This window comes from Wocania arenilitoris, from assembly GCF_021728535.1.
GTDB classification, from domain to species: Bacteria; Bacteroidota; Bacteroidia; order Flavobacteriales; family Flavobacteriaceae; genus Wocania_A; species Wocania_A arenilitoris.
In genome coordinates this window covers 115,343-173,013 of sequence record NZ_JAKKDU010000001.1, presented here as the reverse complement: position 1 = coordinate 173,013, position 57,671 = coordinate 115,343, and the positions used below count along the sequence as shown (strand labels likewise).

58 protein-coding genes (1 of these 58 cut by a window edge) are annotated in these 57,671 nt (G+C 32.0%); 26 read left to right on the top strand and 32 right to left on the bottom strand.

Annotated elements, in window-relative coordinates; translation table 11 throughout:
- Positions 1-50 precede the first annotated feature (50 nt).
- The 3 genes from L3X37_RS00860 to metG form a co-directional block, all read right to left on the bottom strand.
- Positions 51-755 (bottom strand): YiaD family glycine zipper/OmpA-like lipoprotein, encoded by a 705-nt coding sequence (locus L3X37_RS00860; protein ID WP_237238277.1) that lies wholly within the window; start codon positions 753-755, stop codon positions 51-53.
- Between the two features lie 74 nt (positions 756-829).
- On the bottom strand, positions 830-1,300 hold the full coding sequence (locus L3X37_RS00855; protein ID WP_237238276.1) for a lipocalin family protein: 471 nt from the start codon (positions 1,298-1,300) through the stop codon (positions 830-832).
- Positions 1,301-1,486: 186 nt separating this feature from the next.
- Positions 1,487-3,556, bottom strand: coding sequence for a methionine--tRNA ligase (gene metG / locus L3X37_RS00850; RefSeq protein ID WP_237238275.1), 2,070 nt, complete (start codon positions 3,554-3,556; stop codon positions 1,487-1,489).
- Between the two features lie 351 nt (positions 3,557-3,907).
- Between metG and L3X37_RS00845 the strand changes: the two genes are divergently transcribed.
- On the top strand, positions 3,908-4,915 hold the full coding sequence (locus L3X37_RS00845) for a S66 peptidase family protein (RefSeq protein ID WP_237238274.1): 1,008 nt from the start codon (positions 3,908-3,910) through the stop codon (positions 4,913-4,915).
- A gap of 388 nt (positions 4,916-5,303) precedes the next feature.
- Here L3X37_RS00845 and L3X37_RS00840 read toward each other — a convergent pair whose 3' ends face one another.
- The 3 genes from L3X37_RS00840 to L3X37_RS00830 all read right to left on the bottom strand — a co-directional run bounded on the left by L3X37_RS00840 (position 5,304) and on the right by L3X37_RS00830 (position 8,819).
- Positions 5,304-7,370 carry an energy transducer TonB gene (locus L3X37_RS00840; RefSeq protein WP_237238273.1) on the bottom strand — a complete coding sequence of 689 codons (2,067 nt, stop codon included), beginning with the start codon at positions 7,368-7,370 and terminating at the stop codon, positions 5,304-5,306.
- 11 nt (positions 7,371-7,381) lie between these two features.
- Entirely contained in the window at positions 7,382-7,921 is a 540-nt protein-coding gene (locus L3X37_RS00835; protein WP_237238272.1) for an RNA polymerase sigma factor, read from the bottom strand.
- Positions 7,922-8,039: 118 nt separating this feature from the next.
- Positions 8,040-8,819, bottom strand: coding sequence for a TerB family tellurite resistance protein (locus L3X37_RS00830; RefSeq protein WP_237238271.1), 780 nt, complete (start codon positions 8,817-8,819; stop codon positions 8,040-8,042).
- A 253-nt stretch (positions 8,820-9,072) separates the two neighbouring features.
- Here L3X37_RS00830 and L3X37_RS00825 point away from each other — a divergent pair, with 253 nt between their 5' ends.
- Positions 9,073-9,483: a BrxA/BrxB family bacilliredoxin gene (locus tag L3X37_RS00825; protein ID WP_237238270.1), complete on the top strand. Its 411-nt coding sequence runs from the start codon at positions 9,073-9,075 to the stop codon at positions 9,481-9,483.
- 153 nt (positions 9,484-9,636) lie between these two features.
- Here the strand turns inward: L3X37_RS00825 and lysM are convergent, their stop codons facing one another.
- Positions 9,637-10,113: a peptidoglycan-binding protein LysM gene (gene lysM, locus L3X37_RS00820; protein ID WP_237238267.1), complete on the bottom strand. Its 477-nt coding sequence runs from the start codon at positions 10,111-10,113 to the stop codon at positions 9,637-9,639.
- A 175-nt stretch (positions 10,114-10,288) separates the two neighbouring features.
- A complete protein-coding gene (locus L3X37_RS00815; protein ID WP_237238265.1) occupies positions 10,289-10,645 on the bottom strand; it encodes an arsenate reductase family protein in 357 nt (118 codons plus the stop codon).
- Between the two features lie 58 nt (positions 10,646-10,703).
- On the opposite strand from L3X37_RS00815, the gene L3X37_RS00810 reads away from it, so the two are divergent.
- A complete protein-coding gene (locus L3X37_RS00810) occupies positions 10,704-11,168 on the top strand; it encodes a DinB family protein (RefSeq protein ID WP_237238264.1) in 465 nt (154 codons plus the stop codon).
- On the opposite strand, the gene L3X37_RS00805 is transcribed toward L3X37_RS00810, so the two are convergent.
- Positions 11,148-11,867: a DUF3298 and DUF4163 domain-containing protein gene (locus tag L3X37_RS00805; protein WP_237238262.1), complete on the bottom strand. Its 720-nt coding sequence runs from the start codon at positions 11,865-11,867 to the stop codon at positions 11,148-11,150. The genes L3X37_RS00810 and L3X37_RS00805 overlap by 21 nt on opposite strands.
- Positions 11,868-11,954: 87 nt before the next feature.
- On the opposite strand from L3X37_RS00805, the gene L3X37_RS00800 reads away from it, so the two are divergent.
- On the top strand, positions 11,955-13,094 hold the full coding sequence (locus tag L3X37_RS00800; protein WP_237238261.1) for a cystathionine gamma-synthase: 1,140 nt from the start codon (positions 11,955-11,957) through the stop codon (positions 13,092-13,094).
- Positions 13,095-13,161: 67 nt separating this feature from the next.
- Here the strand turns inward: L3X37_RS00800 and L3X37_RS00795 are convergent, their stop codons facing one another.
- Positions 13,162-13,989: a THC0290_0291 family protein gene (locus L3X37_RS00795; RefSeq protein ID WP_237238260.1), complete on the bottom strand. Its 828-nt coding sequence runs from the start codon at positions 13,987-13,989 to the stop codon at positions 13,162-13,164.
- Positions 13,990-14,165: 176 nt separating this feature from the next.
- On the opposite strand from L3X37_RS00795, the gene gdhA reads away from it, so the two are divergent.
- The 4 genes from gdhA to L3X37_RS00775 all read left to right on the top strand — a co-directional run bounded on the left by gdhA (position 14,166) and on the right by L3X37_RS00775 (position 21,118).
- Positions 14,166-15,509, top strand: coding sequence for an NADP-specific glutamate dehydrogenase (gene gdhA / locus L3X37_RS00790; RefSeq protein ID WP_237238259.1), 1,344 nt, complete (start codon positions 14,166-14,168; stop codon positions 15,507-15,509).
- Positions 15,510-15,638: 129 nt separating this feature from the next.
- Complete coding sequence (gene porZ / locus L3X37_RS00785) at positions 15,639-17,984, top strand: type IX secretion system anionic LPS delivery protein PorZ (protein WP_237238258.1); 2,346 nt, start codon at positions 15,639-15,641, stop codon at positions 17,982-17,984.
- Positions 17,984-18,703 carry a DNA repair protein RecO gene (gene recO / locus L3X37_RS00780; RefSeq protein WP_237238257.1) on the top strand — a complete coding sequence of 240 codons (720 nt, stop codon included), beginning with the start codon at positions 17,984-17,986 and terminating at the stop codon, positions 18,701-18,703. The genes porZ and recO overlap by 1 nt, the downstream gene beginning before the upstream one ends.
- 3 nt (positions 18,704-18,706) lie before the next feature.
- Positions 18,707-21,118 carry a TonB-dependent receptor gene (locus tag L3X37_RS00775; RefSeq protein WP_237238256.1) on the top strand — a complete coding sequence of 804 codons (2,412 nt, stop codon included), beginning with the start codon at positions 18,707-18,709 and terminating at the stop codon, positions 21,116-21,118.
- A 91-nt stretch (positions 21,119-21,209) separates the two neighbouring features.
- On the opposite strand, the gene L3X37_RS00770 is transcribed toward L3X37_RS00775, so the two are convergent.
- Positions 21,210-23,627, bottom strand: a complete 2,418-nt coding sequence (locus L3X37_RS00770) for a RemA C-terminal-like gliding motility protein (protein ID WP_237238255.1) — start codon at positions 23,625-23,627, stop codon at positions 21,210-21,212.
- A gap of 64 nt (positions 23,628-23,691) precedes the next feature.
- On the opposite strand from L3X37_RS00770, the gene L3X37_RS00765 reads away from it, so the two are divergent.
- Positions 23,692-24,165, top strand: coding sequence for a regulatory protein RecX (locus tag L3X37_RS00765; RefSeq protein ID WP_237238254.1), 474 nt, complete (start codon positions 23,692-23,694; stop codon positions 24,163-24,165).
- Between the two features lie 48 nt (positions 24,166-24,213).
- On the opposite strand, the gene L3X37_RS00760 is transcribed toward L3X37_RS00765, so the two are convergent.
- The 3 genes from L3X37_RS00760 to bioB all read right to left on the bottom strand — a co-directional run bounded on the left by L3X37_RS00760 (position 24,214) and on the right by bioB (position 26,830).
- A complete protein-coding gene (locus L3X37_RS00760; RefSeq protein ID WP_237238253.1) occupies positions 24,214-24,705 on the bottom strand; it encodes a DUF6646 family protein in 492 nt (163 codons plus the stop codon).
- Positions 24,706-24,776: 71 nt separating this feature from the next.
- Positions 24,777-25,637, bottom strand: coding sequence for a cupin-like domain-containing protein (locus tag L3X37_RS00755; protein WP_237238252.1), 861 nt, complete (start codon positions 25,635-25,637; stop codon positions 24,777-24,779).
- Between the two features lie 95 nt (positions 25,638-25,732).
- A complete protein-coding gene (bioB, locus tag L3X37_RS00750) occupies positions 25,733-26,830 on the bottom strand; it encodes a biotin synthase BioB (protein WP_237238251.1) in 1,098 nt (365 codons plus the stop codon).
- A gap of 206 nt (positions 26,831-27,036) precedes the next feature.
- Between bioB and L3X37_RS00745 the strand changes: the two genes are divergently transcribed.
- Genes L3X37_RS00745 through L3X37_RS00725 form a run of 4 tightly spaced genes read left to right on the top strand, consistent with a single transcriptional unit; the run spans position 27,037 to position 29,683 of the window.
- Positions 27,037-28,425, top strand: coding sequence for a sensor histidine kinase (locus L3X37_RS00745; protein WP_237238250.1), 1,389 nt, complete (start codon positions 27,037-27,039; stop codon positions 28,423-28,425).
- 2 nt (positions 28,426-28,427) lie between these two features.
- Complete coding sequence (locus L3X37_RS15335) at positions 28,428-29,108, top strand: LytR/AlgR family response regulator transcription factor (protein ID WP_304956505.1); 681 nt, start codon at positions 28,428-28,430, stop codon at positions 29,106-29,108.
- Positions 29,109-29,126: 18 nt separating this feature from the next.
- Positions 29,127-29,441 carry a Gfo/Idh/MocA family protein gene (locus tag L3X37_RS00730; protein ID WP_237238249.1) on the top strand — a complete coding sequence of 105 codons (315 nt, stop codon included), beginning with the start codon at positions 29,127-29,129 and terminating at the stop codon, positions 29,439-29,441.
- Positions 29,442-29,455: 14 nt separating this feature from the next.
- Positions 29,456-29,683, top strand: coding sequence for a Gfo/Idh/MocA family oxidoreductase (locus L3X37_RS00725; RefSeq protein ID WP_237238248.1), 228 nt, complete (start codon positions 29,456-29,458; stop codon positions 29,681-29,683).
- Between the two features lie 373 nt (positions 29,684-30,056).
- On the opposite strand, the gene L3X37_RS00720 is transcribed toward L3X37_RS00725, so the two are convergent.
- Positions 30,057-31,244, bottom strand: a complete 1,188-nt coding sequence (locus L3X37_RS00720) for a beta-ketoacyl synthase N-terminal-like domain-containing protein (RefSeq protein WP_237238247.1) — start codon at positions 31,242-31,244, stop codon at positions 30,057-30,059.
- A gap of 89 nt (positions 31,245-31,333) precedes the next feature.
- Between L3X37_RS00720 and L3X37_RS00715 the strand changes: the two genes are divergently transcribed.
- On the top strand, positions 31,334-31,765 hold the full coding sequence (locus tag L3X37_RS00715; protein WP_237238246.1) for a cytochrome c oxidase assembly factor Coa1 family protein: 432 nt from the start codon (positions 31,334-31,336) through the stop codon (positions 31,763-31,765).
- A 6-nt stretch (positions 31,766-31,771) separates the two neighbouring features.
- Here the strand turns inward: L3X37_RS00715 and bioA are convergent, their stop codons facing one another.
- From bioA to L3X37_RS00690, 5 genes are all read right to left on the bottom strand, one after another.
- Complete coding sequence (gene bioA / locus L3X37_RS00710; protein WP_237238245.1) at positions 31,772-33,037, bottom strand: adenosylmethionine--8-amino-7-oxononanoate transaminase; 1,266 nt, start codon at positions 33,035-33,037, stop codon at positions 31,772-31,774.
- 206 nt (positions 33,038-33,243) lie between these two features.
- Positions 33,244-34,782, bottom strand: coding sequence for a YecA family protein (locus tag L3X37_RS00705; protein WP_237238244.1), 1,539 nt, complete (start codon positions 34,780-34,782; stop codon positions 33,244-33,246).
- Complete coding sequence (gene bioD, locus L3X37_RS00700) at positions 34,779-35,390, bottom strand: dethiobiotin synthase (protein WP_237238243.1); 612 nt, start codon at positions 35,388-35,390, stop codon at positions 34,779-34,781. Before bioD ends, L3X37_RS00705 begins: the two co-directional genes overlap by 4 nt.
- Positions 35,390-35,767 (bottom strand): DUF2007 domain-containing protein, encoded by a 378-nt coding sequence (locus L3X37_RS00695; protein ID WP_237238242.1) that lies wholly within the window; start codon positions 35,765-35,767, stop codon positions 35,390-35,392. The genes bioD and L3X37_RS00695 overlap by 1 nt, the downstream gene beginning before the upstream one ends.
- A gap of 11 nt (positions 35,768-35,778) precedes the next feature.
- A complete protein-coding gene (locus L3X37_RS00690; RefSeq protein WP_237238241.1) occupies positions 35,779-36,915 on the bottom strand; it encodes an aminotransferase class I/II-fold pyridoxal phosphate-dependent enzyme in 1,137 nt (378 codons plus the stop codon).
- A gap of 117 nt (positions 36,916-37,032) precedes the next feature.
- On the opposite strand from L3X37_RS00690, the gene L3X37_RS00685 reads away from it, so the two are divergent.
- From L3X37_RS00685 to L3X37_RS00670, 4 genes are all read left to right on the top strand, one after another.
- Positions 37,033-37,506 (top strand): hypothetical protein, encoded by a 474-nt coding sequence (locus tag L3X37_RS00685; RefSeq protein ID WP_237238239.1) that lies wholly within the window; start codon positions 37,033-37,035, stop codon positions 37,504-37,506.
- A 3-nt stretch (positions 37,507-37,509) separates the two neighbouring features.
- A complete protein-coding gene (locus L3X37_RS00680) occupies positions 37,510-37,725 on the top strand; it encodes a helix-turn-helix domain-containing protein (RefSeq protein ID WP_237238237.1) in 216 nt (71 codons plus the stop codon).
- Between the two features lie 66 nt (positions 37,726-37,791).
- Entirely contained in the window at positions 37,792-39,051 is a 1,260-nt protein-coding gene (locus tag L3X37_RS00675; protein ID WP_237238235.1) for a Y-family DNA polymerase, read from the top strand.
- Positions 39,048-39,488, top strand: a complete 441-nt coding sequence (locus L3X37_RS00670) for a LexA family protein (RefSeq protein ID WP_237238234.1) — start codon at positions 39,048-39,050, stop codon at positions 39,486-39,488. The genes L3X37_RS00675 and L3X37_RS00670 overlap by 4 nt, the downstream gene beginning before the upstream one ends.
- 359 nt (positions 39,489-39,847) lie before the next feature.
- On the opposite strand, the gene L3X37_RS00665 is transcribed toward L3X37_RS00670, so the two are convergent.
- On the bottom strand, positions 39,848-40,786 hold the full coding sequence (locus L3X37_RS00665) for a nicotinic acid mononucleotide adenyltransferase (RefSeq protein WP_237238232.1): 939 nt from the start codon (positions 40,784-40,786) through the stop codon (positions 39,848-39,850).
- Between the two features lie 131 nt (positions 40,787-40,917).
- Between L3X37_RS00665 and L3X37_RS00660 the strand changes: the two genes are divergently transcribed.
- Positions 40,918-41,919, top strand: coding sequence for an NAD(P)H-dependent glycerol-3-phosphate dehydrogenase (locus L3X37_RS00660; protein WP_237238395.1), 1,002 nt, complete (start codon positions 40,918-40,920; stop codon positions 41,917-41,919).
- Between the two features lie 29 nt (positions 41,920-41,948).
- Here L3X37_RS00660 and L3X37_RS00655 read toward each other — a convergent pair whose 3' ends face one another.
- The 3 genes from L3X37_RS00655 to L3X37_RS00645 form a co-directional block, all read right to left on the bottom strand.
- Complete coding sequence (locus L3X37_RS00655) at positions 41,949-42,344, bottom strand: hypothetical protein (RefSeq protein WP_237238230.1); 396 nt, start codon at positions 42,342-42,344, stop codon at positions 41,949-41,951.
- 2 nt (positions 42,345-42,346) lie between these two features.
- Positions 42,347-43,366: a phenylalanine--tRNA ligase subunit alpha gene (gene pheS / locus L3X37_RS00650; RefSeq protein WP_237238228.1), complete on the bottom strand. Its 1,020-nt coding sequence runs from the start codon at positions 43,364-43,366 to the stop codon at positions 42,347-42,349.
- Positions 43,367-43,595: 229 nt separating this feature from the next.
- Complete coding sequence (locus L3X37_RS00645) at positions 43,596-43,952, bottom strand: hypothetical protein (protein WP_237238226.1); 357 nt, start codon at positions 43,950-43,952, stop codon at positions 43,596-43,598.
- Between the two features lie 73 nt (positions 43,953-44,025).
- Between L3X37_RS00645 and L3X37_RS00640 the strand changes: the two genes are divergently transcribed.
- From L3X37_RS00640 to L3X37_RS00625, 4 genes are all read left to right on the top strand, one after another.
- Entirely contained in the window at positions 44,026-44,535 is a 510-nt protein-coding gene (locus L3X37_RS00640; RefSeq protein WP_237238225.1) for a CvpA family protein, read from the top strand.
- Positions 44,536-44,683: 148 nt separating this feature from the next.
- A complete protein-coding gene (locus L3X37_RS00635) occupies positions 44,684-45,013 on the top strand; it encodes an IS630 transposase-related protein (protein ID WP_237238224.1) in 330 nt (109 codons plus the stop codon).
- Between the two features lie 263 nt (positions 45,014-45,276).
- Positions 45,277-45,435, top strand: coding sequence for a hypothetical protein (locus tag L3X37_RS00630; RefSeq protein ID WP_237238223.1), 159 nt, complete (start codon positions 45,277-45,279; stop codon positions 45,433-45,435).
- A 100-nt stretch (positions 45,436-45,535) separates the two neighbouring features.
- Entirely contained in the window at positions 45,536-45,691 is a 156-nt protein-coding gene (locus tag L3X37_RS00625; protein ID WP_237238222.1) for a hypothetical protein, read from the top strand.
- Positions 45,692-45,799: 108 nt separating this feature from the next.
- Here L3X37_RS00625 and L3X37_RS00620 read toward each other — a convergent pair whose 3' ends face one another.
- From L3X37_RS00620 to L3X37_RS00605, 4 genes are all read right to left on the bottom strand, one after another.
- A complete protein-coding gene (locus tag L3X37_RS00620; RefSeq protein WP_237238221.1) occupies positions 45,800-46,078 on the bottom strand; it encodes a F0F1 ATP synthase subunit delta/epsilon in 279 nt (92 codons plus the stop codon).
- Positions 46,079-46,120: 42 nt separating this feature from the next.
- Entirely contained in the window at positions 46,121-47,629 is a 1,509-nt protein-coding gene (gene atpD, locus L3X37_RS00615; protein ID WP_237238220.1) for a F0F1 ATP synthase subunit beta, read from the bottom strand.
- A 167-nt stretch (positions 47,630-47,796) separates the two neighbouring features.
- Positions 47,797-49,389 carry an SGNH/GDSL hydrolase family protein gene (locus tag L3X37_RS00610; protein ID WP_237238219.1) on the bottom strand — a complete coding sequence of 531 codons (1,593 nt, stop codon included), beginning with the start codon at positions 49,387-49,389 and terminating at the stop codon, positions 47,797-47,799.
- Between the two features lie 13 nt (positions 49,390-49,402).
- A complete protein-coding gene (locus L3X37_RS00605) occupies positions 49,403-52,213 on the bottom strand; it encodes a TonB-dependent receptor (RefSeq protein ID WP_237238218.1) in 2,811 nt (936 codons plus the stop codon).
- A gap of 555 nt (positions 52,214-52,768) precedes the next feature.
- Between L3X37_RS00605 and L3X37_RS00600 the strand changes: the two genes are divergently transcribed.
- The 3 genes from L3X37_RS00600 (at position 52,769) to L3X37_RS00590 (ending at position 54,910) form a co-directional block, all read left to right on the top strand.
- The gene (locus L3X37_RS00600; RefSeq protein WP_237238217.1) at positions 52,769-53,059 is read left to right on the top strand and encodes a hypothetical protein; all 291 of its coding nucleotides are present in this window, start codon (positions 52,769-52,771) and stop codon (positions 53,057-53,059) included.
- Positions 53,060-53,852: 793 nt separating this feature from the next.
- Positions 53,853-54,728, top strand: coding sequence for an AraC family transcriptional regulator (locus tag L3X37_RS00595; RefSeq protein WP_237238215.1), 876 nt, complete (start codon positions 53,853-53,855; stop codon positions 54,726-54,728).
- A gap of 8 nt (positions 54,729-54,736) precedes the next feature.
- The gene (locus tag L3X37_RS00590) at positions 54,737-54,910 is read left to right on the top strand and encodes a hypothetical protein (protein WP_237238214.1); all 174 of its coding nucleotides are present in this window, start codon (positions 54,737-54,739) and stop codon (positions 54,908-54,910) included.
- Between the two features lie 4 nt (positions 54,911-54,914).
- Here the strand turns inward: L3X37_RS00590 and L3X37_RS00585 are convergent, their stop codons facing one another.
- The 4 genes in view from L3X37_RS00585 to L3X37_RS00570 are tightly spaced (at most 25 nt apart) and all read right to left on the bottom strand, a layout consistent with a single transcriptional unit that may run on beyond the window.
- Complete coding sequence (locus tag L3X37_RS00585; protein ID WP_237238213.1) at positions 54,915-55,571, bottom strand: HD domain-containing protein; 657 nt, start codon at positions 55,569-55,571, stop codon at positions 54,915-54,917.
- Between the two features lie 4 nt (positions 55,572-55,575).
- Entirely contained in the window at positions 55,576-56,568 is a 993-nt protein-coding gene (locus L3X37_RS00580; RefSeq protein WP_237238212.1) for an acyl-ACP desaturase, read from the bottom strand.
- A 4-nt stretch (positions 56,569-56,572) separates the two neighbouring features.
- Positions 56,573-57,316, bottom strand: coding sequence for a lysophospholipid acyltransferase family protein (locus L3X37_RS00575; RefSeq protein WP_237238211.1), 744 nt, complete (start codon positions 57,314-57,316; stop codon positions 56,573-56,575).
- A gap of 25 nt (positions 57,317-57,341) precedes the next feature.
- Positions 57,342-57,671, bottom strand: the 3' portion of a protein-coding gene (locus L3X37_RS00570) for a hypothetical protein (protein ID WP_237238210.1). Its footprint extends 69 nt past the window's final position; only the last 330 of its 399 coding nucleotides appear in the window; its start codon lies off the right edge, out of view; it ends in the stop codon at positions 57,342-57,344.

The window sequence follows — 57,671 nt, the reverse complement described above, 5'->3', positions numbered from 1 at the left end:
AAAAATATTTGGAGTAGTCCTTTAATAAACATCAACCAATCAAAAAAAGATTATTGTCCTGCTTGTTTCTTGGCTTCTTCAATCATTTTTTCATTAGGCAGTATCGCCACATTTACACGTCTGTTTTTTGCTCTTCCTTCTACAGTAGAATTATCATGCTTGGGCTGTGTCTCTCCAAACCAATTGGTAGTTAGCCTACCTCCAGAAATACCATTATTTGTTAAATAATTGGTTACAGCATAAGCTCTATTTTTAGACAGTGCCATATTGTAATCTGCATCGCCTGTGTTATCTGTATGCCCAACTACTAAAATATTAGTATCTTGATATTCTTTAAATACGCCAATTAATTTATTCAACGTTTGTTGCGATGCCGTATTGATATTGTATTTATTTGTTGCAAAATAAACACCACTAGATTCATCAAAAGTTACAACTATACCGTTATCAACTCTCTCAACTTTTGCTCCTGGAATTTCTTCTTCAATTTTTTGGGCTTGCTTATCCATTTTATTACCAATAAGCACGCCGGCAGTACCACCAACAACACCTCCAATTACAGCACCTAATTCTCCATTACCTCCTTTACCTACATTATTACCTATTATGGCTCCCAAAATAGCCCCTCCAGTTGCGCCAATTACTGCGCCCTTTTGTTTATTGTTTGCATTTTGTATTGCCTTACATTGGGTTAAGCTAACTGCTAATAATCCTGTAAATGCTATAATTCCTGTTTTTTGTATTAATGTTTTCATCTGTTTAATATTTTATTTTTTAGCTTTTCCTATTCCTTAAATAAGTTCTATTTCATTAGGTTCTAGAAAAACTTTTATTGTTTTGTAAAATTCATATTAATGGTAAAAGGGCTACCTTCAACATTAACGGTTTGTTGCCATTGCATATTGGTATCGGACAATGCTGCTAACTTAAGACGAAAACCCTGACTAGTATCAGATTTTCCTTTCTGGTTAGTAGGCTTTAATAAAAAATCGTAAAGTCCCGTTTCGGGATCTACTTCTTGAATGGTGAAATTAAAATAACGCATTCCATTAGAACAACCAGCTTTTTCTATGCTGTATGTACCCGTGTTGTTATTAGGAACAAAACTCCACGTGCTACCCTCAAAACAATCTTTTGAAGCATCGTTTAACAGAGTAACATTGTATGTGCCTGATGCGCTATAACTGATGTTGTTTAATACCCAGTTTCCTTTAATTACTTTTTTTGAATCTCTAACCGTTTTAGATGTGCCACAAGAAAGCACGGAAACGGCTATAAGTAGTAACATAATTCGTTTCATATTATCATTTTTAATTAGTTGCTTTATGATTATATACGAATTAGAATGACCTAACAGATTAGATTTTTCGTATTGTTACAGATTATGAAAGCTTTAATATTTGTGAAAATGAAGGCACACCTATCTAGCTCTCAATCTTTTATAAGCGAGATATTTTTCCTTTTAGAAACTTTTTTTAACAAGAATTTAACTGATAGACAAACCGTTTTTTATCTCAAAACTAGAGTCTGGATTAACAAATACCAACTTCCCATCAAGAGTTTCGGTCATTAAAATCATGCCTTGGCTTTCAACACCTCGCAAAGCTCTTGGAGCTAAATTAACTAATACCGTTACTTTTTTTCCAATAACTTCATCCGCAGTAAAGCTTTCGGCTATTCCAGAAACTATTGTACGCACATCAATACCTGTATCAACTTTAAGCTTTAGTAGCTTTTTGGTTTTTGGCATTTTTTCGGCTTCTAAAATGGTCCCCACTCGCATATCTAATTTAGTAAAATCTTCAAAAGTAATGGTGTCTTTTTGTGGGTCGACAGTTGCATTTGCTATTTGATTTGCTTTTTTACTAGCTTCTAATTTATCTAATTGTTTTTGAATGGTGTCATCTTCAATTTTAGAGAACAACAATTCCGCCTTTCCTATTTGATGTCCCTCAGGAATTAGGATGTTTTTTGATTTGATGTCGTTCCAAGATGTCTCGACTACGCTCGACGTGACATTAAGAATGTTTTTTAACTTAATAGAAGTAAACGGTAAAAACGGCTCGCATAAAGTCGCTAAAGCTGATGCTATTTGAAGTGCCACATACATAATGGTTTGTGTTCGAGCTTCATCAACTTTAATTATCTTCCATGGCTCTTCATCAGCTAGATATTTATTGCCTAATCGCGCTAAATTCATAAGTTCTTGAGAAGCTTCCCTAAATCTGTAACGCTCAATAGAACTCGCTATAACATCTGGATATGCTTTTACCGCCGCTAAAGTTTCTTCATCTATTTTATTAAATTCACTTGGCTCGGGTACAACTCCGTTATAATATTTATTGGTTAGCACTACAACACGATTAATAAAGTTACCGAAAATTGCCACCAATTCGTTGTTATTTCGTGCTTGAAAATCTTTCCAAGTAAAATCGTTATCCTTTGTTTCTGGAGCATTTGCGGTTAAAACATAGCGCAACACATCTTGTTGATTTGGAAATTCTTGCAGATACTCTGTTAACCAAACTGCCCAATTTTTAGAGGTTGATAATTTATTACCTTCTAAATTTAAAAATTCGTTTGCTGGTACATTTTCTGGTAAAATATATGAGCCTTCACTTTTTAACATCGCTGGAAAAATAATGCAATGAAATACAATATTATCTTTTCCTATAAAATGTACTAGTTTAGTGTTTTTGTCTTTCCAATAAGGCTTCCAGTCTTTTCCTTCGCGAGCTGCCCATTCTTTTGTGGAAGATATATAACCAATAGGTGCATCAAACCAAACGTACAACACTTTCCCTTCGCCACCTTTGGCTGGAACTGGAATACCCCAGTCTAAATCACGTGTTACTGCTCTTGGACGTAAACCATCATCAATCCACGATTTTACTTGACCGTAAACATTAGGTTTCCAATCTCTTTTGTGTCCTTTTAAAATCCATTCTTTTAAAAAATCTTCATGCTTGTCTAAAGGTAAAAACCAGTGTTTCGTTTGCTTTAACGTTGGCACATTACCTGTTATGGCTGATTTAGGATTTATTAAATCGGTCGCATTATGACTGGTTCCGCAATTTTCACATTGGTCACCATAGCTTTCTTCATTTCCACATTTTGGGCAAGTTCCTACAACAAAACGATCTGCTAAAAATTGGTTGGCTTCTTCATCAAACAATTGCTTGGTGGTTTCTTCAATAAACTCTCCTTTATCATTTAAAGTTGTGAAAAACTCTGATGCTGTATCATGATGAATTTTAGCCGATGTTCGCGAATAATTATCGAAAGTAATTCCAAATTCTTCAAAAGATTTTTTAATTATAGCGTGGTATTTATCTACAATATCTTGCGGAGAAACCCCTTCGGCTTTTGCTTTAATAGTAATAGGCACACCATGTTCGTCGCTTCCACAAATAAACAGCACATCGTTTCCTGTTAAACGCAAATAACGTGCATAAATATCGGCTGGAACATAAACACCTGCTAAATGCCCAATATGAATTGACCCGTTTGTATAAGGTAGTGCCGCGGTAATGGTATGTCGTTTTGGTTGATTCATCTTTTTTATATACTGTTGTCAGGTCGAGCGCAGTCGAACCTAAATAAAAAAACTCTCGACTGCGCTCGAGGGGGCAAATTATACATCATTACTAAGAAGTTAAGCACTGTGACAATCTCATGAGCAGGAGATTAAATTAAATAGATTCTCATGCTTTGCTCAGAATGACATATTTTTTGAAGCCGTAAAAGTACGCATTTTGGCTACGATTTAGAAAAAAAATGTGCTAATCTAAAATACCAATCAATATGAGATCCCGAAATAAATTCGAGATTAATTCAACTTACAAGTTTTAGTATGCCTTTCGGCTTCTATAACTTGAGTTTCATTAAAAAAATGTACATTTACATTATGACAAAACATATTTTAATCATCGCTTTAAGTTGTGTAATTTCTTTACTTGGAAATGAGTCTATTTTTGCACAAGATTCAACATCAAATAAACTAATACAGCCTCCTTATTTAAAAGCTGGAGACACAGTTGCTATAGTTGCACCTTCAGGTATTTTAAAAAACAAACAAGACGTTATAAATCAAGCTCGGGCACTTCTTAAAAGTTGGGGATTACATACCATTGTTGGAAAAAACGTTTTTAACCAAGCTAATCATTTTGCAGGAACTGATAATGAGCGTTGCGAAGATTTTCAAAAAGCATTAGACGACCCTAAAATAAGTGCTATTTGGTGTGCTCGTGGTGGTTACGGTACGGTTAGAATATTAGGCAAACTGGATTATACAAAATTTAAAAAGCACCCCAAGTGGTTGATTGGCTATTCTGATATTACGGCTTTACACAATCAATTTCATAATGAAGGTTTTGAGAGTCTACACGCTATGATGTGCACGAGCATGCAAGACGATTTAAATGAAATAAAGGAAACTATTTCAAGCTTTAAAAATGCTATTTTTGGAAAATCTTTAAGCTATACCTTAGAAGGTTTTGAGTATAATAAAACTGGTAATAGCTCTGGCATACTAGTTGGTGGTAATTTAACTTTATTACACACCATGTTGGGTTCTAAAACTAGTATTGATACTTCTGATAAAATATTATTTATTGAAGAAATTGGAGAATATAAATATCATATCGACCGTATGCTGCAAAGTTTAAAACGTGCTGGATATTTTGATAATTGTAAAGGTGTTATTGTAGGAGACATGAGTAACATCAGAAAAAACACAACCCCTTGGGGCACCTCAATTGAGCAACTTATTTTAGATGCCCTTGCTAATTACGATTTCCCGATTGCATTTGGTATGCCTGCAGGACACGAAAATGATAATCGTGCATTAATTTTAGGGCGTACTATTAAATTGACCGTTAAAAAAGAACAATCTACAATAAAATTTAGCGATTAATTTTTGTTAGTATACAGATGCTAATTACACTACTAAAAAGGCATTTTTTATGCTATTGTAAAAGGTGTTTCTTTAAAGTACAACGTGGTTAAATTGTAAAATATAACTCTTTTAAAAAAGCATTTACTTGGCTATTTTAAAACTTAATATGAAAAAACTTGTTTCCCTTTAGTTACATAATTGAATTGGTATTAATCCAAGTTATCGGCCAAATAGCGTATAAACAAGGTTGCCTTAAAACTTTAGTTGCTCACCTCAATACATGAGAAAACAAACCGCTAGTACAAAAAGGACTCGATGAAATTGTAGATTTACATAACCGCTATAAAAAGTTTGCTGTTTTTTCTCAACAAGAGGCTATTGATTATATTGATGTGAATTATAGAGGCTAAAATAGCTTGTTCAGTTTCTGTAATTCATTTTTCAATTCCTGTAAACTCACTTCTTTAAAATTAAACTCAATATTTTGGCTCGCTTTAGTGTTGGTATCAATAACATCCAAATACAATTTTTGATTTTGTTTTTTAATAGCCACTAGTGTAACTTCCTCTTCATTTACAACTTTTCCAAAACTGAAATATCCTTTTATATTTTTACTTGGTAAAATGGAACTTAACGATTTAAACACCATACTTACTTTTGCACTTCCGTTTCTGTTTTTAACTTTAATTTTATAATCTACAACATTGCCATATCTTACAAATCTATCTAAATTAATCCAACCTAAATCTAAAATTCTCATGGCATAATTATTAACATCTTTTGTTGTAATAGCAATATTTTCATTAGGATTATCTAAGCGCTTTTGTAATGTCTCTTCGGTTACTAATTCATCTCCAACAATAATTTTTGGTTTAGGAACAAGTCTCATAATCTTAGATGTGGTTGATACCTGAGATTCATCCCAAACCTTTCTTATAATATGGCCACCTCTACTTATTGAATCATCTTCTAGTATTTTAAATCTTGTGTTTTCCATATCAAACAAAGGTTTTCTTATAACTACCTTAACATCCTTATCTCCAATAATTCTAATCAACCTTTTCTCTTTCCACGTTTTCCATTTTTTAATAAATGCAGAATCTACAGCAAAATTATTGTCATGCATTACACGTCTTATAAATTCCGTGTCTCCCCTTATATAATCATAAACAGTATCCATTTCTATTTTACTATTCTGTGGAACGCTTACTTTAAAAATCTTAGCGTTATCTGAAACGGTAAAAATAATGGGTAACGAATACGGAACCGTAACAGCTTTACCACGTTGTAAACCAGGTTTCATTTTTGGCAATAATGCCATAACCCGATTTGCTTCTGCTTCAATTGTTGGGTGTGATGCTCTAGATTGGACGGCAAAAACATTACCATTTTCGTCTATTTTAAAAATTGTATTAACACGTTGTCTACCTTCAAAACCTAGGCTTGCTGCAACATTAACATCAAAATTCCTTTGTACATGTTTTTGTATAGCAGCACTAAAACAATTTTTCTTTTGCATATTATTCCCTTCTTCACAGCCAGGAAATATTGGGACTTCTTCTACTATAGCAAAAGGAACTTCTATATTTTCTTCTACTCCGATAGCTTTTATTGAATCAACCAGTATTTCATTTTTTGCAAGTTTCCAATTAACATTTTCATTTTTCCATTCGCCAGAAAAGAGTTGCATCCCTTCTTTTTTATTTGAAGTTGGAAATGAAATTTCAATGCTTTTCTTTAATTGTAAAAGCTCGTCTCCTTTAAAAGCTTTAATGTTTAACATGCCTCCAGTTTCTAATGGTTTTCCATCAGAAGTGGTACTAAGATTTGCCAAAAGCATATCAGAGAGTTTATAATATTCGGTAACATTTAAATCAATAATTCCTTTTATGAGGCTACCATTACCATCGATAAATGAGTTGGCTTTTATATCCAACTTTGTGCCTTCATTACAAACTATAACTGTGTCTTTTTGAGTGTTTATTTTAAGTTTTTGTGGTGGTTTTGTAAATGAAATTTCAATGTTTTTTAAAGTTTTTTGACCTTCAACTACAATTTCTTTTTTAGAGAATATTGAATCTTTTAAAACTATGGAATCGTTACGTTTAAGTGATGCCTTATTTGAAACACTATCAATTATTATACTGTTATTTTCCTGATTGTTATTATGAATTGGTTGCTGTGATTGATTTGAAATTAAAACATAAGCTACTACTACAACTGTTAAAACAACAATTGAAACGCCAATAAACTTAAACAGTTTACTTTTCAAGTAGGATCGTTTCGCATTTACAATTTCCGTTTTTAATTGCTGACGCTTTAAGCCTTCTAAAAATGTTTTATGCTCATCGTAAAGCGTATTAAAATTTGAATCGGTTTTTAAAAGGTACTCAAAATTTTGAATATCAGTTTTTGAAAGTGTTTTATTTAGATACTGATTTATTAACGCTATATTTTGTATATAATTTTCCATGTTGCCCTGAATTAAGATTGAACTGTTTTACTGTTTCGGTATATGTCTTTTACTTTTGTTAAGCACTTGTACTTCTGGTTTTTTGCAATTTTTTCAGATTTAAATTGCATCACTTTAGCTATATCTTTAAAAGACATGGCTTTATGATAAAACAGTTGTAAAAGTTGCCGACATCGTTCTCCTAATTCTAGAAATGCGCGTTCTGCTAGTTGGTATTTTTTTTCTTCTAAAACACTGTGGAAATATTCAATTTGTTTATCGTTAAAATTGTGTAATTCTTGTTTTGAAAACTTCTTTTGGGTGTCTTTCCAAACAAATCTAGACACCGAATATAAATACGTATAAAATGAAGATGTTAATTTAAAATCTGATTTTTCCAGATTTCTGTTAAGTATAATTAAGGCTTCTTGAAAAACATCTGAAGCATCTTGTTTGCTTCCTCCTTTTGAAAGTATTAACGCTTCAATTTTTGGATAAAGCCTATATAATTTTTTAAATGCTTTTTCTCGCTGACCATCTTTAAAAAGTTCTAAGATTTTTTTATCGTTCATAAAACGGGTTTATTACTTAATGGTCAAATTATAAAAAGGTCTCCTAAGTTTTTTCGAAAAAATTAATCATTTAGAATGAATTAAATGAGATTCCTGCTTTCGCAGGAATGACAAAAGATTAAAACCTTCGCTCCTTCTGCAACTGCTCGTAAGCTTTTTGTACTTGCCTAAATTTTTCTTCGGCGCCTTTTTGGTGTTCTTTACCTAAGTGAATAACTTTATCTGGATGGTATTTTTTTGCCATTTTACGATAGGCTTTTTTAATCTCGTCGTTAGTTGCACTTTTATCTGTCTCTAAAATTTTATAGGCATTGTCGATACTATTATAAAACATGGCTTTTATACTGTCGTAATCGCGCGAGCTAATGCCCAAATAACCTGCTATGGTATAAATTTGACGTTCTTCATCGCTTGTTACTGTACCATCAGCTTTAGCAATACCAAACAAAAAGTGCATAAGTTGTAGGCGAGATGGGTGATCCATCATTTGTCTAATTTGCAAGCATACTGGCCTTACAGAAATGTTTTGCTTGCTTATATTTTTAAATAATTTAAAGGCATGATTTGCTCGTTCTTTACCATACATGTTTACAAATTGTTGACGTACAAAATCTAACTCGCTTTGGTCTTGTTTGCCATCGGCTTTTATAACCACAGAGGCTAACACTAGTAAACTCACTTCAAAATCGCCCGATTGGGTTTGTGGGCGTTGCCTTTGGCGCGTTCTGTAAGTGGTTCTGCGTCTGCTTTGTTGTGGGTTACCTTGCCCTAAAAACGGACTGTTTTTACCGTCTGCCATGGCATCAACTATACTCCCTAATGCTAACCCAATTATAGCACCTATTGGACCACCAAACGACCAGCCTAATGAGGCACCTATCCATTTTGAAAAACTCATGTATTTATTATTTATTAAAGCGTAAATATACTATTGTTAGTTTAATTTTTTATGATTTTGTTACAGTTGCAAAGCTTTAAGGATAGAGCGGCGTGTTTGAGCTCGCCGATCCCGATAACTATCGGGAGAGGACGCGAGTAGCGATAGCCTGACCTTATAACGCCATAAGCTTTTTAAGGGAACGCTCTAATAATAATTATCCCTTTTTTGATTAACTTTGCAGCGTATTAATTATAACATAAAAATTTAAGATATGTATCCAGCAGAATTAGTAAAACCAATGCGCGAAGATTTAACCAATGTTGGTTTTGAAGAGTTACAAACTGCCGAGGCTGTTGATGCTGCTTTAGCAAAAGAAGGGACAACTTTAGTAGTTGTAAATTCGGTTTGTGGTTGTGCAGCAGCAAATGCGCGCCCAGGTGCTAGAATGAGTTTACAAAATGCTAAACGCCCAACACATATTACAACTGTTTTTGCAGGTGTTGATAGAGAGGCTGTTGATAAGGCAAGAGAATATATGATTCCGTTTCCTCCAAGCTCGCCTTGTATGGCATTATTTAAAGATGGTGAGTTGGTACACATGCTAGAGCGTCATCATATTGAAGGTAGGCCCGCAGAATTAATTGCTGAAAACCTTGTTGATGCTTATAATGAGCATTGTTAAAAGAGCGTTGATTATTGTGAAGGAAGGATGACTGTGTCAATCTTTTTGATTAAAACTAATAACAAACAGATTCTCGTGCTTCGCTCAGAATGACGATTAAAAAAGCCAACTTAAAAATAAGTTGGCTTTTTTCATAAAAGTAGGTGCTTTAAATTAGTCTAAGGCAGGAATACGTAATACTTGTCCTGGATATATTTTATCTGGATGTGTAAGCATTGGTTTGTTGGCTTCAAAAATTACTGGGTATTTCATAGCATTACCATAATAGTTTTTAGCTATTTTACCTAAAGTATCTCCGCTAACAACAGTATGAAATTGTGCTTCTGGCTCAATATGCTCAACTGTCATTTGATCGTCTACCGTTGCAATTCCGTTTGAGTTACCTACAACTAAAACAACTTTTTCTTTTGTAGCTTGATCGTAAGCCATTCCTGTAATTGTAGCTATATCATCAACTATATGAATATTAAGGTTTTCTACTTGTAATTGTAAATCTCCAACAGTTTCTTGTAAACTTGCTGCAGCTGCTGCTTCAGCTCTCAGTTTTGCTTCTGCTGCTTCTTCAACATCTGTTTTTCCTATTCCAAATACTTTGGCTCCAGCGTTTTTAATGAATGAAAATAGTCCCATTTTGTTTTGTTTTTTTAAGTGTTACTTATTAAGTTTTGTAAAGGTTAAAATACGTTATTTTATCAATACATGTCTGTTAGACACAGAAAAAGTAAATTAGTCACATTTGTTATACATAAAAACTACCTAAAACATAAATAAATATTATTTTACACACAACTTTTGAAATTGATCCTTAATTTTCACCAAGATGTAATTTTATAGCCTCAACCGTTTTGTTAGAATTACCAATAAAAATAGCATCATCAATAATTATAACAGGTCTGCTTAAAAAGGTATAATGCTCTAAGATATATTGTTTGTAATCGCGCTCTTCTAGTTGTTGGTTTTTTAAATCCATTTCTTTATAAAGCTTAGCGCGTTTGCTAAAAAGTGCTTCATAACTTCCTGCAAGTGTTTTCATTTCTTCCAGCTGCTTAGTTGTTATTTCTTCAGTTTTAATGTCCTGTAAAATAAATTCAGGTGGCAAATTCAAATTCTTTAAAATTCTAATACAGGTACTACAGGTTTTTAAATAGTATGCTTTTTTCATGGTACTCAATAGTTTTGAAAAACAAATTAAAACTATATTTATCAAAAAAATAAATAATATGAATTTTACATTTCAAGTAACAGCTAATTTTCGAACCATTTTTAATAAAATAATTGATGATAATTCTTTAGAAGATTTAAATAAAATCCCAAAAGGGTTTAATAATAATATCATTTGGAATATTGCACATATTGTGGTTTCAGAGCAATTATTGGCGTATAAGCTCTCTGGTTTACCATCAATTCTTTCAGATGATATGATTAATAAATACAGAAAAGATACCAAACCAGAAGCCGATGCGACTCAAGAAGAAGTTAATAAAATTAAACGGTTGTTGTTTTCAACATTAGAAAACACAAAAGCTGATTATAACAATGGTGTTTTTAAAACTTATAATGCATACACCGTTTCTACTACCGGAAACACATTAAACAATATTAATGAGGCTTTGCAGTTTATACTTGTTCACGAGGGCATACACTATGGATATATTTTAGCCCTATTAAAAGCGATTAAAAATTAGGTAAGGCTTTACTACTTCAAAAGGAATACTAAATTCTATAATATCAGATGCGTAAGGTGCAATTTCGTAGGTATTGTAAAGTAAAATAATACCATCGTCGCTATATCCAATATTTTTAGGAAGCTGAAAATTTTCAGTATCAAAAATGAGATCTTTGTCCTCCAGATTGGCTTTAAAATATGCTTTTGCTATTTTTTTGAAAGCATTAATATTTTTAAACAATTTGTTGTTTTCAATAGTTTCCCCTGTTGAAGCGTTGAAATTTAAAAATGAAATATTTAAGTTTCCATGGGCACCACCCGTATTCGTATAAGCCGTTAAAGAAACACTTATAATATATGGTGTTTTAAATATAACCTCGCCATCAATTTGGGCTTCCCATTCTTGTGTACTCTCAGGGAATTTGCTTATAAAACTATTATATTCGTTGTTAAAGTTTTCAATGCTTTCTTCAACAGATTTTATGACTGAGTCATTTGATTCTTCAATTTGTAATGCAGTAATTATATAACTTTTTATAGTTGAATTTATAGCTTTAGCAACTTTATCGTTCGCAATAGCTAAAGGGATGTTAACTTCAATAATATGATTGTTTTTTGAAGTTAAATTTGTTTCATAAAAAGTAATTTGAGTTTTTTCTTTACAGCTAGAAAGCATAAAAAAAGCGCACACAACTAAAAGGTAATTATTTTTAAGCATAATCACAATATAAACTATTGTTAAAGGTAATTATTGCGTTTGAATAGAGCGAATTTAAAGTTACATTTGTTTCAAATACAATAAACAATGAAATTTAATACAAAAGTAATTCATGGAGGTCAAAAACACGATGCTGCTTATGGCGCTGTAATGCCTCCAATATATCAAACATCAACTTATGCACAAACCACACCTGGAGGACATAAAGGATACGAGTATTCTAGAACGCATAACCCAACGAGAAATGCTTTAGAAAATGCTTTTGCGAGTATTGAAAACGGAAATTACGGACTTGCATTTGGGTCGGGTCTTGCAGCTATTGATGCTGTTATTAAACTTTTAAAACCTGGAGACGAAGTAATTTCTACTAACGATTTATATGGTGGTTCATTTAGATTGTTCACTAAAATATTTCAGGATTTTGGTATAAAATTTCATTTTATTGGAATGGAAAATACCTCTAAAATAGAGTCGTATATCAACACTAACACAAAGCTTATTTGGGTTGAAACACCAACCAACCCAATGATGACTATTATTGATATTAAAGCGGTATCTGAAATAGCAAAAAAGCATAATGTTTTATTAGCAGTGGATAATACATTTGCTACACCATATTTACAACAACCACTTGATTTGGGAGCAGATATTGTTATGCATTCGGCTACTAAATACCTTGGAGGACATAGTGATGTAGTTATGGGAGCATTAGTAGTAAAAGATAAAGATTTGGCAGATAAATTATACTTTATACAAAATGCAAGCGGAGCTATTTGTGGGCCGCAAGATAGTTTTTTAGTACTTAGAGGTATAAAAACGTTACATATAAGAATGCAACGCCATTCTGAGAACGGTAAAGCAGTTGCTGAATATTTATCAAATCATCCTAAAGTTGAAAAGGTGTATTGGCCTGGGTTTAAAAACCATCCAAACCATGATATTGCTAAAACTCAAATGAAAGATTTTGGAGGGATGATTTCATTTACTTCAAAAGGGAATAATTATAATGAAGCTATTAAGATAGTTGAAAATTTAAAAGTGTTTACATTGGCAGAGTCTTTAGGAGGAGTAGAGTCGCTTTCTGGTCATCCAGCTAGTATGACACATGCCAGTATACCAAAAGAAGAAAGAGAAAAAACAGGTGTAGTTGATTCTTTAATTAGATTAAGTGTAGGTATTGAAGATATTGACGATTTAATTGACGATTTAAAACAAGCTTTAGGATAGAAAAAATAATAAGCCCATAATATAGATTTCTTATTTATGGGGTTTTATATATTAATTAAGAGTGTTTTTAATCTAAGTAGTAAATATAACCAATATTAAGCCATAAAAGCCAATCATTATGTTTGTTATACTCTAAATTGTGGTTTAAACCATCAACCCAATCGTCAAAAAAGTATTGAAATCTAAAATCTAACATCAAGTCAGATAATTTATCAAGCTTATAACGAACTCCGGCACTTGCCACCATAGACCAAGTACTTCCACCATTTACGTTTATAGGATAAGGATCCACTGCCGGATCAAAATTATCAAACCATGTTGGATATATGTTAGCTTGATTAAAAACGCCTCCATGGTTAGGGTCAGTAGTATCACCATAAGTTGTACTAGCTTTTGGACTAAAAGATGTGTAATGCACACCTAAACTTGCAAAAGGTGCTAAGCGATAGCTAAAAGCCTGAAAATCACGAATGCTTTTAGGGAAAAATTCTAGTTGAGTTCCTATATCAAGGTTTTGAGCAACACCAGAATGCGCTCTTAATTTATCAGCTTTAATAGAAGTACGGTTGGGGTTTACCCATTCACCATGATGATTTAATGAGGTTCTATTCCACGAGATTTCGTTTCTTATCTTAAAATGGTCATTCCAATACGTGTCGGTTGTATAACAATTACAATCTGCTCTATACGAAAAATTGATGTAGTGAACTATTCCTATACCAAAACCAGAGTTACCAAAGTTGTTTTCTGCCTCATTACGACTACCAAAATCCGATCTAAACTCTACAGGGCCAGCAATAATACCTATTTCGTGAGAAAATCCTAATTGAGAATATGCAGTTTGAGAAATAACAAACAAGCAAAAAGCTGAAGCTAAATGTTTCAAGTTAAGCATAATAAAGGTTGTATTTTTTGAGGCATTATGCCAACAAATATATAAAAACTGAATTAACAAACAAATATTTCCTCATTTTGTAAAAAATGCTAAAAAACAATGTAATTTTTAAAGATAACGTATATTTGTGGCGTAAAATTACATTGTATATAATTTAAGTAATATAATTCTTATAAATGAAAAGTACTATTGATGGGTTTTTAGAACTGGTAAAAGAGCGTAATGGTCATGAGCCAGAATTTTTACAAGCAGTTGAGGAAGTGGCAGAAACTGTAATTCCTTACATTGTTAAGCACGATATTTATTATGGAAAAAACATCCTTTTACGAATGGTTGAACCAGAGCGATTAATTTCGTTTAGGGTTTGTTGGGTTGATGATAAAGGCGAAATTCAAGTAAACCGAGGCTATAGAGTTCAAATGAATTCTGCAATTGGACCATACAAAGGGGGGTTACGTTTTCATCCTACTGTAAATGCTAGCATTTTAAAGTTTTTAGCTTTTGAACAAGTTTTCAAAAACTCTTTAACAACGCTGCCAATGGGTGGTGGAAAAGGAGGATCAGATTTTGACCCTAAAGGGAAGTCTGATAATGAAATTATGCGTTTTTGTCATGCTTTTATGAGTGAGATGTTTAGACATATTGGACCAAATACAGATGTTCCTGCAGGCGATATTGGTGTAGGAGGTAGAGAAATAGGCTTTTTATTTGGGATGTATAAAAAACTAAGAAACGAGTTTACTGGTGTCTTAACAGGTAAAGGAATGTCTTGGGGAGGCTCTTTAATAAGACCAGAAGCAACGGGTTATGGCACAGTGTATTTTGCAGAAAAGATGTTGAATAATAAAGGTGATGATTTTAAAGAGAAAACTGTTGTAGTTTCAGGTTCTGGTAATGTAGCACAGTATGCTGTTGAAAAATCATTACAGTTAGGTGCTAAAGTTTTAACTATGTCTGATTCTTCAGGGTATATTTTTGATGCTGATGGTATTGATACTGAAAAGTTAGCATACATTATGGAGCTTAAAAATGTAAAACGTGCTAGAATTAGTGAATATGTTAAAGAGTATCCAAATGCAGAGTTTATTAAAGGAAAAACACCTTGGACGGTAGCATGTGATATTGCATTACCATGTGCAACGCAAAATGAGCTTAATGAAGATGATGCAAAAACGCTTTTAAGTAATGGTTGTATTTGCGTTAGCGAAGGAGCTAATATGCCTTCTACTATACACGCAGTTCATATTTTTCAAGAAGCTAGAATTCTGTATGCTCCTGGCAAAGCATCAAATGCAGGTGGAGTGGCAACTTCCGGTTTAGAAATGAGTCAAAATGCATTACGTCTTAACTGGACTAGAAAAGAAGTTGATGAAAAATTAAAGGATATTATGTCTGATATTCATGATTCATGTATAGAATATGGAAAAGAAGAAGATGGGTATATTAATTACGTAAAAGGAGCAAACATAGCAGGCTTTGTTAAAGTTGCAGATGCTATGTTGGCACAAGGTATTGTTTAATATAACTATAATTAACTATTAGTATAAGCTTCCTAAATATTTTAGGAGGCTTTTTTATTTTAAAATATATTATTTTAAAGCAAAACTCGTTAGTTATAAATATCTTTGGACTGTATTAGAATAGATTTTATGATTAAAAAACTAACTGTATTAATACTTTTTTGCGCGCCTTTTTTGCACTATGCCCAAGATTTTTCGGCACTATGGGAAGGTCATTTTTCATATAATAATATAAAGGATGTTGTTAAGGGGAACAGCAAAATTTATGCGGCATCAGATAATGCTATTTTTAGTTTAGACATACAAACTAATGAACTAAATAAACTTACTACTGTAAATGGGTTATCTGGTGAAACCATTTCAACAATATATTACAGCGATATTTACGAGTTGTTGCTTATTGGTTACGAAAATGGGTTAATAGAAGTGGCCTTTGATGGTGATGATGACATTCTTACAATTGTTGATATAATAGATAAACCAACCATTCCTCCAACAGATAAAAAAATAAATCATTTTAACGCTTACAATAATGTGGTTTATATTTCTACCAATTTTGGGATATCAGTTTTTGATTTAGAACGATTAGAATTTGGAGATACTTATTTTATTGGAAATTTAGGTTCTCAAACACGTGTTAATCAAACCACCATTTTAGGCGATTTTATTTATGCTGTTTGTTTAGATGGTAACGGGTTAAAAAAGGCACAAATAACAAGTCCTAATTTAATTGATTATCAAAATTGGGAAACCATATCCAATGGTGATTTTTTAGCCGTCCAATCTGTCGAAAACAGTTTATACACCATTAGAACCAATAGAAGAATTTATCAAGTAGTAAATGATATTTTAACGGAGTCGTTTCAATATCCCGATACGCCAGTTGATGTTAAAGAAACAGACGACAGATTATTAATAACAACAAGGAATAGTGTTTTTATTTATGATAGCAGTTTTAATTTAATATCTCAAGCTAATGTCAATAGTAATTTTGATACTCAATTTACATCAGCAATCTTTCACTTAGACTCAATCTATATTGGCACTAAAAATTTTGGTATTTTAAAAACATTACTTTCTAACCCAATTTTGTTTGAAGAAATTTACCCTGAAGGACCATTACTAAATACACCGTTTTCAATTCAATCTGGCAATAATGAATTGTGGGTAACTTTTGGTGAATATAATTTATTTTATAATCCCTATCCTTTAAATAATAGAGGAATTAGTCATTTTAAAGATGATAGTTGGATAAACACACCATATGAAAACCTTTTTGAGGCAAAGAGTTTAAATGCTATTTCAATAAACCCAAATAACAGTAATCAAGTATTTATAAGCTCGTTTTTTAGTGGATTATTAGAAGTGAATGATGATATCCCTAATGTTTTATATAATCAAGTCAATAGTGGACTAGAGTCACTAATACTACCTTCCGATCCAAATTATATAGATATAAGAGTAGGAGCATCAACTTTTGATAATAATGGGCTTTTATGGACAGTTACAAGCAGAATAGATAGTCCATTAAAATCATATAACCCAAGTAATAATCAATGGAGTTCCTACAGTTTCACTGATATTATTGCTGACGGATTTGCAGGAGGAAACCTAGGCTTTGGAGATATAGCTATTGGGAATGACAATACAAAATGGATTGCTAGTTATAAATATGGGCTTATAGCGTTTAATGAAAGCAATACATCAATAAAAAACATTAGCACTTTAGAAGAAAACATGCCAGATATTTATGTTACAGCATTGGCTATGGATAAAAGAAATCAGCTTTGGATTGGTACACTCAAAGGTCTGAGAGTGTTCTACAATACATCTAATTTCTTTACCGAAGAGAATATTCGAGTTGACGAAATAATTATAGAAGAAGATGGTATAGCAAAGGAATTACTTTTTGAACAATTTATATCAGATATTGAAGCCGATGGGTCAAACAATAAATGGATTGGAACAGCCGATTCTGGGATATTCTACCTATCTTCTAACGGACAAAATACTATTTTTCATTTTACAACAGATAATTCGCCACTTCCATCAAATACCATAAATGATATTTCTTTAGATGATTCAAATGGTATTGTTTACATTGCAACAAGTAAAGGGTTAGTGTCTTTTCGTTCGGGTGGTTCTAGTCCGTTAGAAAATTTAGAAAGTGCTTACGCCTACCCAAACCCAGTAAGACCAACATTTAATATTGTTGATGAAAGAGTAAAAATTAAAGACATTTCAGAAAATGTAAATATAAAAATAATAGATATTGAAGGTAACTTAGTAGCCGAAGCCCAATCCAGAAAAAATCTTCGATATAGAGGTTATAACCTTGAAATTGATGGAGGAACAGCCTATTGGAACGGAAAAAACCTAGCCAACAATGTGGTAGCCTCTGGTGTATATCTTATTATGTTATCAGATTTAGATACCTTTGAAACTAAGGTTTTAAAATTAATGGTTGTTAGATAATGCTACTTACCACAAATGCTATTGTTTTATCTAAAATAAAATATCGCGATAACGATTTAATTGTAAAATGTTACACAGAACAATTAGGTGTTGTTAACTTTTTGCTAAAAGGGATTTTAAAAAGTAAAAAAGAACGTTCTAAAACAGCTTACTTTCAACTACTCTCACAATTACAATTAGTAATTATTTATAAAGAAAATCGCTCTTTACAAGTTGTTAAAGAGGTTAAGTTAAATCATCTTTACACAAGTTTACATTCTAATATTTTAAAAAGCTCAATCGTTATGTTTTTGGCTGAGGTTTTAACAAATACTCTAAAAGAAGAAGAGCAAAACAGTACTTTATTTAATTATATAGAAACTACATTATTGTGGTTAGATGAACAACCCGAGTACTCAAATTTCCATTTACTTTTTTTGCTAAACCTTACCAAATATTTAGGGTTTTACCCCGAAGAAATAAATACAGCATACAATTACTTTAATTTGTTAGATGGTAAATTTGAAACAAAGCAACAAGGTAAATACTCTATTTCTGGAGAAAATTTAACATTACTAAAAGCCTTATTGGGCACAACATTTGATGCGTTATATTTATTGAAAATTAACTCAAAACAAAGACAATCATTTTTAAGTATGATTTTGCTTTATTTTGAATTACATTTGGGCAGTTTTAAAACCCCAAAATCACTGCAAATTTTTAATCAAGTTTTTAGTTGAAGTATGCCATTTCGTTATACCATTTTTTTGATATTTTTTGCATCAAATTTTTTGTTTGCTCAACAAATAAAAGTTTTAAATAAACTTACCCAAGAGCCAATTACGGGTGTTGCTATTTATAACAACAATAAAACAAAAAGTGTTATTACAGACTTTAACGGAAATGCTAATTTAAGTACGTTTTCAGACATCGAAACTATTTATTTTCAGCACTTATCGCACCATCTAAAACAACTAACAAAATCTCAAATAAGCACTTCAAATATTGTTTATTTGGATGCTAATACACAAGGTTTAGATCAAATTGTAATATCGGCATCAAAGTTTGAACAAAATAAAAAAGATATACCTCAAAAGATTATCAGCTTAAACTCTAAAAGCATCCAATTTACAAACCCACAAACTAGTGCAGATTTGCTAGAAGCATCAGGACAAGTTTATATTCAAAAAAGCCAATTAGGAGGAGGAAGCCCAATGATTCGAGGGTTTTCAACAAACAGATTATTAATTTCTGTTGATGGGGTTAGAATGAATAATGCCATTTTTAGAGGTGGAAATTTGCACAATGTTATTGCCATCGACCCTTTTGCAATACACAATACTGAGGTAACATTAGGCTCTGGTTCGGTTATTTACGGAAGTGATGCTATTGGTGGTGTTATGAGTTTTTATACTTTAAAACCAAAACTATCAAAAACTGATTCGCTTTTATTTCAATCAAATGCTGTTGTTAGATATGCTACTGCAAATGAAGAAAAAACAGGACATCTTGATTTTAATTTAGGCTACAAAAAGTGGGCATTTTTAACCAATGTGAGTTATACATATTTTAACGATTTAAGAATGGGAAATAACGGACCCAATGATTATTTAAGACCTGAGTTTGCATTATTAGCAAACAGTGGTGATGTTATTATACAAAATAACAATCCTTTAAAGCAAAAGTATTCTGGGTATAATCAAATAAACGCCATGCAAAAAGTGAATTATCAACCTTACGAGAATTTAAGTTTCGATTTAGGCTTGCATTATACTTCAACTTCAGACATACCAAGATACGACCGATTGATTCGATATAATAATGATGCACTACGCTCTGCAGAATGGAATTATGGCCCACAGCAATGGTTTATGTCTAACTTTCAAATAACAAAATTAAGTAGTCGTTCTAATATATATAATAAAATTAAGGCAACTTTAGCGTATCAGAATTTTCAGGAGAGTAGAAGAGATAGAGGTTTTCAATCAGATATAAGAAACATAAGAGAAGAAGCTGTAGATGCTTATTCTTTTAATCTTGATTTTGAAAAAACCTTAAGCACAAAAATGCAACTTTTTTATGGACTTGAATATATTTACAACAAAGTAATGTCTCATGGAAAAGAAGAAAACATAACAAATAAGACAAGCTTCCCAACGGTATCAAGGTACCCAAATGGTGCAAGTTGGCAATCTGCAGCGATTTATTCTAGTATTAAATATAAACCTAACTCAAAGTTTGTTTTTCAATCTGGTTTACGTTTTAATCATATTGTTTCTAAAGCTGATTTTTCATCTAATAATGTGTATTTGAATTTACCTTTTGAATCTTCTGAAAATAAATCAGGTGCCTTTACAGGAACAGCAGGTATTAGTTGGTCGCCAAATAAAACCTTGCAATGGAAACTCAATGCGTCATCAGCCTTTAGAGCTCCAAATATTGATGATATTGGTAAAGTATTCGATTCTGAACCAGGATCGGTTGTCGTACCAAACGAGAATTTAAAACCAGAATATGCTTATGGTGGTGAGGTAGGGCTTAAGTTAAGTTTTAGTGATGATTTTATTTTAGATATGAGTTCGTATTACACTTACTTAAATGATGCGCTGGTACGAAGAGATTATACCTTAAATGGTAAAACACAGATTATATACGATGGGGAATTAAGTAATGTACAAGCTATACAAAATGCTTCAAAAGCTTGGATTTATGGCTTTGAGGTAGGCTTAAACATAAACATTAATAAAAACCTTAAATTAACCTCGCAATATAGTGTTATTGGTGGTACTGAGGAGAAAGAAAGTATTGAAGTTCCTATTCGACATGTCGCTCCAAGTTTTGGAAATACACATTTAGTATGGAGCCATAAAAAATTAAAAATAGATGTATTTGCTAATTATAATAACGAATTGTCATTTAATCAGTTAGCGCCTTCTGAAATAGGGAAAGATTATATTTATGCAAAAGATGAAAATGGAAACCCTTATGCCCCATCGTGGAGTACGCTAAATGCCAGAACACAATATCAATTAAATAAGGCCTTGTTGCTTACTGCAAGTTTAGAAAATATTACAGACCAACGCTATAAAACCTATTCTTCTGGTATTGCAGCAGCAGGCAGGAACTTTATTTTAGCTTTAAAATATAGTTTATAGTAAAAAAACCCGCCACTAATTCAAAAATATTGTGTTTTAATGGCAGTTTTTAATAAAATTCGATTCTCTAAGAGAGAAATAAATACTAACATTACCTCTTAATAGTTTTTTTAGTAATAATTTCTCCGTTTGATAGCTCAACTTTGGCTATGTAAATAGTGCTTTTTAGCTTTGAAAGCTCATAAGTTTCAGAACTGTTTTCGCCTTTTAAATTATAAAGCTCTCTTCCTAAAAGATCATAGATAGTTACTTTTTTAATAGTTAAACTATTTGACATTTTAAAATTTACATGATTGTCATCTAATTCAATTATGGTAAGCCTATTATTATTTAAATTACTATCATTAGTAGATAATGCTTTATTGGTAAATACTATTTGAAAACGGGTATTGAATTCGCCAATTTCGGAAGTAAACGTATAATCTGAATCAGATAAATCATGCAGTTTATCAAGCAAGTTATCTTTTAAATAAATAGTATTATTATTTAAGTAATCCCCTTCTAATTGTGCAATTGATAAAGTGTATAAAGTTTCCACATCAATAGATGTTATAAACCCTAAATCGATAATTTCATTTTCATTTAAATCGCTTGGAGCTTTTCCTTGGATGGCGAATTTTTTATCTGAATTTTCCATAGATGTATAAAGCGCAGCAAACACATTTGATAAAAGTTTAGGCGCATCATAAGACATGCCATCGTTTCCTTTGGTTGCACCTTCTACATAACCTACTAATACTTGATTAAAAACACCATTGTTAGAAGCTAAATCAATCCATAATTTATTAGCAACAGTAGTAGTATTCTTTTTTGAATTTGACCCTTTAAAAAACTGACTATTGCTTGTTTCATCTGCCATACGCATGGCATTAGTAAAAGTAGCATTCCCATTAGATAATCCAGCTATAAAAAAGCCTTGAGCAGAAGGAATATATTGTGTTGGAATTATACCATTTGCTCCAGCTGCACCACCTGTTCCTACCGTAAATGTTGCATAATCATTTTGGTTAAAATTGGCAACTTGATTCCCTGGGTTAGAACCATGTAGAGGAAGTGACTGAGACCAAAAATACGCAGTGCCATCCACTATACTTGAATTAGCTTGTTGAAAAGCTATAAAATCAATAGCCGAAGGATATGGATTGCCAATAAAATTCCAACTATACGCAGGAAGAACATTCAATGGGTTGTTAACAACAGGCGTATTAATATTTCCAGTATTAAAAGAGCCAATAAAATCAGCAGTATCAAGTCTAGGAAAAAACCCAAGTCTTCCAGATGTAGTGGCATAACCAACTCCTGGATTCATTACATCTGTTCCTAATGCGTAGCTCCAATCATCATTATTGTCATCAATATCATCTGGAATGCCATTTGTTGTACCAACGGTGTGCTCATCTATATAATTTGCAGCATTAAACCAAAAGCGTCTGTCATTATCTGTATCTGGAAAAGCATCAGCTATAGTTTCGCCAACTACAGGAGAACTCCAATAGGTGTAGTAAAACCAGTTCTGTTTAATAGCTGTAACTTTATTTACAGAAGCCGTTCCAGAAGATCCAAGGGTAAAAGTTCCATTATTATCATTTTGGACAAAATTAGCTTGAGTATTAACTCTTAATTGACCATCATTAACAAGAACATCATTTTCAACCTCAATATAAGTTCCGTTATCAACTGTTAAAATTGCTCCGTTATTAATGGTTAAACTACAGGCTTTAAAGCTTACTTCGCTTCCACCATTACCAGTATCATAATTAGCATCAATGTTAACCTCAGTAGTTAAATCTGGTGTTCCTCCAACCCATGTTGTACCATTCCATGTTACGGTTGATGCACATGAGCCTATTGCAACACAAGCATAAGCGCAACTGGCTAAAGTTTGTCTTATTGTATTAGATCCAGACCAGTTAGTATTGTCATTTAATCCAACTAAAATTAATGTTTGATTTGAAGTAGCAGAGCAATCATATATACCATTATCAATGTTGCCTATATAAACAGCATTTGTACCATCGGTTAGCCCAGAGGGTACAGCACTTGTATTGGTATTAGTAGCATCAGTCCACCCAACAGAGTTTCCAAAATGTACTGCTGAAATGAATGTGGGTGAAGTTAAATTACCTTGATAAGCCAATAACTGATCTCCCGTTCCAGATAAATTAAACCCAGCATCGGTTAGTAATGCTGTGCCAGATGTAGCAGAGAAATTACCTGACCCAATATTTTCTATAACAATTTCTGTACCACAGGGCAAGTTACTATTCGCTGTCCAACTTACAATTCCTTCATTAACAACTGTATAAAAACCGCCTGTAGAAATCCAACCAAAATCTGTAAAATTTATTTGAGTTGTATTTGAAATATCAGTTAATAAAACAAATGAAAATTGGTCAGGGTTATCTGCATTTACACCAGTTATTGCTATTTCACCTTCAGACAAGGCTGTTTGCCCAACTCCAAAATTAAAAGTCAGAGACAGTAATATAAGTAAAGTAATTTTTTTCATAGCTGTTAAATTTTAATATCTAAAGATTTGGTTTTTATTATTTTTCAATTGTTATTTTTGAAACATGTATTCCAAAAAAACATACACGCTAGAAGAAGCTACCAAAAAATTGGAGCATTATTGCGCGTATCAAGAACGTTGCCATCAAGAAGTAAGAAAAAAGCTAGAAGGTATGCATATGATACCTGAAGCTATTGATTTAATAATAGTACATTTGTTAAAACATAACTTTCTTAACGAAGAACGTTTTGCCAAAACATTTGTAAACGGTAAGTTTAAAATTAAGCGTTGGGGACGTAATCGATTAATTTATGAATTAAATAAAAAAGATATAGGCAAAGTTAATATAAATCAGGCACTTGCAGAAATAGAAAGCACGGATTACATCGAAGTTTTCAATAATTTAGCCGAAAAAAAAGCTAATTCCATTAAAGAAACTAACGTATATAAAAAAAGAAAGAAATTAATCGATTATCTACTTTATAGAGGTTGGGAATCGCATTTGGTGTACGAAAAAGCAAACGAATTAATAAAATAAAACACCATTAACTTTAAAAAGTTAATGGTGTTTTATTTAACCAAAAGCCTATAAATTAAACGATGCACCTAAGTTTACAGTAAACTGATTGTGTAATTTTTCAGCAGGTGTTAAAACGCCTGTTTTATATTTTGCCAAAGGCGTATTAAATTCTGTATAAATACCAAAGCCATCAGAGAAAAAGTATCGCATACCTATGTGGCCTCCAAAGTTTCTAAGTCCAAAACTTAATCCAGGGTAAACATCAAAATTTTCATCAATATTTATAACATTACCAAGGTTGGCATTAAAACGAGCTCTAATATCAAAACGATCTCCAAAATCAACATTGATAAGGTCTTCAACACCTAATAAATAAGTTGATGAAAAACCAAACGAAATATTTTCTCCAACACCATAATCGTAACTTACGTTAAGCCCTGTACCATTGTTTTGTAAATTAGCACCAACTTGAAATTTATTGTCATTTTTACCAATGTATGCCTGTGCATTGACAAGCGAAACACTTAATATACTAAAAACAAAAATTAATTTTTTCATAGATTTGAGTTTTGAGTTTTAAAATTAAGGCGCAAATATATTACAAGTTTAACAACTATAACAATAAAAAATTAAGAAGCTTTTTTAGTTCTAATTATCGCTTGTTCATTTTTCCAATCAATCCATTTTTGTCCTTTAATACGGCGCATAATGTTATCTAAACTTCGCATAATAAAAACGTTGTAAATGGCTTTACTTAAATTTTTAGGGTTTCTAGCAATACCTCGTAAACTCATAGAAAACCCAGGGGTTATATAATGCATATAATGCCAGTAGCCTTCTGGCATATAAAGAATCTCACCATGGTTGAGTTCGCAAACCCATCCTTTTGCATTTTTTAAAGCAGGCCATTTTTTTAAATCTGGATTCGAAAAATCTATATCCTCTCGAGTAATTAAAGAATGGGGTATTTTATATAGGTACTTATTCTGTTTTTGGTCAAACAAAATGCATTGTTTTTTACCCTCAAAATGAAAATGAAAAATATTTGCCAAATCAATATCGTAATGCATAAAAGTATACGAATCTCTTCCACCAAAAAACAGCATAGGTAAACCTTTCATAAGTCGTAATCCAAAATCTGGGTAACTAAAATCCTTTTGTAATTTGGGTACTTCTTTTAAAATATTCCACAAAAAAATTCTAAATTTTGTGGGTTCGCGTTTTAATAAATCTACATACTCACTCATTTTCATTTTGGCATGTGGCTCATTAAAACCATCTTTATAATCTACTGGTCTATCATCGTATAACGGCACTGTTATATTGCCAGCAACGGTTTTCATATAATCTAAATTCCATTTAGTATAAGCCGGCCAATCATCAATAAAACGCTCAATAACCACAGGTTTTTGTGGTTTAAAATAGTGTTTTAAAAAATCTTGTTTAGTAATCGTTTTTACACGCGGAATATCTTGTAAATTTAGTTCCAATGCTTAACTTTTTATTAAATCAAAGTTAAAAAAACGTTGTTAAAATTAAAATAGTGTTTTGAGCGTTCCCTAAGGTCGTTTCTCTCAAGTTTTGGTTAATTTTTAACCAATTTAGCCTTAGTTTTTGCAGCTTCGTTGCGCTCAATAGTATGTTCAGGTCTTGTCCATTTAGGTTTTTCGCCTAAAGCTTCAAACTGAGATTCGGCAGCTTCAACCGTTTGTGGCTGTACCTTTTTAGTAAATGGCTTTTGCGGATTTAAACCTAGCATTTTAAACATTTCCATATCCTCATTTACATCAGGGTTTGGTGTTGTTAAAAGTTTATCGCCAGCAAAAATAGAATTTGCACCAGCAAAAAAGCACATAGCTTGTCCTTCGCGAGTCATTTGTGTTCGTCCAGCACTTAAACGCACTTGCGTTTCTGGCATTACAATACGCGTAGTAGCTACCATTCTAATCATTTCCCAAATAGAAACCGGTTTTTGATCTTCCAATGGCGTGCCTTCAACAGCAACTAAAGCATTAATAGGTGTCGATTCTGGTTGCGGATTTAAGGTTGATAATGCTACCAACATACCAGCTCTGTCTTCAACGTTTTCGCCCATCCCAATAATACCACCGCTACAAACGGTTACATTGGTTTTACGCACATTATCAATAGTATCTAATCGGTCTTGATAACCACGCGTAGATATCACTTCTTTATAATATTCTTCTGAAGAATCTAAATTATGATTGTAAGCATATAAACCAGCTTCTGCAAGACGTTGTGCTTGGTTTTCGGTAATCATACCCAAAGTACAACAAACTTCCATGTCTAATTTGTTTATGGTACGTACCATTTCTAAAACTTGGTCAAATTCTTCGCCGTCTTTTACATTACGCCATGCAGCACCCATACAAACGCGTGAACTTCCCGTAGATTTTGCACGTAAAGCTTGAGCCTTTACTTGTTGTACAGTCATTAAATCGTTGCCTTCTATATTGGTGTGGTAACGTGCTGCTTGAGGGCAATACCCGCAATCTTCAGAACAACCACCAGTTTTAATAGATAACAATGTAGAAACCTGCACCACATTTGGGTCATGGTTTTTTCTATGAATTGTAGCGGCTTCATAAAGCAACTCCATTAAAGGTTTGTTGTATATATCTAGAATTTCTTGTTTAGTCCAGTTGTGTCTTGTTTGGCTCATTATATTGATGAAGTTTTTACAAAAGTAATTATAATGCCTAAGATAGTTAAAAAAAGGAATATTAATTTCACATTAAAACCTACTTTTATAACATGAATTATGGAATACGTAACATTCTTTTTATAAAGTTTTTATGTGGATTTAGTTTTACTTGAAAATATTAAAATATGAAGTTTAAAACCTTTTTTACACAGAAATACAAAATCATGATACACTCTATAGTATTTGCTCTTTGTGTTTTTAGCATTGTAATAACATTAGTTGGCATACAAAAATCTGGTCGAACTTTATTTCAAGGAGGTTTTTATGACACCTTGTTTTTTGTTTTAACAATTTACATTCTGGCACTAATAATTATTCCTTTATTATTTAATAATTGGAAAAAGTATTTATACATAGCCATTATGTTCATAATTTTTTATTCTATTTTTTTAGGATGGATACGAGTTATACGAAGAAGTAGTTCAATGATGATTAATAAAGGAATTTCTACTGAACCGTTAGAATATTTTACACTTGAATATGTACTTAATTCATCATTGACATTAATCCCTATGGGAGTTATGGGCTTAATATATGCGCTTTTGGTTATTGATATTAAGATTTTAAAAAGAGTGTTTGCAGTTAAGCGTTTTGATTTGATTTTCAATAGCACCGTTATTGCTTTAATTTATTTTTATGCATTAATTATGCCTCGCAAAATAGAAATAGGAGTAATTGCATTTATATCTGTATATATAGTATTCTTTTACTTAAACACTTTTTATTTAACACCACTTTTATTAAAGAAAAAGAGTCTTTTAAAATATTCCTTTCTTTCTTTTTTGTCTTTTGTTATAGTAAATGCACTAGCTATTGTGTTGTTGGATTTTATTTATAATTATAATCTTCTTTCTCGGATTTACCCGTTATTTTTTAGGTTGATTCCAATATATTTTTTACTCTATATAGTTTCTTTTATTTATGGTTATTTAAGATTAAAAATTAAAGAAAAAAATCTGCAAATAGGAGCTAAAGACTCAGAATTAAAACTCCTAAAATCGCAAGTCAATCCACATTTTTTATTCAATACGCTTAACACATTATATAGCACAGCTTTAGAAGAAAACGCACCTAAAACAGCAGAAAGCACTGCAAAATTAGCAAGTTTAATTAGGTATATGCAAGAGGATATTAATAAAGATTTTATTCCGTTGGAAAACGAAATTAAATACTTGCAAGATTACATTACTATTCAAAAATTACGATGTGCTGTAGAGCCAGAAATTGAAACCAAATTTAATGTTATTGAGAGCCATAAAATAAGCCCTGGTTTGTTAATCCCGTTTGTAGAAAATGCTTTTAAATACGGGATAGATTCTTCAAAAAAATCTAAACTATTTGTATCTGTGATTTGCGATGAAAACACTATTGATTTTAAATGTATGAATAGTTATGATGAAAATTTTAAAACCTATTATAAAGAACAAGGTTTCGGAATTGGGATAAAAAACGCTAAAGAACGATTGGGATTAGTATATCCTAAAAAACATACGTTTGAAGTTAAAAAAGAAAACAATATCTTTTCAGTAAAAATAAATATTACGATTAAGTAACGATGATTAGAGCCATAGCTATAGATGATGAACCAAAAGCGATACAAGTCATTCAGCATCATACATCAAAAATTGATAACTTAGAATTGGTTTCGGTTTTTTATAATTCAAAGGACGCACTTGCTTTTTTAAAACAAAATCCTGTCGATTTAATTTTTCTTGATATTAATATACCGCACATGTCTGGTTTAGAATTATTAGAGAACCTTAATTTAAAACCAAACGTTATTTTCACTACCGCTTACACAGAATTTGCAATTGAAAGCTACGACTACAATGCCATTGATTATCTATTGAAGCCCTTTGAATTTGATAGATTTCATGTAGCTATTAACAAAGCTGCACAACGTATTGCTTCTCAAAAAAAATTAGATACATTCTTTTTTATCAAAGATGGATTTAAAAACATAAAACTAGAATATCGCAGTATTTTGTTTATAAAAGGATCTGGTAATTATTTAGATATTACTACAAAAGAAAAAGTGTATTCACCAAGAATGACTTTTAAAGAAATAATTGAAAAACTGCCTGCCTCAGCGTTTATGAGAGTACACCAGTCTTATTTGATAAATGTTTCAAATATTGATAAAATTGAGAATAATCAGGTATGTATTAATTCATATAAAATTCCCATCAGTAATAATTATAAGGACGCTTTTTTTAAACGGCTTAATTTGAGTTAAAAACCTTAAATTAGACCGATGAATAATTCACAAAAAAAGAGAATAGCACTAATTGGTTTAGGTGATATTGCTAGGAAAACATATTTACCTATTGTTGCCAATCACCCGAAAATAATACCAGTTCTTTGTACAAGAAATAAGGATGTTTTAAACAAATTAAAAACGCAATATAGAATTGATGAAGCTTATTTAGATAGAGATAAGTTGATTGAAAATAAACCTGATGCAGTTATGATACACACCACAACAGAAAGTCATTTTCAATTGGTTTCAAAATTTTTGAGTGCTGGTATTCCAGTATTTGTTGATAAACCACTTTGCTATACATACTAAGAGAAACAGAATTATTGTTAACTACAGCAACGGAAAATAAAGTATTGCTGCATTTAGGGTTTAATAGAAGATTTGCACCGTTAATTTCATCTTTAAAAAATGAAGAAGAACCAATTCAAATTTCTTGGCAAAAAAATAGAGTTAACTTACCAGATAAACCACGTGTATTTATTTTTGATGACTTTATTCATGTAGTTGATAGCCTTCGTTTTTTAGGTGAGGGATTTATTGAAAATCTTTAAGTATTTTCAAAAAAAAATAATGACTCTTTAGAAAGTATTCAGATACAATGGTAACAAAACGGAACATTATTGATTGGTTCTATGAACCGAATTAGTGGTATTACAGAAGAGCGCGTTGAATTCTATTCTAAAAATAACAAATGGCAAATTGAAGAATTGGTTTCTGGAATTCATTACAAAAATAGCATATCATAATCAATAGGATTTGATAATTGGGATAGTACTTTGTACAAGAGAGGTTTTGTAGGTTTGATTGAAAATTGGCTAAAAGCTTTAAATGAAGAAGTGTTTAACGCTAGTAGGATTGAAGATATTAGAGAAACACATCGCCTATGTGAAAGAATTTTAAGTGAAATTGATAAAAAATAACTTCTTATTTAGAAACTAGAATACTTACAGCATTTCCTCCAAAACCAACAGCATTTACCATAATGTGTTTAATCTTTTTTGGTGTGTTTTGATTTTCTGTGTATGGAATACCAATAAATTTTTGATGCTGTAACATTAAAACAGCTAGCTCAATATTTAAAGACCCAGAAGCTCCAAAAGTGTGTCCTATTTTCCATTTGTTACTTGTTAAGGCAGGAATATTTTCATTAAAAACAGATTGAATAGCTTTGTATTCTGAAAGATCGCCTTTTACAGTTCCTGGAGCATGCATAACAACAACATCAATGTCCTTCCCGCTTAAATTTCCTAGCGCCATTCGCATCGCTTTTTGAAAGCATTTAGCATCAGTAGAAATCGAGGTGTTATGCTCTAAAATTTCAGTAGCATAACCAATGCCTGTAATGGTCGCTAGTGCGTTTTCTTTTGTGCCAGATTCTAAACAGGCTACTGATGCCCCTTCGCCTAAAACCATAGTGTTTTGTTTTTTATTGAGGTCTAATGCGCGACATGGAAAGGATTCTTCGATAAGCCCAGAATGACAATCGTTTTTTAATTTGGCTTTTGTATAAATTTTTAGGGCTCGCATTTGGGCAATAGTAAAAGCTGTTAAAGGCGCTTCGCTTCCTCCAACCAAAAATTTACTGCACATGCCAGCGTTTATCCAAGCAATACCGTTTAACATGGCGTGTAATGCTGTCGAGCAAGTTATAGAATGGCTTATTTCTGGGCCATTAGTTTGTAAATCGTGAGCTACCCAAGACGAAATATTACCTAAAGTTGTAGTTGGTGAGCTTAAGGTTTTTGCTTTGTTGTTTTTAAGAAAATCTTTATAATATTTTTCGAAAAGTTGTGTTGCTCCGCGAGAGGAGCCTATGTTAATGCCAAAGTTATCTGAAGCTTTCCAACTGGCACTTTTCATGGCTTGTCGTGACGCATATATGGCATATAAAACAGAGTCGTCTAAAAATTTATATTTATTATCAGATAATCTTAAAGCTTCAATATTTTGTTTCGCATCAACAGGAATTTCGGCAACTAAAACCGATTGATTCCCCACCTTTTTTTCTGTGATACAATGCTGATTGCTTTGATAGTTTTTCCAAACTTCATCTAACGATTTTCCCAATGGAGAAATGGATGCAATACTGGTTATCGAAATTGTTTTTTGCAATATTTTTTAGCTTTCAGCAAAAGTAATACTATAAGTTAAGTAACAAAAAATATAATATGTATACTTATCTTTAAAGCAAAGTTTATTTTATGGAAGAAATAAAACAAAAAAGTTGGTTTGGTAGAAATTGGCTCTGGGTTTTGCCAGTTGGTGGATGCCTAACGATTATTATATTATTTGTTTGTGGGGTTGGAGCTTTATTTTTTGGAGTAACAAAAATGTTTAAATCATCAGCACCTTATGAATACGCTGTTGAATTGGCTAAACAAAACCCAGAGATTATTGCGGTTTTAGGGGAACCTATTGAAACTAATGGTATAATTAGTGGTAATATTTCATTAAAGAATAATAGTGGTGAAGCTGATTTTAGCATTCCAATAAAAGGATCTAATGGAAAAGCTTCTATTGTCGTAATTGGTGAAAAAATAGATGGTGAATGGGAATATGAAAAGCTATTTGTTTTAATTAAAGAAACTAAAGAAAAAATTAATTTATTGGATAAAGATTTAGAAGGGATTTAACTTTTTCTAAATGATTTCTAATGCATCTTTTATAACTTGATAAACTTTTTCTAGTTGGTTTTTTGTAATTACATAAGGCGCTTGAATGTAAATGGTATTACCTAACGGACGAAGAAAAACGCCATTATCCATAAAAAACTTAAATAATTTATCGCGTAAATTGCCATAGCGTTCCATTTCAATGTTTAAATCTAGAGCAAAAATCACACCCAATTGTCGTATCGATTTTACTTTATGATGTGTTTTTATGCTGTTACCAAATGTTTGGTGAGAAGCGATAATAGTTTGAATGTTATTTTGAATATCATCCGATTGTAATAACTCAATACTTGCCAAAGCTGCTGTACAAGCTAACGGGTTTGCTGAATAGGTATGCCCATGAAACAAACCTTTACTCATATCATCACTATAAAAAGCATCGTATATTTTTTGCGAACAGGTAGTAAGTGCCATAGGCAACAAACCTCCTGTTAATGCTTTACTTAAACAGATGATGTCTGGCTTCGTTTCAACATAAAGTGAAGCAAAATGTTTTCCTGTTTTTCCAAAACCAGTCATAACTTCATCGGCAACAGTGATGATATTATGCTTTTTACAGAACTTTAAAATTTCGTTTAAACCTTTAATATCATGCATTTTCATTGCTGTAGCACCTTGCACCAAGGGTTCGTAAACAAAGCCTGCAACTTTATTATTTGAAACTATATGTTGTAATGTGTTTAAAATAGTATCATTGTTTTCCCCGTTTGGAACAGGAATACGTTTTACATTTAAAAAGAAATCTTTAAAAGGACCGTTATAAACTGATAATCCAGAAACACTCATGGCGCCAAAGGTATCACCATGAAATCCGTCCTCAAATGCAATTAAAGTATTTCGTTTTTGCTCATTATTAAAATGATATTGTAATGCCATTTTAATCCCGATTTCAACTGCTGTTGAACCATTGTCACTAAAAAATATTTTATTCTGGTTTTCTGGAAGAATTTCCATTAAGGCTTCAGATAATTTAATAGCAGGCTCATGAGTAAAACCGCTAAACACCACTTGGTCTAGCTGTTGCATTTGGGTAGAAACACGACTTGTTATATAATCGTTACAGTGTCCATACATACAAGTGTACCATGAAGCAATAGCATCAATGTATTCGTTGCCATCTTCATCGGTTAAAACACATTCATTAGCTTTGATTATGGCAATAGTTTCTGGGTGTAATTTGTGCTGCGTTAAAGGATGCCATAGGTGTTTTTTATCGCGTTGTTTTAGATTCATAATTTTATCATCCTGCAATAATCATTGAGCAAAAGCCAAAAAGAAGGCAGAAATCTTTTTAATTTGTTAGTTAAAATATATATTTAGTACAAGATTTTTAGTTTGTAAAACTTTCGACACGAATTTACACATATTCTATTCTGCATTTAACTTAGCAGACTTTTTGTCTGCGAAATAAACCTATGGACTTTCAATCTATAGAGGGTTTAGTTATTAAGGCAACATTTTTTGTGTTTTTTACCGCTACCACAAGAGCATGGATCGTTTCTGCCTATTTTTTTTGCAGAAATAATAGGCTCTGAATATCTGTAATACTCTTCTGGTAAGTTGTTTTCAAATTCTTCTTTATATGTAAATGTGTTATAGATTTGTTTTAGGGTATTAAAATCTTCTACTGGATTTACCCCAAATTCATCATACATGCCTTTTTTAACATCATCATATGTGCCGCAAACACCTTCTCCTACAATTTTTAATGCGTACATTTCTTTTATTTTAGGTAAAAGATCTATCGCACCATAGTCCATTAAATCAGCAATAAATAACCCATTAAATTCTGTGTCTAGAATTCCTGGATTGTTTTTATTCGAAATTAAAAAATCTAAAATATCTTCTAAATTTTCTAATGTTTTATCAAAAGCACATATTTTTATAAAAGATTCTGTTAATATGCTTTTATTGTAGCAAAAAATATATTCTTCTTTAATGAAAGCAATTAATTTTTCTTTCTGATTTTTTCCAATGTGATATAATAATGGAACAACATATTCTGAAAGAGAATAACCAAACCAAAACTCAATATAATCGTCATCTTGTTTTAGTATTTCTAATACTACATTTAAGCTATTATTGTCTTTTAAAAATAATAATATACAAATGGCATGGATTGGAAAACATGCTTGACTTTCTTCTTCTATTTTATCAAAAAAGTAATCGTATCGGTAGATTGAATCATATAGTACTTTTATTAAATCTTCTACTAATTTTTTATGGTCTAGATTTATTAATTCGTTTAGTTGATTTTCAGAAATACTATCTAATGTATTTTTGTATAAATAACCCATTTGTTCTGGGTAGTGGAATTTGGGAGGGCTAGTTGTTTGCAAATGACTTTTCCTGTCTTTTGGTTTTACAATTATTTTATTCTTTTCTTCTTCTGCATATCTAAGTGAAAATTTTTTTAATATATATTCTTGTTTGAATGATTGTGCTTGGATTACTTTATGATGATCTTCATCCAAATCTTCTAATATTTGTAATCTTGTATTAGCTTCATCTTCATTGTCTATATGATACAAATAACGAATAGTAAAGGCGTAATAAGATATTATTTCATCTAAAAGAAACTCATCTCTTTTGGGGTATAGTTCATGCAGTAATAAGTTTGTTCCCAAAAGGTTTAATATGTCTTCATATTTTTCTTCACTAAGTAAGCTGTTAGCATAGTTTATTTTGGCAAACAAATATTCTGGATGTTCTTTTATAATCCATTTGTTAACTTCATTTGCTTTTTGCACATTTCCTTTTTGAGCGTAAAAAACCATTAAATAGTTTTTGAAAATTGGTACTTTTGGAAACTGAGTGGTGTATTTTAATAGTTTTTTTAATGTGCTTTCTTTTCCTTTAGGTATATCATGATATAGTTTTTCTAATAAGCGTGATATATAAGGTGTTAGTTGATTTTGTTTATCTAATAATGTATTGTCATTAGATATTTTTAGTGTGTGCAACTTTAATGATTTCATTTTAATCTGTCTTTAAACAATTTAGCATACTCTTTAATAACATTTTTATCAAAATAGGGCTCTTCATCAATTCTACCAATCACAGGAATATTTGTCATTTTTTTAATAATACTTTCGGTTGTTTTGTGTTCTTTTCCGCTAAAAATAATAGAAACCTCAAACTCTTTTTCTTTTAAAGTGTTTATAGTTAAAAGTGTGTGATTAATGCTACCTAAATAATGCCTTGAAACGACAATGACTTTATAATTTGGTTTGATTAAATCTAAAACGGTGTGCGTATTATTTATAGGCACAAGCAACCCACCAGCACCTTCAATAACTAAGTGATTATTTGTTTTAGGAGTTTTAATTTTTTTAGTATCAATAGAAATAGTATCAATCTCAGCTGCTGCATGTGGACTCATAGGTGTTTGTAATGCATAACTGTTTGGATAAAATTTCGATTTCGAATTAGAAATTAATTTCTCAACTTTTTTAGTATCGCAATTATCCAATTCGCCTGCTTGCACGGGTTTCCAGTAATCGGCTTGCAAAGCTTCAGTAATTATTGCTGATGCTATGGTTTTACCAACATCGGTTGAAATGCCTGTTATAAAATAAGTACTCATTAAAAAATGGTATTACAAACGTTACAGCGGTATTTTGGTTTTTCAAAAAAAGGAAAGAGCATATAAAATATGTTTTTTCTAGATGGTTCTGCAATTAAAATTTTTGTCGACTCGCAATTCACACAAACGATATCATTACCATTTTTATCCTTTTCATAAGCTCTTATTTGGTGATAAATTTTTATGGCTTCCTTCACATTATCATTATGAACTAATAACTTAACGCCACCAATAGCTTGACTAATTAAAGGATCAGAGTCAACGGTTTTTTCATCCAATAGCATTACGCGAATATTTTCTGCCTCTAGCTTAGCTTTTGTAACTTGAGCCTCAGTCGAGTATGGAAAAGTGGCTAGTATAGTATAATTATCTATCATTCATATAAAATTTAAAGAAAAGTACTTAATAACTGTAAAACTTCTGTTGTTTCTTTTTCAGAATTATAACTATGCAAACAAAAACGCAAACGTTCTTCTTCTTTTTTAACAGTTGGCGATAAAATAGGCTTTACACTAAAATTGTGTTGTTGCAATTTTTTTGCAATCTGTTTTACTTTCTCGTTTCCAGAAATAATACAACAATGTATTGCAGAATCACTTTTTATAAAATGATTTTGAAGATTATGTTTTATAACTTCAGCTTTAAAATATTTAATATTTTTGTGTAATTTCTCAATATTTTTTGTTGAAATTAACTCAGTATAAGCTGAATGAATGGTTGCTAAGCTGTGTGGAGGTAATGCCGTAGTATAAATAAAACTACGAGAAAAATTAACTAAATATTGTTTTAAGTTTTCGCTACAAATAATTGCTGCACCATGGCAGCCTATGGCTTTCCCAAAAGTTACTAAGCGCGCAAAAATGTGGTTTTCAAGATTTAATTTTGGGATTAAACCAATACCACGTTTCCCAAAAACACCAACTGCATGAGCTTCATCAACTATTAAAAAAGCATCATGTTTTTTGCTTATTTTACATATTGCAGCTAAATCTGGAGAGTCGCCATCCATGGAAAATACAGATTCTGTAACAATATAAATATTACCGTCATACTGAACTCGATTCAGCATCTCATCAAGATTGTCCAAATCATTATGCTTAAACTTATAAGCTTTTGCATTGGAGAGTTTAATACCATCACGAATAGAGGCATGGATAAATTCGTCGTACAAAATAACATCATCGCGTTGCGGAACACAGCTAAAAAAACCAACATTAGCATCGTAACCCGAATTAAAAATTAGTGCAGTTTCACTATTATGGAAATTGGCTAAAATAGTTTCTACAATATTGAAAAGCTGATAATTCCCAGAAAGTAAACGGGAACCTGTTGCGCCATTTTGTTTAATGTTATGCCCAATTAAAAAATCATGTGTTGTGTTAAAAATGGACTCAGATTTTGAAAACCCTAAATAATCGTTTGATGAAAAATCTATTAAATCGTTACGCGAACTAAGTTGCCGTAGTGCATTATTAGCTTTACGATTGCTTAGTTTTTCTTGTAGTTTTTCTGGAAATTTTTTCATCTGAAAACAAATATAAATAATGCTTTCATTATTCAAGCGTTTAAAATATAATTAATATTAAACTATTGTTTTTCGATAATTTTATTATATTTGTTATTGTTAAACGATAATTAAATTATGAAAAAAATTAAAATACTACTAGGTTTTACTTTGTGTTTTGGTGTATTTTATTTATTCCATTTGTCTTCACAGGTTATTTACTTTAAATCTTGGAAAAAAATTAATGAAATTTATTCCATAGATTCTTTTTTTGGAAAATTAAATTGGTTAATAGAAGTCTGTTTATCTCTTATACTTTTAACAAGTGTAATATTTATATTTCTCGCTCTTTCTAAAATTTTAAAAAAAGGATACTTTAATATAACAACCTCTAAAAGTTTTAAAAGAGCTGGTTTTACATTATGTTTTGTCTCTGCTTTAGATTTAGTTAAATCAGTTTTAGAAATATCAGCAGGCTTTCATGCTGAATATTATATAGGTTATTCCATGTTTAATGTATTACTTTTTTTATTGAGTTTGGGGCTGTTGAGTATTTCACAAATAATAAGAAATGGAAGTTTGTTAAAACAAGAAAACGACCTAACAATCTAACCTATGCCAATAATCGTAAACTTAGATGTGATGCTTGCCAAACGTAAAATGAAAAGCAAAGATTTGGCAGAAATTATTGGTATAACCACAGCGAACCTTTCTATATTAAAATCTGGTAAAGCAAAAGCAATTAGGTTTTCTACTTTAGAAGCCATTTGTAAAGCACTCGATTGCCAACCTAGTGATATTTTAGAATATGCTTGTACTGAGCAAAGTTGAAGTGTTACAGATTAATTTATTGCAATTTCCCGATTTTTAAAAACCTAAATTCTGTATCTTTATAACATGTTTGCACTCGTAGATTGTAATAATTTCTATGCTTCTTGCGAACGTGTATTTAACCCTAATTTACAAGGAAAACCAGTCGCTATTCTATCTAATAACGATGGTTGTGTTATCTCACGAAGCGATGAAGCCAAAGCTGTTGGTTTACCAATGGGCGCACCTATTTTTAAATGGGAAACCTTTTGTAAAACCAATGACATACACGTACTATCATCAAACTACCCATTGTATGGCGATATGAGTAGTCGTGTTATGTCTATTTTAAAACAGTTTACGCCTGATATAGAATTGTACAGTATAGACGAATCGTTTTTAGGGTTCAGAAATTTTAAAGAAGATTTTAATTATAATGATTACGGGTTACAAATTAAAAAACGCATCTTAAAATGGACAGGCATTCCAACTTGTGTAGGTATTGCACCAACTAAAGCACTAAGCAAAGTAGCCAATAAAGTAGCACGTAAATTCCCAAAAGAAACTAAAGGTGTTTACGTTATAGATTCTGAAGAAAAACGAATTAAAGCGTTAAAATGGATAAAAGTTGAAGATGTTTGGGGTATAGGTAGAGGCTTATCTAAGCGACTAAAAACTAAAGGTTGTAAAACTGCTTTTGATTTCACGCAATTACCTGATGATTGGGTTCTTAAAAAATTTTCGGTAACCGAATCACGATTAAAGCGGGATTTAGAAGGTATTCCAACTTTACAATTAGATGAGATAAAAACTAAGCGCGCCATTGCAACCACACGTAGTTTTGATTATACGTACAGCGATATAAATTATATAAAAGAACGGATATCAACCTTTGCAACAAGTTGTGCCGAAAAATTGCGTAAACAAGGTTCAAGTTGTCATATAATTATTGTGATATTAAGTAGCGACAGACATAAAAAAAACTTAGAACAACACAGAGGCAGTATGGTTGTTAATTTGTCATATCCTACTAATTCCTCCCTAATAATTAGTAACGAAGCCGTAAAAGCTGTAACTTCCATTTTTAAAAAAGGCATTAAATACAAACGTGCAGGCGTTATTGTATCGGGTTTGGTACCAACCAATAATTTTCAACTCAATATGTTTGAGTGCGAAAACCCCAAGCACAAATATTTAATGCATGCTATCGACGGACTTAACAACAAGTACGGCGATTATAAAATAAAAATAGCCAATCAAGATTTAAAACGCACCTGGAAAATGCGACAAGAGAGATTATCGCCAAGATATACCACGAATATTAATGACATTATTGTAGTAAAATGATAGCACACAAATTAGGAGGTTTAACCTTCTTTACCCCAGAAATTATTGAAAGTGCATCAGCACAATTGTTTAATGCAGGAATTTCGGCAGGCTTTCCGTCGCCAGCAGACGATTTTAAAGAGCAACGTCTATCATTAGATGAAGAGCTTGTAAAAAACAAAGAAGCCACTTTTTATGCACGTGTTAGCGGACAATCGATGATTGATGCAGGGTTAGATGACAACGACTTGCTAGTTATAGATAGAAGTTTAGAACCAGCAAATAATAAAATAGCAGTATGTTTTCTTGATGGAGAATTTACTGTTAAACGCTTACGTGTTTCTAATAATGAGGTATGGCTACAACCAGAAAACCCAGATTATCCAATAATTAATATTACTGAAGAAAATAATTTTCTAATTTGGGGCATTGTAACTAATGTGATTAAAAAAGTTTAGTCTTATTTTGGTGTAAATTTGTTTAATCAGTATCTAATTCATATCCAAAATCTTTGCCTTTATTCACTCGAGGAAGTCCTTTAGTCATCCACATTGCAGGTTTACCTTTTAGATAATGATCGAACTGCATCACCCTATACTAATTTAATTATGTAATGTCGCCATATTTCTTTATCTTTAAGGATGGCAAAACCACAAGAATTCGCAATCAAAGAAAGTGTAGCAGAACTTGTTTCACTCCGCAAAAAACAACCAAATTTCAGATTTGAAAAAAGTGTCTTACATGCTGAATAATGACGCATTATTCTGATTTAACTATAGCTTTAAGCAGTTTTTAAACTAAATATAACCAATCCATTTTATTTAACCCTTGTGTTTTCTCTTGGGTTATCTACTTTATCTTTTCTATGCTTACGCATTTCATTTCTTTTTATAGAGGCTTTTCTTTTTGTATTTGCACCTTTTAAGTACTGAATGTATCCTCTGCCTTTAAATTCATAAATCGTTTCAGATGTTGGGTGATACAATTCTATGGTACCATCATCTATAACGCTTAACTCAAAATGTTCATTGTCAAAGGAGTCATAATCTAATGTTAAAGTTTTAAGCAATGTGTTTCCTGCAATATCACCAACACCATAAGCACCTGTATAATCCCAAATAAGATTGTTTACACTTGTTCCACTGTCATCTTGTGAGCTTCTAAAAGTTTCATCATTTCCACCTGCTAAAAACTGTAAATAATTTTCGTTATCAAATTCGTTTATTGCTCCAAACTCACTAGTATATGTTTTCTCCCAAGCTTCGTATTCTTGTAAGAAATAATGAATGTTATCATAGAATACAAAGTCAAAATCAAAATTATTACGTTGATACCCATCTAAAAAGTACGAAGTATCATTATTTGGATTGTACAATTCAATTGTATTATTATCAATTTGGTATACATCAAAACTTTCAAACCCATCAATATCGTGCTGTACGTCTAAAATCATATCATAGGCATCATAATCTGCCACAGCAATACCAAAACCATTACCACTACTACCAATACCTACTAAATTATTATTGGCGAACATAACGCCATTTCTAAACGATACGGTAAATGCTTTTTGTAAAAAAGGTGTTGTACCAAAACCACTGGTACTATTAATATCTACATACCAAATCTCATAAGAACTTAATAATTGGTTTATTGAAATTCCTGGATCATCATCAATTATATTAGTTTCTACATAACACGATGTAAATAATGTTGCCGTTAAAGCAAAGCTTAAAAGTAATTTTACAGTCTTCATAATGAAACATTTTTAGGGTTTCTATTTGTATAGTTTCAAAACGCGTGCCAAAAAAGAAATTAGATTATTTTACAGAGACATTATTGATTAATTTTTTACGTATTTTTGAAACACAAACAATTTATGTTTTTATGGATAACCCTTTAAAATATGCGGTTTTTGGCGCAGGAAGTTGGGCAACAGCTATTGTGAAAATGCTTTGTGAAAATTTAGATCAAGTTGGTTGGTACATGCGAAGTATTTATACCAAAGAACATTTATTAAAAGAGCAACACAACCCTAATTACTTAAGCTCGGTTGAGTTTCATTTAGAACAGCTTAAAATAAGTAATGATATTAACGAAATTGCTGATTATGCCGATGTACTAATATTTGTAATTCCGTCGGCTTTTATGCATTCAGAATTAGAAAAATTAACCACGAATATTGAAAATAAAATTGTTGTTTCTGCGGTAAAAGGCATCATACCAGAAACAGGTTTGTTAGTTGGCGAACATTTTAATGATGTATATAAAATTCCTTTTAATAATATTGCTGTAATTGCTGGTCCTTGCCATGCGGAAGAGGTTGCTTTAGAACGTTTATCGTACTTAACTGTATCGTGTTCTGATGCTGAAAAGGCTCAAAACATAGCCAATAATTTATCTAGCAATTACATTAAAACAAAAATTAGTGACGATATTATTGGTGTAGAATATGCCGTTATGCTTAAAAATATTTATGCTATTGCCGCAGGTATTGCTCATGGTTTAGGCTATGGCGATAATTTCCAAAGTGTACTAATGAGTAATGCCATTAGAGAAATGAAGCGTTTTATTAAAAGACGGCATAAAATGAAACGTAACATAAATAATTCGGCATATTTGGGCGATTTATTAGTAACCGGATATTCTGTTTTTTCTCGAAACAGAATGTTTGGTAATATGATTGGTAAAGGCTATACCGTAAAATCGGCTCAAATGGAAATGAGTATGATAGCCGAAGGCTATTACGCTACAAAAAGTGCTCATTTACTACATGTTAGAAATGGGGGAAAAGCTAAAATTCCTATTATAAATGCGGTTTATGCGATTTTGTATGAAAACAAAAACCCTAAAAAAGTGTTTAAAAAATTAACGGACAGGTTGGATTAATTAGTAGTTTCTGAAAAAACAGAAATTTGTCACTTTACCAAAACTCCTTTTACGTCCATTAGTGGAACTGGTTGCAATGCTTTTAAATTAATAGTGTTTTTTCTAAATAAATAAGTTTTATCAAACATGGTGTTCTCTTCAAAAAAGGATACTTTAAATGTGTTGTTTAGAGCAAATAAGGCTTCTTGCATTAGTTCTATTTTTGCATAACTTTTTTTAGGAAGTTTGTCTAGTTTTTTTCTAAAAACAGATGTTGTTTTGTCTTCGGAATAACCACTAGTTACAATAAGCACCATTTCTAAATCTACATCTTTGTTATTAATGATGTAGGCATTCCAATCTTGAGTTTTGTATATTTCGTTATATTCGTTTACAATAGCAATGTAAACATCTTTTACTTTAGGAATTTGGATATCTTTTTTCAAAACTACAAAGCACTTTTAAACTGCTCTAAAAATCTAACGTCGTTTTCACTTAACAACCTAATATCATCTATTTGATACAATAACATAGCTATACGATCAATACCAACACCAAAAGCAAATCCTGAATATTCGGTAGCATCTATTTTGCAGTTTTCTAAAACATTAGGATCTACCATTCCACAACCACCTATTTCTAACCAGCCCGTGCCTTTGGTTATTTTGTAATCGGTTTCGGTTTCTAACCCCCAGTACACATCAATCTCTGCACTTGGTTCTGTAAATGGAAAGTACGATGGGCGCAAACGTATTTTGCTTTTACCAAACATTTCGGTTGTAAAATATTGCAAGGTTTGTTTCAAGTCTGCAAAACTTACATCTTTATCTATATATAATCCTTCTACTTGATGGAAAAAACAATGCGAACGTGCCGAAATAGCTTCATTTCTATAAACTCTACCTGGAGAAATAGTACGTATTGGTGGTTTATTATTTTCCATATAACGTACTTGCACAGAGCTAGTGTGTGTACGCAATAAAATATCGGGATTGGTTTGAATAAAAAAGGTATCCTGCATATCGCGTGCGGGATGATATTCTGGCAGATTTAATGCCGTAAAATTATGCCAATCATCTTCTATTTCAGGGCCTTCACTTACATTAAACCCAATACTTGAAAAAATATCTATTATTTGATTCTTTACTATAGAAATAGGATGACGTGCACCAATTTGTAAAGGTTCCCCTGGGCGCGATAAATCTCCCGAAACGCCTTTTACTTCTTCTTTACTTTCTAACTCTGCTTTTAATGTATTTACTTTATCTTCAGCAGTTTTTTTAAGGGTGTTTATGGTTTGACCAAATTCTTTTTTTTGATCGTTTGCTACATTTTTAAACTCTGCAAAAAAGGCGTTTAGTAATCCCTTTTTTCCTAAATATTTTATACGGAAAGCTTCAACCTCTTCTTTTGTTTGTGCCTTAAAAGCTTCTACTTCGGTTATAAGTTCTTTTATATTATCTATCATAACGTCATTAAAAAATGAATGCAAATTTAATTAAAATATCGTCATTACGAGGAGTAAACGACGAAGTAATCTTTTTAAAAGAAACAGATTGCCTCAGAAAATAACCCCGATAGCTATCGGGATACTTCGCAATGACGTAAAAAGTGAATTGCGTTAGGGATTGAACTGTTTGTTTGAGCTCCTCGCAAAGAGCGAGTAGTGAAAGCCCGACCCTTGTGGTAACGCTCACCTAATTTATATACTCGGTTTCTAAAAAATAATTTACAATGGCCTCTTTCATTAAAATACTTTGCTCGCCTGCTTTTAGGTGAGGTAAAGTTTCTAATACCTTATAGTGTGGCCAGCCATCGTTATCTACAAAATCGAGCTCGTAATAGCCATAAGGCGTTAAAAGTTTACAAATGGCAATATGCATTAAATCTAATTTTTGGTCTTTTTTATAGCTGCGATTTAACTGCCCCAATTCTTGCACGCCTACTAAATAAATAATGGCATCGAGGTCTAAAATGTCCCCATCGGCAAATTGATTGGATAGTTTTTTTACTACCAAATCCCAGCGTTCTTTTAATTGTTCGTCTCTTGACATAATATTTTGAAAGTAACAAAGTTAATAAACCTAAGTGTGACTATTATTTTATATTTGTTTAAATTGTTTAATTATGGGTGTTATAGATATTGTTTTAGCTGCTTTAATTTTATTTGGTCTTGTGCGTGGTTTTATAAAAGGGCTCTTTGTTGAAGTAGCTTCGCTTGTAGCTTTAATTATGGGTGTTTATGGTGCCATACATTTTAGCAATTTTGCTGCCGATTTTTTAAAAACTAAAGTAGATTGGAATGAGAAAACTATAAATATTACTGCTTTTGCCATTACCTTTATTATTATTGTTTTAACAATTGCAATGGCAGGAAAAGCATTAACTAAACTTGCAAATTTTGCGGCACTTGGTATTATAAATAAATTTTTAGGTGGTGTTTTTGGTGCGTTAAAAATTGCTCTTATTTTAAGTGTGGGTTTAAATATTTTTGATAAAATGAACACTACCATTACGTTTGTTGATAAAGAACATATAGATAAAACGATACTTTATAAGCCTGTAAAGGATTTAGTACCAATGATTTTTCCGAATATATTAGCCTCCAAGGAAGATGACCCTTCTGAAAATGAGTAGCATATAGACTGTCCTAAAAAGGCAGTCTTTTTGTTTGCAATTTTTTGATCCACCGCCAAGTCAGAAAAAATGGGCATAGCAATTAATAAATTGGGGCTTGACGGTTCAACAATTATAGATAAATCATTATAATATATCATATGTTTTTGTGTCTTGTAGTATAGCATATTCATTAGATTTCAGAGAACAAGTATTCAAAGTAAAGCAGAAAGAGCAACTAACTTTTCAAGAATTAAGTGATTGGTTTGGTATTCCAATTAGAACACTATTTAGGTGGCAACAACGCATAGAACCTAAAACTAATCGTATTAAGCCATCTACAAAGATTGACATGGAAGTTTTAAGAAAAGATATTCAGAACTATCCAGATCGTTATCAGTATGAGCGAGCAAAAATTTTTGGTGTAAGTCAAAGTGCTATTTTTTATGCGTTACAAAGACTAAATATTAGCTATAAAAAAAACGCTATTTCTTCCTAAAGCAGATTGGCTATCTAGACTTATATTCCAACTCAAAATATTCCAATATTAGTTTGTAGAAAAACGTCCTATTGTTTATGTTGATGAAAGCGGATTTGCTGCTGATGCACCAAGAAATTATGGTTATAGCTCAAGTATGACAGAAATGTTACGCAAAGAAAGATTGGCATGAAAGAGGTAGAGTAAATGTTATTGGAGCAATAGTAGATTTTGAGTTATACCAATTTAATATGTAATGTCGCTATATTTGTTTGTCTTTAAGGATGGCCAAACCACAAGAATTCCCAATCAAAGAAAGTTTAGCAGAACTTGTTTCACTCCGCAAAAGCAACCAAATTTCAGATTTGAAAAAAGAATCATTTGGCTCATTGAACTACAGGGCAAAAAATTCAAAACCAGAAAAAAGCACTGTGAATATTTAAGCATCAGCACCAGAACACAAGAGCGCTGGACTAAAGAATACATTACCAATGGCATACAAGGCCTGCCGTCTGACCAGCCGAAAAATAAAATGTGTTATGCATGGCTTACACAAGAGTTACACAGGAGGAGGTCACTTTGAATAAACTAGTTGATAACGGAACAAATGGTGGTTGTTTGATAACAGAATTAACAACAACTCTAAAAATAGATGCTAATACAGACCCTAACTGGATCAAGACCAATTGTTGTGTTTAGACAAAAATATATAAGAAATGGTATTAGTTTAATAGAAAACAAAACCCCAAAAACTCAATATAATTGAATTGAATTTTGGGGGTTTATATTAAAAAATGGTTGTAAAGCTTAGTCTGCTAATACAATAACTTTGTTGTCATTTATTTCTAAAGTACCAGAATTAATGGCTAACCAAGTACCATTATCGTCACCTTTTGTAAATTTATCTTGAACTTCTTCCTCTAAAGAAATATTACCATAAATTTTAACATTACCGTCTTTTAAAAGCGATACAATAGGTGCGTGATCTTTTAACATTTGAAACTCACCATTTACACCTGGAACCGCAATACTAGTTACTTCTCCGCTAAATAAAGTTGCTTCTGGTGATACAATTTCTAAATACATAATTTAGTGCTTTATGCTTTAAGCTTATAGCTTTAAGCGGTTTTACGCTTCAGCTAACATTTTGTCTCCAGCTTCAATAGCTTCTTCAATAGTTCCTTTAAGGTTAAACGCAGCTTCTGGTAAGTGGTCTAATTCACCATCCATAATCATGTTAAATCCTTTAATAGTTTCCTTAATATCAACTAATACACCTGGAATTCCTGTAAACTGTTCAGCTACATGGAATGGTTGAGACAAGAATCGTTGTACACGACGTGCGCGTCCTACCGCTAGTTTATCTTCTTCTGATAATTCTTCCATACCAAGTATAGCAATAATATCTTGTAATTCTTTATAACGTTGTAAAAGCTCTTTTACACGTTGAGCACAATCGTAATGCTCAGCACCTAAAATATCGGCAGTCAAAATTCTTGAAGTAGAATCTAACGGATCTACCGCAGGATAAATACCAAGCTCAGCAATTTTACGAGATAATACTGTAGTTGCATCTAAGTGAGCAAAGGTTGTTGCAGGAGCAGGATCGGTTAAATCATCTGCGGGTACGTAAACCGCTTGTACAGATGTAATAGATCCTTTTTTAGTTGATGTAATACGTTCTTGCATAGCACCCATTTCTGTTGCTAATGTAGGTTGGTAGCCTACGGCTGATGGCATACGACCAAGTAATGCAGACACCTCAGAACCAGCTTGTGTAAAACGGAAGATGTTATCTACAAAGAAAAGTACATCTTTCCCTTGACCATCACCAGCACCATCACGGAAATATTCAGCAATAGTTAAACCAGATAATGCCACACGAGCACGAGCTCCAGGAGGCTCATTCATTTGTCCGAAAACAAAAGTTGCTTTAGAATCTAGCATCGCTTTTTTATCAACTTTTTGAAGATCCCATCCACCTTCTTCCATAGAATGCATAAAATCATCACCATACTTGATGATTCCAGATTCTAACATTTCACGAAGTAAATCGTTACCCTCACGAGTTCTTTCACCAACTCCAGCAAATACTGAAAGTCCACCGTGTCCTTTTGCAATGTTGTTAATCAACTCTTGAATTAATACGGTCTTACCAACACCAGCACCACCAAATAAACCAATCTTACCACCTTTTGCATAAGGCTCAATTAAGTCGATAACTTTAATACCAGTAAATAAAACTTCTGTAGATGTTGATAAATCTTCGAATTTTGGTGCCTCTCTGTGAATAGGCAATCCAGCTTCTCCAGCCTTAGGCAAATCCCCTAATCCATCAATAGCATCTCCAATAACATTAAAAAGACGTCCGTAAACATCTTCGCCAATTGGCATTTGAATAGGCGCACCAGTTGCAGTAACTTCTGTACCTCTGCTTAAACCATCAGATGAGTCCATCGCAATTGTACGTACAGTATCTTCACCAATGTGAGACTGTACCTCAAGTACTAATGTAGAACCATCAGGCCTATTAATTTCTAACGAATCATAAATTTTTGGAAGTTCAGCACCAGCACCAAATTCAACATCGATAACTGGACCTACTATTTGTGCAACTTTACCTGTAACTTTTGACATTACTTATGTGTTTAATATTATGCGTTTTAATTCTATGAAAACGCTTCAAGTTTTCGCGTGCAAAGATATATTTTTTAATTTAAAATAAAAGTTGTTTTTGCAGGTTTTTTAGAATAAAAAAACACCTTCAAATTGAAGGTGCTTTTTAATATTATTTTACCCTTTATTTATTGTAGTGTAGGAGAATAGTTTGTTGGATAATCTCCTACATTTGCTAAATTTCCAGATGCTTCAAAATTTGATCCATATGTTGCATCAATAACTTTCATCATTTCATTAGCTAAGGCAGCGTATCCTCTAGCCGTTAAATGAATTCCATCTAAACTTACTAAACCACCTGTTACTAAATTAGCATTCAGTGTATAACCATCACTAACAATTCCTGTAGTTGAAGCTTGTTCAAGAATTCCTTTAAAATCTACTAAAGCCAACCCTTTAGAGGCTGCTACACTTTCAATAACCATATTATAGGCATCTGTAGCATCTTTAATACTCTTAAGTTCATCACTATCTAAAGCATCAACATCATCAATACCATTAACAGCGCCTATAACTAATGCCCCTTGTTGAGGTGTTGGTGTACCGCCAGCTTGTAAAATACCTAATACTTGTAATACTTCATTTGATAAAGCAACAGAGCCATAACCTTGAGCTAAAGCGTCTTGGTCTATGGGTAATAATAATAATTCATCTTCAGTCATTTGTCTAAACCCTAAAGGGTTGGCTGGAGTTACAGGAACATCTATAATCCACCTGTTTTTTCCTTCGCTAAAAGGTATAGCATATTGGCTAGCTAAAGCTTGAGCTTGAGCAGGAGGGACCATTTGCGCAATTAATACTTGAGTAAATATTCCTGCAACCGCTTGGAAAAACCCTGTTAGTTGGCCAGCTGTTGTAGCATCTATTTCTAGCGCATTGTTTGGCACTGTAGTAAAGTAAGGTAAATTTGTTATGTAAGGTACATTAGCAATTACACCTTTAGCACCATTAGCTGTTAATTGATCTACAATACCTGTAAATACTTGACCAAAAACTGTTGGGTCTGTTATATCATTACTACCATAACTTGCAGGATTAAAATTACCAGTTTGATCCATTCCTATTCCTCCAGAAGTGGCATAAGCTAATACATCATTACCTCCAATTTCTGATAATGTAAAGAATGTTGGGTTTTGACTCGCAGCATCTCCTAGCATAGTTGCAGTTGGAGAAGAAGCCATTCTTCCAAAATATGGATTTAAACTTCCATAACCTGGAAATGTTAGGTGAAAACTTTTAGCGCCAGGAACTCCAACATTATTAAAACTACTACCTAAATTATTTCCTGCGTCTGTTGTTATCGGTGGAGCCGGAGCTCCTAACCCTGCTAAAAGGTCATTAAGTCTTATTACACTTGTTTCAGGAGTAAAAACCAATCTGTACGCAGCTACGGGCATTCCGCCAACAAGTAATCCGCCTGTATTATCATTCATTAAAGGCTGAGTAAATGCGCCACCGCCAGCATTAGCAAAATGCTTAGATAAAATATTTGGGAATGAGTTTTCTTGACCTGCAATAAAAACGGCACCATCTGTATAGCCCGCAGTAAATGAGGCTCCTAAGGACACATAGTTTGAAAAGTCTGCGCTACCAGCAGTAAGTTCTGGTAATTCGACAACCTCTTCTGGTAGGGCATTAAATTCTTTTAATACGTCTTCTGGTTCGTTACAAGCTGAAAATCCGATTAGGATTATTAATAGCCATATATATTTAGTATTCATAATAGTTTTCATTTTATAGATTGTTAATAGTCCATGATACGTAATACATAGAACCTATGTTTCCAGTTCCTACAGCACTAAAATATTCATCACCTAAAAGATTTGTTCCACCTATTTTAAAAGTTGATTTAAAACTAGGAACTCTTAAGTTTATTTGGGCGTCTAGAACATGATATTCTGGCACTAAACCAGTAGCAAAGGTATTTTCCCAGTAGTAGTCATCACTAAATCTGTAATTAATATTAAAACCAAAGTTTTTAAACAAGCTTGTATTACCAAAAGAGGCTTTAAATTTGTTTGTAGGTGTATTAAAGTTGGTTACAAAGTCTGGAAATTTAGCTCTATCAAAGTCAAGCTTAGCATAGGTAAAACTTCCACCTAAATCGAAATTCCCAAATACTTTGGTTGATACACCTATAGATGCTCCATAAGAATTTACATTAGCTTCTGAGTTAGTATAAGCATTATACGTTTTGTAATCAAGTCTCCTAATAGCTTCTACACCTGTGTTTTCACCTGCTGTTCCATAGTGTGGTGACCTTACATAAGTTTGAGAAATAAAGTCTTTGTAGCTATTGTAATACGCACTAAAGTCTATAATAATTTTATTTAGTTTTCCTCTATATCCTACTTCTGCAGAGGTTATTTGTTCGGGTTTTACTAGATCTGGATTAGCCACTTCTAAGTCATTAACATTGGCACCTCCATTGGCTAAAAATTTTATTACTGAGGTTTCCGTATATGAATTTTCATAGGCATCTCTACCTGTTCTTGTAACAGTAGAGGGTTGTCCTGCTATTTGACCAGCAGCACTAACACCATATGTACCAGAGTATCTATCAAGATTATCGGGTGCGGCTCCAACTAATATTGCACGGGTAGCATCTAAGCCTATAAATAAATCTTGTGTTGTTGGATTTCTAAATCCTGTCTGTACAGAGGCTCGGATGTTGTGATTTTCATTTACAGTTAAACCTGCTGATAATCTTGGTGAAATAAACCCGTCAAAGAATTCAGATTTATCGTAACGAGCAGAACCTGTAAGTCTTAAATTTAAATTCTCATTTAATTTCAGATTTTTTTGAATTTGAGTGTAGACACCAAATTCCGAATAATCTATTGCCCCATCGGCATCTGTGTATATGGTGCCACCAGAATTCAAACTATATTTTCTGTAAGACCCACCTACTTGTATATCTGCAAAATCAATTAAGTGACTTAAGTTATAATTTCCATTTGTATGATAGTATTTAGATGCATCTTGAAATTTAGAACCTGTACTTAAATCAGGATCATTTACACTTTTATTAAAGGCAGCCTTAAATTCAGGTGTCCCAGGTAAAAAGCGTCCAGATTCTGCCTGAGCTCTACCTGCTGCATGAGCTTGATCATTTGTGCCACCTCCTAGAGTTGTTAGAACATAAGCACCCACATATTCTGCAAACCAAGGTATGTCCTGTTTCCATGCTCTATTAATATTAATACCAGTAAAAAGCATATCATATGAATCTCCAGCATTATCAGCAACTACATAGCTTCTTAAAAAGAAGTTATCATTACGTACCTCTATTTTATGTTGTTGTTGAAAGAAATTTTTAATATTATACCTATTTAATCCTTGATAAAGTGTAGTACCTGTTCCTACTTTACCTACATAAGATATTTCAAAATCATTTTCCCATGGTCTATAATATACTCCCCAATCAGCTTTTACACTTTTAGCTTCATAATCGGTTAAATCAGCTTCACTATAACCAGTTCTACTAACATTAACAGAAGGTACTAGTGCGTTAGCTCCAGCTGGCAAATAAGGTTGTCCTGTATCTGGATTAATAGCAACCTCTAATAAAGCAGCCACATTTTTTAAATTTTGTGATACCTCATCGCCATAAACATTAAGGCCATTATAGTTTCTGTTTGTAGCTCTAGTTCCACCTACCATGTCTTGATCTTCAATACTATTTGCAACCCAATCGGTTCCTTTTAAGTAACCAAAATTAGCTTTAGCAGCAAATTTTTCGCTAAACTTATGAGCCACTCTAACACTATAATCTACATATTGATTATCGCCAGCTGCTTCTTGAGAGGTTATGCCTCCTTTAAATGAAGCGCTTATTCCTGAATGATCAAAAGGGTTTTTACTTTGCATAAACAAAATACCATTAAAAGCATTAGCACCATAAAGAGCTGATGATGCACCTGGTAAAATTTCGACACTTAAAACATCGGTTTCTACCATACCAACTAAATTTCCTATTGGGAAGTTTAATGCTGGTGTAGAGTTATCCATACCATCAACCAATTGCATAAACCGATTATTAGCAAATGTTGCAAAACCTCTGGTGTTTACTGACTGGAATGTTAAACTGTTTGTGTTAACATCAACACCCTTTAAGTTTTCTAATCCACCATAAAAATCAGCAGAAGCTGTATTTTTAATTTCTTTAAGGCCAAAACGTTCAACAGTTACTGGCGATTCGAAAATACGCTCTGGTGTTCTTGATGCAGAAATTACCACTTCATCAAGAGAGGTGCCTTCGTTAAGAACAAAGTTAAGAACTTGATTATTTTTAGTAACTTCAATAGTAGCGGTTTTAAAACCAATCATACTTGCTTGAAGAGTAAATGGAGGATTTAGGCTTACGCTTAGATTAAAACCACCATCAAAATCTGTTACTGTTCCTGTTGAGGTTCCTGTAACAATAATATTTGCACCTGGAAGAGGTTGACCACTATCGTCAACAACTGTTCCAGAAATTGATGTTGTTTGAGCAAAAGTTACTCCGCAAAAAAACAACAATAATAAAGGAAGAATAGTTTTCATTTATAGATTTAGTTTAATTTATGCTAGCAATATAAATATATATACCATGACTTCCATATAAAAAACAAAAAAAATTATGCATGCATAGTAAATTTTAACAAAAAAAGCTATAAAAATTTAAGTAAGTAGATAAAAAATGGTGTATTTAATTAAGAAATAGCTAGAATGCTTCTTATATAATTTATAATATAATAAGAGCAATAGTCCGTTAAGATTTAATTTAAACAATTGAAATCAGTAAAATAAACCGAAAAAAGCAATTAAAAAATTAGAGCAACCTCTTGATATTCAATAAATTAATGGTTTATTTCAAAAGACTACTACATTGATTTACAAGGATAAATCCCAGTATAAATATCATATAAAAACGATACTTGACAAAATGAAACCGATAAATAAATGGCAATATGATTTTTTACTGGAAGTCTTCATGCTGTTTATTATCATAAAAGGAAGGTTGAACTTTTTACAACTCTCCCGCTTTGGTATTCATGGTGAACAACACTACAGAAATCAATACTCTAAGCCCTTTGATTTTTTAACATTTATGGAACCTTGGTTGATACCTGTGCAGGTAAAGATATAGTAATTGCCATAGACCCTAGCTATGTACCAAAATCAGGCAAGACTACCAATGGGTTGGGTTATTTTTGGTCTGGTAGAGCCTCAAAGGCTAAATGGGGTTTAGAAGTTTCAGGTATTGCCGCTATAGATATTGACAATCATACAGCGTTTTATATAGAAGCCGTTCAAACCCCAAGTAATTTATCAACCACAACCTTATTAGAGCATTACACCAATGTACTTGTGGCTAGAAAAGAGCTTAACAACACCTACAAAAGGTAGAGGCATAAACCATTGCCAAGCTAGAAGCGAGCAAAAACTGAATTTTCATTGGAACACCTCACTAACTCTATCAACCTTGCCAAAATAACATATTGGTTGAGTATCCCTAAAACAGAACGTGGTGCCTTCTCAATGGAACAAATTAAAACATTGCATCATAATGAGTTACTCCTAAAACGATTTATTGATCTGTTCAGTATTAAACCGAACTTGACTAAAGATAAACAGAAAATTGAACAACTAAGATTTTACGGCACAAGAACCGCCTAAAGTCTTAACGAAGTATTGATTAAGACATTAACTAATTAATGAATTCTGATTCTCTTGATTAAGGAGTGATATTTTTACTTCTTAAAAGCTTTATTTTCTTTCTTTAATGACCAACCTAAGTTGGTATATACTATTTGATAAGGGTTAACATGGTAAACATTATATAAAGTATAATATTTCCAATACCTTTTAATTAAGCTCGATAATTTAAATTTTGTCGTTTTTACATTACGAGAAGCATTAACGATAACAATTGCAAAACTCTTAAAGTGAGTTAAGTATTTGTTCAAATATTTATTACTTCTTATAGTTAAATACATTAAAATTAATTTTAAGATTATATGACAGCAAAATTAAAACTAAAGACACTTTGTAAAAACAACAATCTTAACCAATTTATATTCTTAATTACCTATAAAAATAACATTATATTCCGTAAGGGTTAATATAGAATATTAATATGATAATTGAATATATAATGTATGTATAATAATTGGTAAATTTGTTGTAAACTAATTCTCTTATGATTAGCAAAAAACCTACTTTAGAAAAACTTTCTCCTAGTTTTGGTAGTTCTATACTTGTTAAACAGCATAAAAAAGAAGTAGATAAGAACACTGCCTTTTGGCACTTTCATCCAGAGCTAGAGCTTGTTTATGTAAATAAAGGACAAGGTAAAACGCACATAGGTAACCATTTGTCTTATTTTAATAATAGCCAACTCATATTAATAGGAGCTAATTTGCCACATAATGGTTTTGCCGATAGGTTAACCACAAGTGGCACAGAAACTATTATACAGTTTAAATCTGATTTCTTAGGAGCTGACTTTCTTGATATTCCTGAAATGTCTAGTATTGTTTGTCTATTTGATAGAGCAAAAAAAGGAATTCGCTTTAAAGTAGATACCAAAAAAAAGATAGGGGAAAAAATTGAAAAACTTTTAGAGTATGAAGGTTTAAAACAGGTATTGAAGTTTCTGGAAATATTGAATTATTTAGCCTCAACAGAAGATTATATATTACTAAATATTGATGGAGTAGCCCTTGAAACAAGCCCTCAGGATAGCAATAAGATTGACATAATCTATAAGTATGTCAATGCTAATTTTAAAGAACACATTCCACTAAATGATATCGCCAAAAAAGTAAGTATGACAGTTCCTGCATTTTGCCGTTATTTTAAGAAAACAACAGGAAAAACTTTTACCCAATTAGTAAATGAATACAGAGTAGTGCATGCAACAAAACTACTGTCTGAAGAAAGTAAAATGAGTATTGCTGATGTTTGTTACGAATGCGGATTTAACAATTTTTCACATTTTAATAAGGTTTTTAATAGTACCACTGGGAAAAGTGCTTCAATCTACAGAAAAGAAATAAAGTTAATAATTCAATAACAATTTAAATGGACAATAAAATAAATGAAGCTATAAATTATTACTCATATCAGAAAGAAAGTCTTATAAAATATATAAATGAGAATAATAATTTAAAAGTTGAAGAAATAATTGAAAAGGCTGAAGAACTCTCTATTTTAGAATATAAAATTACAGCTTTAGAAGTGGCTCTAGAGAATTAAAGGCTTACTTTTTACCATCCCATTCGGCATAAAATTGATCTAAAAAACCAATCATATAATTATGTCTCTCGGTGGCAATTTGTCTACCGGTTTTGGTGTTCATTTGGTCTTTTAACAACAGCAGTTTTTCGTAAAAATGATTAATGGTTGGTGCGGTAGAAGCTTTGTATTCTGCCTTAGTCATTTTTAAATTGGGTTTAATAGTAGGGTCAAAAAGCTTTCTGTTTTTAAAACCTCCATAATTAAAACAACGCGCAATACCAATAGCTCCAATAGCATCTAACCTATCGGCATCCTGCACAACATCTAATTCTATCGATTTAAATTTTTTATCATTATCTAGCGATTTGTTAAAAGAGATGTTTTCAATAATTTTTATAACGTGCTCAATAATTAAAGAATCTACGTTGTGTTTAAACAAAAATTCGCGTGCTATTTTTGGACCAATAGTATCATTACCATCATGAAACTTGCTGTCGGCAATATCATGAAGTAAAGCACCTAATTGAACAACAAATGGGTTTACATTTTCATTTTTACTAATAAGCAAAGCATTATTAAACACTCTTAATGTGTGAAACCAATCATGTCCGCCTTCTGCATTAGCAAGTGTTTCTTTTACAAAAGCTTTAGTTTTATTTATTAGCTCTTTTTGTGCCATTTTATTACTTTGAAAATGCAGGTTCAACCCATTTAAATTGAAAAGAGTTTTCTGGAATTTTAATCCTGTCTGCTAAGCGCAACATTCTATTAGGAAGAGCCATTAAATAATCTCTAGCTTTTTCGGCATCTTCTGTAAGATTTGTAATTTTATCAATTTCCCAACGTGTAATTAACTTTTGTAAGATGTCTACATAGTCTTTTGAAGTATAAACATCAATACGTTGCGCAGTGTTAGAAAACTCTTCGAAAGCAGTGCTTATTTTATCTCCAGACTCTCTTAAAAAATGTGCAGGCATAGTAATTTTTTGCTTCATCATATATTGAAATGCCATCATCATTTGGCTTGGGTCTATTTTAAAAATACGTTCAACAAACTCAGAATAGGCATGATGATGGCGCATTTCATCCCCAGAAATAATTTTACACATTTTTGCCAATTGTTTATTGCCTTTTTCTTTAGCTAGTTTTGCCACTCTATTGTGCGATATGTAAGTAGCCAACTCTTGAAAACTTGTGTATACAAAGTTTTTATATGGGTCTCTATCGGTACCTATATCAAATCCGTCGGCAATTAAGTGTTGTGTTGTTTTTTCAATTTCACGCATATTTACCCTACCTGAAAGATACAAATATTTGTTAAGTACATCGCCATGACGGTTTTCTTCACCTGTCCAATGGCGTACCCATTTAGCCCAGGCATTTTCTCTGTCCATTAGGTTAACACCTTCAATATCCATTAACCACGATTCGTAAGTTGGTAGTGCTTCTTCGGTAATCATATCACCTACTAAAACTACCCAAAAATCGTATGGTAATTCTTTTGATAGTTCTCTTATTTCTCTAACTTCTTCAAAAAAATTATTACTTTCAGAATTTGGTAAAAAATCGGTGGGTTGCCATATTTTTTCAACAGGAATAAGGTATTTTTCTATTAAGGAGTCTACATCTTTTTCTAAAAACTGCATAACTTCTAATCTTTCATTTTTTAATGACATATATTTATTTTAAGGGTATAATATATTCTTTTATAGTTGTTTCAATTGTGTTTATTAGATTTTGCGTGTCTTTAAAATCAGAAATTTTTAAAGGTTTATGTACATCAAATTTAATATGAGTGCCTAAGCCCATTGGGAATTTTCCATACCTAACCATTTTCCAAGAATTATTAATTGTAATTGGCACCACTAAAGCTGAGGGAATTTTTTTAAATAAAATCTCTAACCCTTTAGTTTGAAAGTCTTTAGGTACTCCATTTTTGCTTCGTGTACCCTCAGGAAAAATAACTGCAGCGCGTTTGTTTTCTTCAATATATTCGGCAAATTTCATAATTGCTGGTAAAGATTGTCGTGGATTTTTTCTGTCGATTAACACAGATCCCCCATGGCGTAAATTATAAGATACACTAGGGATGCCTTTACCTAATTCAATTTTACTTATAAATTTTGGATGATGTTTTCGCATGTACCACATAATTGGCGATATATCATACAAGCTCTGATGATTTGCTATAATAATTACAGGTTGATTAGTATCAATTTTATGTGGGTTATTAAACATAAATTGTGTGCCTAAAATATTTGTGCAACGCAATAAACAATACTGTAAAGCGTCTACACTTTTTTTATGTGCTTTATATCCAAAAACATTAAAACAAAACCACTGAATTGGATGAAACACCAATAGGGTTAATAAAAAAAAGACGTAATAAATAAAAGTTAATGGGTATGATAACAATTTTAGCATGCCCAAAAATAAGTAAAACTTAATCTTAATAGATAGGAATACAGCTGTTATTTTGGCAATTTATACTTATTGGAGGATTAACAACTGAACAATCTGAACCAACATCCCATTTAGAATTGAAATTTGACTCTCTTTGATTGTAATCTTCAACCCAAAGTTTAAGTTTTTTTGTATCAATTGAGGTTGTATAGATTAAATAACCCCAAGGGCCGCCACATGGTTTGCTTCCAAAAGCGATATATTTACATTCGGTCGTTTCGTTACAAACAGATGTTGCTGCTAAATCTTCAATTGCATTTTTATAAATATTTAGATCCTTGCGTTCTTCTTCTTGTGTTAGCGGCATAATATCTTC

Coding starts and splice junctions, on each gene's coding strand:
- L3X37_RS00860 (WP_237238277.1), bottom strand. CDS start 755: ATGAAAACATTAATACAAAAAACAGGAATTATAGCATTTACAGGATTA.
- L3X37_RS00855 (WP_237238276.1), bottom strand. CDS start 1,300: ATGAAACGAATTATGTTACTACTTATAGCCGTTTCCGTGCTTTCTTGT.
- metG (WP_237238275.1), bottom strand. CDS start 3,556: ATGAATCAACCAAAACGACATACCATTACCGCGGCACTACCTTATACA.
- L3X37_RS00845 (WP_237238274.1), top strand. CDS start 3,908: ATGACAAAACATATTTTAATCATCGCTTTAAGTTGTGTAATTTCTTTA.
- L3X37_RS00840 (WP_237238273.1), bottom strand. CDS start 7,370: ATGGAAAATTATATACAAAATATAGCGTTAATAAATCAGTATCTAAAT.
- L3X37_RS00835 (WP_237238272.1), bottom strand. CDS start 7,921: ATGAACGATAAAAAAATCTTAGAACTTTTTAAAGATGGTCAGCGAGAA.
- L3X37_RS00830 (WP_237238271.1), bottom strand. CDS start 8,819: ATGAGTTTTTCAAAATGGATAGGTGCCTCATTAGGCTGGTCGTTTGGT.
- L3X37_RS00825 (WP_237238270.1), top strand. CDS start 9,073: ATGTATCCAGCAGAATTAGTAAAACCAATGCGCGAAGATTTAACCAAT.
- lysM (WP_237238267.1), bottom strand. CDS start 10,113: ATGGGACTATTTTCATTCATTAAAAACGCTGGAGCCAAAGTATTTGGA.
- L3X37_RS00815 (WP_237238265.1), bottom strand. CDS start 10,645: ATGAAAAAAGCATACTATTTAAAAACCTGTAGTACCTGTATTAGAATT.
- L3X37_RS00810 (WP_237238264.1), top strand. CDS start 10,704: ATGAATTTTACATTTCAAGTAACAGCTAATTTTCGAACCATTTTTAAT.
- L3X37_RS00805 (WP_237238262.1), bottom strand. CDS start 11,867: ATGCTTAAAAATAATTACCTTTTAGTTGTGTGCGCTTTTTTTATGCTT.
- L3X37_RS00800 (WP_237238261.1), top strand. CDS start 11,955: ATGAAATTTAATACAAAAGTAATTCATGGAGGTCAAAAACACGATGCT.
- L3X37_RS00795 (WP_237238260.1), bottom strand. CDS start 13,989: ATGCTTAACTTGAAACATTTAGCTTCAGCTTTTTGCTTGTTTGTTATT.
- gdhA (WP_237238259.1), top strand. CDS start 14,166: ATGAAAAGTACTATTGATGGGTTTTTAGAACTGGTAAAAGAGCGTAAT.
- porZ (WP_237238258.1), top strand. CDS start 15,639: ATGATTAAAAAACTAACTGTATTAATACTTTTTTGCGCGCCTTTTTTG.
- recO (WP_237238257.1), top strand. CDS start 17,984: ATGCTACTTACCACAAATGCTATTGTTTTATCTAAAATAAAATATCGC.
- L3X37_RS00775 (WP_237238256.1), top strand. CDS start 18,707: ATGCCATTTCGTTATACCATTTTTTTGATATTTTTTGCATCAAATTTT.
- L3X37_RS00770 (WP_237238255.1), bottom strand. CDS start 23,627: ATGAAAAAAATTACTTTACTTATATTACTGTCTCTGACTTTTAATTTT.
- L3X37_RS00765 (WP_237238254.1), top strand. CDS start 23,692: ATGTATTCCAAAAAAACATACACGCTAGAAGAAGCTACCAAAAAATTG.
- L3X37_RS00760 (WP_237238253.1), bottom strand. CDS start 24,705: ATGAAAAAATTAATTTTTGTTTTTAGTATATTAAGTGTTTCGCTTGTC.
- bioB (WP_237238251.1), bottom strand. CDS start 26,830: ATGAGCCAAACAAGACACAACTGGACTAAACAAGAAATTCTAGATATA.
- L3X37_RS00745 (WP_237238250.1), top strand. CDS start 27,037: ATGATACACTCTATAGTATTTGCTCTTTGTGTTTTTAGCATTGTAATA.
- L3X37_RS15335 (WP_304956505.1), top strand. CDS start 28,428: ATGATTAGAGCCATAGCTATAGATGATGAACCAAAAGCGATACAAGTC.
- L3X37_RS00730 (WP_237238249.1), top strand. CDS start 29,127: ATGAATAATTCACAAAAAAAGAGAATAGCACTAATTGGTTTAGGTGAT.
- L3X37_RS00715 (WP_237238246.1), top strand. CDS start 31,334: ATGGAAGAAATAAAACAAAAAAGTTGGTTTGGTAGAAATTGGCTCTGG.
- bioA (WP_237238245.1), bottom strand. CDS start 33,037: ATGAATCTAAAACAACGCGATAAAAAACACCTATGGCATCCTTTAACG.
- L3X37_RS00705 (WP_237238244.1), bottom strand. CDS start 34,782: ATGAAATCATTAAAGTTGCACACACTAAAAATATCTAATGACAATACA.
- bioD (WP_237238243.1), bottom strand. CDS start 35,390: ATGAGTACTTATTTTATAACAGGCATTTCAACCGATGTTGGTAAAACC.
- L3X37_RS00695 (WP_237238242.1), bottom strand. CDS start 35,767: ATGATAGATAATTATACTATACTAGCCACTTTTCCATACTCGACTGAG.
- L3X37_RS00690 (WP_237238241.1), bottom strand. CDS start 36,915: ATGAAAAAATTTCCAGAAAAACTACAAGAAAAACTAAGCAATCGTAAA.
- L3X37_RS00685 (WP_237238239.1), top strand. CDS start 37,033: ATGAAAAAAATTAAAATACTACTAGGTTTTACTTTGTGTTTTGGTGTA.
- L3X37_RS00680 (WP_237238237.1), top strand. CDS start 37,510: ATGCCAATAATCGTAAACTTAGATGTGATGCTTGCCAAACGTAAAATG.
- L3X37_RS00675 (WP_237238235.1), top strand. CDS start 37,792: ATGTTTGCACTCGTAGATTGTAATAATTTCTATGCTTCTTGCGAACGT.
- L3X37_RS00670 (WP_237238234.1), top strand. CDS start 39,048: ATGATAGCACACAAATTAGGAGGTTTAACCTTCTTTACCCCAGAAATT.
- L3X37_RS00665 (WP_237238232.1), bottom strand. CDS start 40,786: ATGAAGACTGTAAAATTACTTTTAAGCTTTGCTTTAACGGCAACATTA.
- L3X37_RS00660 (WP_237238395.1), top strand. CDS start 40,918: ATGGATAACCCTTTAAAATATGCGGTTTTTGGCGCAGGAAGTTGGGCA.
- pheS (WP_237238228.1), bottom strand. CDS start 43,366: ATGATAGATAATATAAAAGAACTTATAACCGAAGTAGAAGCTTTTAAG.
- L3X37_RS00645 (WP_237238226.1), bottom strand. CDS start 43,952: ATGTCAAGAGACGAACAATTAAAAGAACGCTGGGATTTGGTAGTAAAA.
- L3X37_RS00640 (WP_237238225.1), top strand. CDS start 44,026: ATGGGTGTTATAGATATTGTTTTAGCTGCTTTAATTTTATTTGGTCTT.
- L3X37_RS00630 (WP_237238223.1), top strand. CDS start 45,277: ATGGCCAAACCACAAGAATTCCCAATCAAAGAAAGTTTAGCAGAACTT.
- L3X37_RS00625 (WP_237238222.1), top strand. CDS start 45,536: ATGGCTTACACAAGAGTTACACAGGAGGAGGTCACTTTGAATAAACTA.
- L3X37_RS00620 (WP_237238221.1), bottom strand. CDS start 46,078: ATGTATTTAGAAATTGTATCACCAGAAGCAACTTTATTTAGCGGAGAA.
- atpD (WP_237238220.1), bottom strand. CDS start 47,629: ATGTCAAAAGTTACAGGTAAAGTTGCACAAATAGTAGGTCCAGTTATC.
- L3X37_RS00610 (WP_237238219.1), bottom strand. CDS start 49,389: ATGAATACTAAATATATATGGCTATTAATAATCCTAATCGGATTTTCA.
- L3X37_RS00605 (WP_237238218.1), bottom strand. CDS start 52,213: ATGAAAACTATTCTTCCTTTATTATTGTTGTTTTTTTGCGGAGTAACT.
- L3X37_RS00595 (WP_237238215.1), top strand. CDS start 53,853: ATGATTAGCAAAAAACCTACTTTAGAAAAACTTTCTCCTAGTTTTGGT.
- L3X37_RS00590 (WP_237238214.1), top strand. CDS start 54,737: ATGGACAATAAAATAAATGAAGCTATAAATTATTACTCATATCAGAAA.
- L3X37_RS00585 (WP_237238213.1), bottom strand. CDS start 55,571: ATGGCACAAAAAGAGCTAATAAATAAAACTAAAGCTTTTGTAAAAGAA.
- L3X37_RS00580 (WP_237238212.1), bottom strand. CDS start 56,568: ATGTCATTAAAAAATGAAAGATTAGAAGTTATGCAGTTTTTAGAAAAA.
- L3X37_RS00575 (WP_237238211.1), bottom strand. CDS start 57,316: ATGCTAAAATTGTTATCATACCCATTAACTTTTATTTATTACGTCTTT.